At 64.8% G+C, this 57,671-nt stretch carries 41 protein-coding genes (1 of these 41 running past the window's edge); 25 read left to right on the top strand and 16 right to left on the bottom strand.

Annotation, left to right across the window (positions count from 1 at the left end; all coding sequences use genetic code 11):
• Both H0921_RS16440 and H0921_RS16435 read right to left on the bottom strand, forming a co-directional pair.
• On the bottom strand, positions 1-590 hold the start of the coding sequence (locus H0921_RS16440) for a serine/threonine protein kinase (RefSeq protein ID WP_194539611.1). It extends 751 nt beyond the left edge of the window; only the first 590 of its 1,341 coding nucleotides appear in the window; the start codon lies at positions 588-590; the stop codon falls past the left edge of the window.
• A 318-nt stretch (positions 591-908) separates the two neighbouring features.
• Positions 909-1,925 (bottom strand): hypothetical protein, encoded by a 1,017-nt coding sequence (locus H0921_RS16435; protein ID WP_194539610.1) that lies wholly within the window; start codon positions 1,923-1,925, stop codon positions 909-911.
• Positions 1,926-2,352: 427 nt separating this feature from the next.
• Between H0921_RS16435 and hemG the strand changes: the two genes are divergently transcribed.
• Positions 2,353-3,822, top strand: a complete 1,470-nt coding sequence (gene hemG, locus H0921_RS16430; protein ID WP_228499972.1) for a protoporphyrinogen oxidase — start codon at positions 2,353-2,355, stop codon at positions 3,820-3,822.
• Between the two features lie 636 nt (positions 3,823-4,458).
• Positions 4,459-5,295 carry a sigma-70 family RNA polymerase sigma factor gene (locus H0921_RS16425; protein WP_194539608.1) on the top strand — a complete coding sequence of 279 codons (837 nt, stop codon included), beginning with the start codon at positions 4,459-4,461 and terminating at the stop codon, positions 5,293-5,295.
• Between the two features lie 184 nt (positions 5,296-5,479).
• Here H0921_RS16425 and H0921_RS16420 read toward each other — a convergent pair whose 3' ends face one another.
• The 3 genes from H0921_RS16420 to H0921_RS16410 all read right to left on the bottom strand — a co-directional run bounded on the left by H0921_RS16420 (position 5,480) and on the right by H0921_RS16410 (position 9,900).
• Positions 5,480-6,607, bottom strand: coding sequence for a hypothetical protein (locus tag H0921_RS16420; RefSeq protein WP_194539607.1), 1,128 nt, complete (start codon positions 6,605-6,607; stop codon positions 5,480-5,482).
• 585 nt (positions 6,608-7,192) lie between these two features.
• On the bottom strand, positions 7,193-8,494 hold the full coding sequence (locus tag H0921_RS16415) for a DUF1015 domain-containing protein (protein WP_194539606.1): 1,302 nt from the start codon (positions 8,492-8,494) through the stop codon (positions 7,193-7,195).
• 218 nt (positions 8,495-8,712) lie between these two features.
• On the bottom strand, positions 8,713-9,900 hold the full coding sequence (locus H0921_RS16410) for a Gfo/Idh/MocA family protein (protein WP_194539605.1): 1,188 nt from the start codon (positions 9,898-9,900) through the stop codon (positions 8,713-8,715).
• 524 nt (positions 9,901-10,424) lie between these two features.
• On the opposite strand from H0921_RS16410, the gene H0921_RS16405 reads away from it, so the two are divergent.
• The 4 genes from H0921_RS16405 (at position 10,425) to H0921_RS16395 (ending at position 14,924) form a co-directional block, all read left to right on the top strand.
• Entirely contained in the window at positions 10,425-12,233 is a 1,809-nt protein-coding gene (locus H0921_RS16405) for an acyl-CoA dehydrogenase family protein (protein ID WP_194539604.1), read from the top strand.
• Between the two features lie 28 nt (positions 12,234-12,261).
• A complete protein-coding gene (locus tag H0921_RS18255; protein WP_261345481.1) occupies positions 12,262-12,393 on the top strand; it encodes a hypothetical protein in 132 nt (43 codons plus the stop codon).
• 80 nt (positions 12,394-12,473) lie between these two features.
• Positions 12,474-13,490 (top strand): methionyl-tRNA formyltransferase, encoded by a 1,017-nt coding sequence (fmt, locus tag H0921_RS16400; RefSeq protein ID WP_228499969.1) that lies wholly within the window; start codon positions 12,474-12,476, stop codon positions 13,488-13,490.
• Between the two features lie 42 nt (positions 13,491-13,532).
• Entirely contained in the window at positions 13,533-14,924 is a 1,392-nt protein-coding gene (locus H0921_RS16395; RefSeq protein WP_194539603.1) for a transcription antitermination factor NusB, read from the top strand.
• A gap of 65 nt (positions 14,925-14,989) precedes the next feature.
• On the opposite strand, the gene H0921_RS16390 is transcribed toward H0921_RS16395, so the two are convergent.
• Positions 14,990-15,397, bottom strand: a complete 408-nt coding sequence (locus H0921_RS16390; RefSeq protein ID WP_194539602.1) for a YbjN domain-containing protein — start codon at positions 15,395-15,397, stop codon at positions 14,990-14,992.
• A 467-nt stretch (positions 15,398-15,864) separates the two neighbouring features.
• Here H0921_RS16390 and miaB point away from each other — a divergent pair, with 467 nt between their 5' ends.
• Complete coding sequence (gene miaB / locus H0921_RS16385) at positions 15,865-17,349, top strand: tRNA (N6-isopentenyl adenosine(37)-C2)-methylthiotransferase MiaB (RefSeq protein WP_228499966.1); 1,485 nt, start codon at positions 15,865-15,867, stop codon at positions 17,347-17,349.
• 229 nt (positions 17,350-17,578) lie between these two features.
• Here miaB and htpG read toward each other — a convergent pair whose 3' ends face one another.
• The 3 genes from htpG to H0921_RS16370 form a co-directional block, all read right to left on the bottom strand.
• Complete coding sequence (gene htpG, locus H0921_RS16380) at positions 17,579-19,480, bottom strand: molecular chaperone HtpG (RefSeq protein ID WP_194539601.1); 1,902 nt, start codon at positions 19,478-19,480, stop codon at positions 17,579-17,581.
• Positions 19,481-19,550: 70 nt separating this feature from the next.
• Positions 19,551-20,930 carry a sensor histidine kinase gene (locus H0921_RS16375; RefSeq protein WP_194539600.1) on the bottom strand — a complete coding sequence of 460 codons (1,380 nt, stop codon included), beginning with the start codon at positions 20,928-20,930 and terminating at the stop codon, positions 19,551-19,553.
• Positions 20,931-21,180: 250 nt separating this feature from the next.
• A complete protein-coding gene (locus H0921_RS16370; protein WP_194539599.1) occupies positions 21,181-22,473 on the bottom strand; it encodes a beta-ketoacyl-[acyl-carrier-protein] synthase family protein in 1,293 nt (430 codons plus the stop codon).
• An 811-nt stretch (positions 22,474-23,284) separates the two neighbouring features.
• Between H0921_RS16370 and H0921_RS16365 the strand changes: the two genes are divergently transcribed.
• Together H0921_RS16365 and galE are read left to right on the top strand one after the other, a co-directional pair.
• A complete protein-coding gene (locus H0921_RS16365; protein WP_194539598.1) occupies positions 23,285-24,253 on the top strand; it encodes a HEAT repeat domain-containing protein in 969 nt (322 codons plus the stop codon).
• A gap of 358 nt (positions 24,254-24,611) precedes the next feature.
• Complete coding sequence (gene galE / locus H0921_RS16360) at positions 24,612-25,583, top strand: UDP-glucose 4-epimerase GalE (RefSeq protein WP_194539597.1); 972 nt, start codon at positions 24,612-24,614, stop codon at positions 25,581-25,583.
• A gap of 65 nt (positions 25,584-25,648) precedes the next feature.
• On the opposite strand, the gene H0921_RS16355 is transcribed toward galE, so the two are convergent.
• Positions 25,649-27,226: a sigma-54-dependent transcriptional regulator gene (locus tag H0921_RS16355; RefSeq protein ID WP_194539596.1), complete on the bottom strand. Its 1,578-nt coding sequence runs from the start codon at positions 27,224-27,226 to the stop codon at positions 25,649-25,651.
• Positions 27,227-27,583: 357 nt separating this feature from the next.
• The gene (locus H0921_RS18375) at positions 27,584-29,218 is read right to left on the bottom strand and encodes a sensor histidine kinase (protein WP_315851924.1); all 1,635 of its coding nucleotides are present in this window, start codon (positions 29,216-29,218) and stop codon (positions 27,584-27,586) included.
• A 561-nt stretch (positions 29,219-29,779) separates the two neighbouring features.
• Between H0921_RS18375 and kdsA the strand changes: the two genes are divergently transcribed.
• Together kdsA and H0921_RS16340 are read left to right on the top strand one after the other, a co-directional pair.
• Complete coding sequence (gene kdsA / locus H0921_RS16345) at positions 29,780-30,652, top strand: 3-deoxy-8-phosphooctulonate synthase (protein WP_194539594.1); 873 nt, start codon at positions 29,780-29,782, stop codon at positions 30,650-30,652.
• The gene (locus H0921_RS16340; RefSeq protein ID WP_194539593.1) at positions 30,645-32,486 is read left to right on the top strand and encodes a hypothetical protein; all 1,842 of its coding nucleotides are present in this window, start codon (positions 30,645-30,647) and stop codon (positions 32,484-32,486) included. Before kdsA ends, H0921_RS16340 begins: the two co-directional genes overlap by 8 nt.
• Positions 32,487-32,543: 57 nt before the next feature.
• Here the strand turns inward: H0921_RS16340 and argS are convergent, their stop codons facing one another.
• The gene (gene argS, locus H0921_RS16335; protein ID WP_194539592.1) at positions 32,544-34,373 is read right to left on the bottom strand and encodes an arginine--tRNA ligase; all 1,830 of its coding nucleotides are present in this window, start codon (positions 34,371-34,373) and stop codon (positions 32,544-32,546) included.
• A gap of 245 nt (positions 34,374-34,618) precedes the next feature.
• A complete protein-coding gene (locus tag H0921_RS16330) occupies positions 34,619-35,680 on the bottom strand; it encodes a DUF6807 domain-containing protein (RefSeq protein WP_194539591.1) in 1,062 nt (353 codons plus the stop codon).
• Between the two features lie 286 nt (positions 35,681-35,966).
• On the opposite strand from H0921_RS16330, the gene rsgA reads away from it, so the two are divergent.
• The gene (gene rsgA, locus H0921_RS16325) at positions 35,967-37,169 is read left to right on the top strand and encodes a ribosome small subunit-dependent GTPase A (protein ID WP_228499962.1); all 1,203 of its coding nucleotides are present in this window, start codon (positions 35,967-35,969) and stop codon (positions 37,167-37,169) included.
• A gap of 108 nt (positions 37,170-37,277) precedes the next feature.
• On the opposite strand, the gene H0921_RS16320 is transcribed toward rsgA, so the two are convergent.
• Entirely contained in the window at positions 37,278-38,606 is a 1,329-nt protein-coding gene (locus tag H0921_RS16320; RefSeq protein WP_194539590.1) for a TIGR02996 domain-containing protein, read from the bottom strand.
• Between the two features lie 312 nt (positions 38,607-38,918).
• Here H0921_RS16320 and H0921_RS16315 point away from each other — a divergent pair, with 312 nt between their 5' ends.
• The 8 genes from H0921_RS16315 (at position 38,919) to H0921_RS16280 (ending at position 50,008) form a co-directional block, all read left to right on the top strand.
• Positions 38,919-39,308 (top strand): hypothetical protein, encoded by a 390-nt coding sequence (locus H0921_RS16315; RefSeq protein ID WP_194539589.1) that lies wholly within the window; start codon positions 38,919-38,921, stop codon positions 39,306-39,308.
• A gap of 334 nt (positions 39,309-39,642) precedes the next feature.
• Complete coding sequence (locus H0921_RS16310) at positions 39,643-40,752, top strand: alpha/beta hydrolase (protein WP_194539588.1); 1,110 nt, start codon at positions 39,643-39,645, stop codon at positions 40,750-40,752.
• A 175-nt stretch (positions 40,753-40,927) separates the two neighbouring features.
• A complete protein-coding gene (locus H0921_RS16305; RefSeq protein ID WP_194539587.1) occupies positions 40,928-42,301 on the top strand; it encodes a DUF3754 domain-containing protein in 1,374 nt (457 codons plus the stop codon).
• Between the two features lie 809 nt (positions 42,302-43,110).
• Positions 43,111-44,040 carry a DnaJ C-terminal domain-containing protein gene (locus H0921_RS16300; protein ID WP_194539586.1) on the top strand — a complete coding sequence of 310 codons (930 nt, stop codon included), beginning with the start codon at positions 43,111-43,113 and terminating at the stop codon, positions 44,038-44,040.
• A 51-nt stretch (positions 44,041-44,091) separates the two neighbouring features.
• Positions 44,092-44,916 carry a ribonuclease P protein component gene (rnpA, locus tag H0921_RS16295; protein WP_194539585.1) on the top strand — a complete coding sequence of 275 codons (825 nt, stop codon included), beginning with the start codon at positions 44,092-44,094 and terminating at the stop codon, positions 44,914-44,916.
• Positions 44,913-45,188, top strand: coding sequence for a membrane protein insertion efficiency factor YidD (gene yidD, locus H0921_RS16290; RefSeq protein WP_390622570.1), 276 nt, complete (start codon positions 44,913-44,915; stop codon positions 45,186-45,188). The genes rnpA and yidD overlap by 4 nt, the downstream gene beginning before the upstream one ends.
• A gap of 447 nt (positions 45,189-45,635) precedes the next feature.
• Positions 45,636-47,858: a protein kinase domain-containing protein gene (locus H0921_RS16285; RefSeq protein ID WP_194539584.1), complete on the top strand. Its 2,223-nt coding sequence runs from the start codon at positions 45,636-45,638 to the stop codon at positions 47,856-47,858.
• 347 nt (positions 47,859-48,205) lie between these two features.
• Positions 48,206-50,008 (top strand): adenylate/guanylate cyclase domain-containing protein, encoded by a 1,803-nt coding sequence (locus tag H0921_RS16280; protein ID WP_194539583.1) that lies wholly within the window; start codon positions 48,206-48,208, stop codon positions 50,006-50,008.
• A 236-nt stretch (positions 50,009-50,244) separates the two neighbouring features.
• On the opposite strand, the gene pstB is transcribed toward H0921_RS16280, so the two are convergent.
• Positions 50,245-51,009 carry a phosphate ABC transporter ATP-binding protein PstB gene (gene pstB / locus H0921_RS16275; protein WP_194539625.1) on the bottom strand — a complete coding sequence of 255 codons (765 nt, stop codon included), beginning with the start codon at positions 51,007-51,009 and terminating at the stop codon, positions 50,245-50,247.
• 342 nt (positions 51,010-51,351) lie between these two features.
• Between pstB and pstS the strand changes: the two genes are divergently transcribed.
• The 4 genes from pstS (at position 51,352) to H0921_RS16255 (ending at position 56,376) form a co-directional block, all read left to right on the top strand.
• The gene (pstS, locus tag H0921_RS16270) at positions 51,352-52,545 is read left to right on the top strand and encodes a phosphate ABC transporter substrate-binding protein PstS (RefSeq protein ID WP_228499960.1); all 1,194 of its coding nucleotides are present in this window, start codon (positions 51,352-51,354) and stop codon (positions 52,543-52,545) included.
• Between the two features lie 12 nt (positions 52,546-52,557).
• Positions 52,558-54,507, top strand: a complete 1,950-nt coding sequence (gene pstC / locus H0921_RS16265) for a phosphate ABC transporter permease subunit PstC (protein ID WP_194539582.1) — start codon at positions 52,558-52,560, stop codon at positions 54,505-54,507.
• A gap of 248 nt (positions 54,508-54,755) precedes the next feature.
• Complete coding sequence (locus tag H0921_RS16260; protein ID WP_194539581.1) at positions 54,756-55,577, top strand: class I SAM-dependent methyltransferase; 822 nt, start codon at positions 54,756-54,758, stop codon at positions 55,575-55,577.
• Between the two features lie 16 nt (positions 55,578-55,593).
• On the top strand, positions 55,594-56,376 hold the full coding sequence (locus H0921_RS16255; RefSeq protein ID WP_228499957.1) for a 2-oxo acid dehydrogenase subunit E2: 783 nt from the start codon (positions 55,594-55,596) through the stop codon (positions 56,374-56,376).
• 404 nt (positions 56,377-56,780) lie between these two features.
• Here H0921_RS16255 and H0921_RS16250 read toward each other — a convergent pair whose 3' ends face one another.
• Positions 56,781-57,149: a hypothetical protein gene (locus H0921_RS16250; RefSeq protein WP_194539580.1), complete on the bottom strand. Its 369-nt coding sequence runs from the start codon at positions 57,147-57,149 to the stop codon at positions 56,781-56,783.
• A gap of 317 nt (positions 57,150-57,466) precedes the next feature.
• On the opposite strand from H0921_RS16250, the gene H0921_RS16245 reads away from it, so the two are divergent.
• On the top strand, positions 57,467-57,671 hold a 205-nt coding region (locus H0921_RS16245; RefSeq protein ID WP_194539579.1), incomplete at its 3' end, for a 1-acyl-sn-glycerol-3-phosphate acyltransferase.

Raw genomic sequence — 57,671 nt, 5'->3', positions numbered from 1 at the left:
ATCTCTTCGCCCCGTACCTGCTCCGGGCAGATGTACCCCGGCGTGCCCACGGCGAAATCCACGTTGGTGTCGGTGACCTTCTTGATCAAGTCCTCTTTATCCAGGAGTTTGGCCAGGCCGAAGTCCATGACCTTGACCCGCTCGCGAGGAGTGTCCGGGTCGATGATCATGAGGTTGGCCGGCTTGAGATCGCGGTGGATGATGTTTTCATCGTGGGCGGCCTGGAGCACTTCGCACAATTCGCCGATGATCCGTCCGACGCGTGCCGGACTCATCCGCCCGCTGCGGGCCAGCAGGGTCTCCAGGTTCACCCCTTTGACGTACTCCATGACCAGGCAAGGGCCGGTGGGATTGTTCAGGTCGGCTTCGTACAGTTGCACCGCGCCGGGATGGCGGAAGCGCCGCATTAGCTCCATCTCCCGCTCGAAGCGGTCGCGGAACTTGGGGTCATGGGCGATCTGCTCATGCATGACTTTGACGACGACATCCCGTCCGGTGTCCACCTGCCGGGCGAGATAGACCCGCCCCATCCCCCCCTCGCCCAGCAAGCGGCGGGCTTCGTACCGCCCCAAAAAGATGCGTCCGATCATGAAGAGATACCTGCTCCCTGGCTCAGGCCGGCCCTGCGGGAAACCCCAGGGAAACCCCAGGCTGCTCTGAACCATCACACAAGTCTAGCAGCCAGATTCTTCGCACGCCAACTCGGAAAATGGTTCCTTTCCCCCGCGGTTGTACCCCCGCCGCAATTTTTCACGCTTGCCGAGAAAGCCGACCGGCAGTTCCTTCGGCCCCGCAAGCGATGGCTCTTACATAAGCGGTGGCCCTTACGTAAGCGATGGCTCTTAGGCAAGCAGTAGCTCCTAAAAAGGCCGCCCTGAACGATCCCTTTCCCGCCGGTCGAGGAGAAATCAGGCCATCTCGTGGCGGATCGGGCGGCGTAAGGCCGGTGGCACCAGCGGGGGAAACAAAGCCGAGCCGAACCATCCTCCCAGCGTGCAGCTAGCCAGAATCCCGCCGAGGACTAAAGCGGCGGCGATCGGATCGCTCAACGGTACGCCGGCTAGCCCCGCACGGGTGAGGGTGTATTCCAGCGGTGTGGGCAGGGCGTCCTGCTGCATGGCAAAGGCCAATACGACCGGGGCGGCCAGCAGACCCGTGAACGCTCCGTGGCGCAATCCCGCCGGACTGCCCGCCGCAGCAAACACCCCGCCCAGGAACAAGCCGAATAGGGCGATCAGCCAGCTCAAAAACTGAGCCTGGCCGATCCCTGGGGCCTGGAACAGCCCTAGGGAGTATTGCTGCACCGCCTGGCGAATGGTATCCGCGCTAACCAGCAGGGCGACCGCCAGCGTGGCCCCGGCCAGAATGCGGAACCAGCGGGTCGGCGGCGCCGACGGCGGTGTGTGCACCACCGAGCGGCTGAACTGCAAAGAACTGAGCAGACTGGAGCGCGGCTGGGGCAATTCCAACGCCGGCGGTGGCGGCCAGAGCCGCTCCCCCACCCAGCCCGCGAGCAGCCCCACCCAGGCCACCAGGGGGATCTGGAGCAGCAAGGGGGATTGCCGCATCGCCGCATTCTGCTGCACTTCCCAAAGGAAAAACAGCGCACCGCTGCCCAGCCCCAGGAACAACCCCAAGGTGTAGCCGTGCGGTCGAGCCGCTGCCACCACCACCCCGCCGACTGCCACCGCGATCGCTTGCGCGGCATAGAGACTGATCAGCCCAGCGAAGCTGGTGGACCATTGCTGCGGATCGCTTCCCCCAAAAAGGGGAATGCTGTGCCAGATTTCCCGCAAGCCGAGATAACAGCCGACACTTAGCCCCAGCCCCACGCCTAAGCGGCGTGCCAGGCTTCCTTCCTCCGGTCCGCCCTGGTGCATACGGGTCAACAGCGGCTGATCGGTAGGGGCCAATTCATGCGGCATCAAGAGGATTCCGCCGCAGCGCGGGCAGCGCGTGGCACCCGGAAACACCATCGCACAAGTTGGACAGTATAGTTGCATGCTTCTCCCTTTCCTGCGCTGTCCGGGCGATCCCGCGGTGTCCGGGTGATCCCGCGGTGTCCGGGCGATCCCGCGGGGCGGTTTCAGGTCATCCTGCGTAGCCGTGGAGCGGACCCGGTCCGGGGCGAAAGGGGGTGTGGCGGCGGACTCGCGGGTGCATGCGGTTGAACCCCCCAGGGGGAAGGGCGTGGCCGGCACCGCCTGCTCCTCAAGCATAGAACACACTCACGAGAACATGCTCATCCCGCCTCAGGCAGGGGATTTGCTGTTTCGTCTCACTTGTAAACTTTGGCACTTCGGTGCTTCCCCTGGCCTGCCTGCTGGATGGACGGCTGCTACAATGGTGCTCATGCCACGGATTGCGATTGTGGGCGGCGGCCTGACCGGCCTGGCCACGGCCTTCTGGCTCCAGCGGCGTGCGGCCCATCTGGACGTCGTGGTCCTGGAGGCGCGGGAGCGGGCCGGCGGAAATGTGGGGACGGACGAAGTCCACGGCTACCGTGTCGAACGGGGGCCGAATGGCTTCCTCGATCGCACCCCGGCGCTGCCCCGCTTGGTGCAAGCCCTCGGATTGAGCGATCAACTTGTCCCAGCCAGCCGCGGCAGCCGGCGCTTCCGCTTCCTCTGCGTCCACGGGCGGCTCTACCGCTTGCCCAACGGCCCGCTCGGCCTGCTGGCCACCCCGCTGTTATCCTGGCGCGGGAAGAGGGACCTGCTGGCGGAACTGTGGCGGCGCCCGCGCCGGCCTTCCGCCGCCGAGGCGGACGAGTCCGTCTACGACTTCGTGGCCCGAAGGGCCGGGCGGGAGGCGGCTGATCTCTTCGCGGATGCCCTGGTCACTGGCATCCAGGGGGGCGATCCCCGGCGGTTGAGCATGGCGGCTTGCTTCCCCCGCATCGTGGCCCTGGAGCAGCAGTACGGCAGCATCATTCGCGGACTGATTCGGCACGCGCGCGAGCGGAAGCGGCAAGCGCGCCGGGCGGGCCAACCGCCGCCGTCGCCGCCCCAGTTGTGGTCTTTCCGCGAAGGTTTGCAACGCCTTATCGACGCCCTCGTCCAGGCTCTGGGCGGTTCCCTGCGCTTGGGAGTTGCGGTGACCGCCCTGCAACTGGCCACGGGCAATGGTCCAGCGCCCCGCTGGCTCCTCCACAGCACCGGTTCGCCTCCCCTCGAAGCGGACGCTGTCGTACTTGCCTGCCCGGCCTATGCTCAGGCGGAATTGCTCGCCCCACTCGATCCGCCCCTCGCCGCGGAAGTCGCCGCCATCCCCTACAATCGCATCGCGGTCGTGGCCCTGGGGTATCGCCAGGTCGATTGCCCCCAGGTGCCGGACGGTTTCGGCTACATTGCTCCCCAAAGCCAAAGGCGCGATGTCCTTGGCGTCCAGTGGTGCTCCGCGATCTTCCCGGAGCGTGCCCCGGCGGGCATGGTCCTGTGGCGGGCGCTCTGCGGCGGTGTCCAGCGCGGCGACATCCTGGACTGGGACGACCAAACCCTCCTGCGCGCCGTGCAGCAGGAAATGGCCCAAGTCCTCCACGTGCAAGCCCCCCCGGCTTTCGTCCGCATCATCCGCTATCCGCGGGCGATTCCCCAGTACGAAATCGGCCATCTAGCCCGCTTGCAACGTCTCGATGCTGCCGTGCAACGCTGGCCCCACCTGTTCCTCTCCGGCAACGCCTACCGCGGCATCGCCCTCAATGACTGCGCCGAGGAAGCCGAACGGCTCACCGCCGAGTTCCTCCACCGCTTCCCGCCACCCGCTTCCCCTGACGCCGCGATGCCCGCCGACGCAAGACCAAGCGGTGCCACACCGCCTTGATTCGCTCTGTCTGCGTCTGCTCCGTCTGCGTTTGCTCCGCCTTTGCCTCCGGGCCAGGGGTTGGCTTCCAGGGTGAGTGTGCCGAAAGTTAGAACGCCTCGATCAGAGCAGGGAAGCGGAGCTTTCAAGGGGCCGCCGGTGGGACGAGGCTGCATAAGTTTCTGAGGAGAGGCCGGATTTGAGAAAAGAGAAAAACCAGGCAACAAAAGTCAAAAACCTTCGATTATGCCTTTGGCAAAAAGTCTGGGGCAGATATCAAGAGGAGTGTTTCGAGGCGGGAGGAAATCCTGCCAAAAGGGGAAAAAAGAGTTGAAGTCCCGCCGGGAGCTTTTATCATGGACGTTGTCCTGGCGATAACTCGTCCGATCGTCAGGAACCGTGCAATCGGTCGCCCAGCGGTACTCGCAGCCGCCAGCGTGGCGTCGGGTCAGGCCGAGGCGACGTTCCGATTGTGCGACGTGTGCGAGCCATGCCGGTCGTTTCCCCCCTCTGCCGGCGCTTCTAACGTTCCCGGATTACCTATGGAACGTGCCAGCGGTCGATACGTTGTGGCGCACGGAGGCTGAAGGCCGTTGGGCCGGGAAAGTCTCCGGGCACCCAGGATTGGCCCGCTGGACCTGACAAGGAAGCCCGTTCATGACGCGATTGCGACGCCAACGCTCGGATGCTGTCCAATCTCCTCTGGAAACCTATCTGCGGGAAATCAACTCCACGGCCCTACTTTCCGCCGAGGAGGAAAAAGAGCTGGCCCGCCGCATCAGTCAAGGGGACATCGAAGCCCGCGACCAGATGGTGCGCGCCAACCTCCGCCTGGTGGTTAACATCGCCCGCAGCTACGTCGGCAAGGGCTTGTCCCTCCAGGACCTGATCGAGGAAGGGAACCTGGGGCTGCTCCGGGCGGTCGAGGGGTTCGACCCCAACATGAATACCCGTTTTTCCACCTATGCCAGCTACTGGATCAAGCAGAGCATCAAGCGGGCCTTGGTCAATACGGCCAAGACGATCCGCATTCCGGCTTACATGATGGAACTGCTTGCCAAGTGGCGGCGCGCGACCAACCACCTCCAGGATGAGTTGGGCCGGCCTCCCACCCACGAGGAAGTCGCCCGTTTCATGGGCCTGCCCCGCAAAAAACTCAACATCATCAAAAAAGCCATCCGCGTCTACAACGCCTTGCCCCAACCCGATCCCCAAGACGACGGCTGGAGCATCGAGGAAATCCTCACGGACAGCCGCTCCAAGACCCCGGACACCGAAATGGTCGAGACGGACGACCTGCAAACGGTCATGGAGCTTTTGGACAAGATGGACCCGCGCGAAGCCGCCGTCCTGCGCATGCGCTTTGGACTCGACGACGAAGAGCCAAAGACCCTCAAAGAGATCGGCGAACGCCTGGGATTGACCCGCGAGCGCGTCCGCCAGATCGAAAACGAAGCCTTGGCCAAACTCGGCGACTGCCTCTGCGGCGACTGAAAGCCCAGGGCGACGGAGATCGGCGGATCGGCCTGCGCCCTTTCTTTCTTCGTTCTCGGTGCGATCCAGCGGACCCGTTTCGATACCCGACCGCGCCGTTCCTGCTCCTTCGCTTCGACACCGGTATGCATTGGTTCCCGGTGTTTGCCGGAGGGAACGAGCGCTTTTCCGAGGGGAGCACTTGTCAGGGGCGCAGCACTCCGCCCATCGCCGCGGGGTCGATCCGGTAACGCAGACTCTCCCCGCTCAGCTCGGATTCCACCCGGCCCAGCTTGTCCTTGACGCGGACGACCACACGTCCCTGGAGCTGCACGCTGCCATCGCCGGCGAGGAAGGACAGCTCTTCGCACGTTCCTTCCGCCCCGAAGCCGACGAAGCGGACCCGCCCCATCGCCTTGACACTCGCCAATCCTTCCCCTGGCTCAGCCGCGGATTTGACATCCACACGTTCACAGACGACCTTGAGCATCAGATCGTCGCCGCAGCGGACTTCAAACGCCGGTTCCCCTTCTCCCACGCGCAGCAGGACGCGGAAGCGCTGCGACACTTGGGCCAGTTGGGGCAGGGCCGCTGCCTCGCGGTGCACCACCGGTTTTTCCACCGCTGGCGGAGCCGAGGGAACCGGAACAGCCGGCTGGACAGCCGCCGGGGGAACCGCCGCCGGTGACGGCGCCGCTTCTGGCAGGGCCGGGGGCGCAGGCGGAGTCATTGGGGTTGCCGGCCCGGTCCGTTCCCCGTGGGAAGAAACCCCGCTGGAAGAAGCGGAGGAACCCACGGCCGCAGGAGGTGGAACCTCCGGCAAGACAGGCTGAACGGCTTGCGTTGGCGAAGCGACACTGGCTGAGGGTGCCGGGACCGGAGTGAGGCCCGCCGGTGGAGCCGGGATCGGCATGGCAATGGCCGGCGGTGCGGGGACGGAAATGGCTTCCCCTTCGGGGCCGGCCGCGCTATTGCTGGCCGAAGCCGGCGGGATGCTGCCGGGTGCCGCTGGAATACTGGCCGGAGGCGGCGGCCCATCGGGGGCAGGGCCGGAAGAAGCTGGAGCGCGCGCAGGCCCTCCGACGGGGGGAAGCGGTACGCTCTCGGAGGCGGCAAGAGCCGGGGGAGCGGTAGCTTCCGAGGAGGAAACGGTCCCCTTGGCTTCGGCGTGCTGCGCGCTCTCCAGGGGCCGGGGTGCCGGGGCCGACGCCGCGCTACCTGGCGCACTCCCCTTGCTGTTGTCCGTGCGGGTGCAGGGTCCGGCCAAGGCGGCCAAGCCGCCCAAACTCACCGCCAGTCCGCCCGCCAGCAGTTTCCATCGCATCCACAGCATGGCGCGTTGTTCCTCCCTGAACACCGAGGCGCTGCCGACAGGCTACCCGCCTGCCGCTGCCGCCCCAGAAACATCACGACCACGCCCCCTATACTCATCCCCCGCCCCTCTGTCAGCGCCAATTGGCGCCGGACAACTGGCTCGGGTGCAACCAGATTTTCTGGGGTCATCTCGTTTTCCCGCAGACCCTGGGAGGGCAAGGCTTTGCGGTGACAGACAATTTAACCCCTTGCTTGGCATTCCATCCTGCAGCTTTCATTCGGAGACGGGACCACCAACTGGACAAATAGCCCCCAAGAGAAGTTGGTTACACCCACTGGCTCCTCCTTCTGGTCCGCAAGTTCCCCAGAGGAAAAAAGAGGAAAACAGGCGGCCATCCCCATGCTGCCGGGAAAGGAGGGGAGAAACGGGGTCGGCAAAAACCATCGAGCTAGGTGGCGAGGCGGAGGGTCGATCCTGATCCATCCTGGCGGAGGAAGGGGCTGAGAAGGGGCATGGGGGAACGATCATTGCGGAAGGGGGGGTCGAGGAGGGAGAGTGAGGATCAATCTTTGCGGAGAGGGTGAGAAAGGTGGATAGGGTGGATCAATCTTTGCGGAGGGAGTGGAAGACCAGGCCGGTGAGCAGCTTGGGGTAGAAGTAGGTGGATTTGGGGGGCATGGTTTCTCCCGCGGCGGCGACGGCAATGAGGTGGTCCATCGTGGCGGGCGGAACGAGCACGGCCAGGCGGCACTCGCCTTGTCCCCAATTGGCCAGCACTTCGTCGAGGCGATGGACATAGCGGCAGCGGGGCGGAGCGCCGAAAAGGTCCGGCGGCAGGAGGTGTTCCAGGACCAGACGGTGGAGAATGCTCACGGCGAGGTTGCGCCAGGCGGGGCTGTGTTCCGGGGCCACGCGCTCCATCAGTTCCGGCTGGCGAAGGCGGACGGCGATCCATTCCCGCTCGGCGGCGACTCCAAAGGCCAGCACCTGTTGGGAACCGTCCAGTTGGAGATATTCCCAGGCCGCGGCGGCATCCTCGCTCCAGCGCTGGACCACCTCGAAGTGCGGGGTCAGATGGCGCTCCAGTTCGGCACGGCGGATGGGCCGGGGAGCGTCGATCAAGCGGTGCGTCGGCAGAATGACCAGGCCCGGATCGCTCATGCCCACCAGCATCATCAGGGTGAAGCGGGCCGGGTGTTCGGGATCGAGGGCTTCGCCCGCCGCTTGCAGTTCATTCAAGTAATTCAGGCCGGTTTCGTAGCGGTGATGGCCATCGGCGATGTAGATGGGCCGCGGTCCCATAGCCCCGACTGTGCGGCTGATGGCGGCGGAGTCGCTGACGGGCCAGAGGCGGTGGATGACTCCCAGATGGTCGCGGGCCTCCAGGGGCGGGGCCAGGCGAGTGAAGGGTTCCAGCAACGCGATCACTTCCTGCGCCGGATCGGGATAGAGGCCGAAGATCGGGGAGATGTTGAAGCCGGTGGCCCGGTACAGTTGCAGGCGGTCCGCCTTGGGTCCGGCGAGGGTTTGCTCGTGGGGAAAGATCGAGCCTTGGCCGAACGGTTCCAGGCGCACGCGGGCGAAAAATCCGCGGCGGCACTGGCGGGTTCCCTCCAGCTCGAATTCCTGCTCGTAGACATAGAGGCTGCGGGCGGTGTCCTGGCGGAGGATGCCGTCGAGGAGCCAGCTCCGCAGGGTGGCCGCGGCCCGCTCGTAGCGGGAGGCGGGGCTTCCCGGTTCGTCGCGGGTCAATTCCAGGCGGATGGCATTGTACGGACTGGCGGCGTACAACTGCTCCTGCAAGGGCGGATCGATCACGTCGTAGGGAGGGCACACCACCTCGGCCAAGGGGCCGACACGGGCCGGGTCGTAGCGGAAGCCGCGGAAAGCGCGAATCTCTGCCATGCCAGGTGCTCACAGGGGTGGCGGCAGCTCTCGTCCCGCGGCAGCCCGCGTATAAGGCGAAGCAGAGACCACAGCGGGACCTCAAGCTGTTGCCGCGTTGTCCTTGTTGCCGCGCTGTCATTGGTCGTGCACGGCCAGGGGGTCATTACGGGCGTGGCGCTTCCGATGGCGGCCAAGTCGGAGTTCCACGCCCAGGTTCCGGGTCGCGTCAGCGGCTTTCAGCGGCGGAGCTTGGGGTGGCGCAGGGGCCGCCAGGCGCCGTTTTCCCGGCTGCTTTCCACACAACGGGTGATGAAGAGCATGCCGTCGAGGCCGTCATAGACGTTGGGATAGATGGTGTTGACGGTCTCGAAGCGCTGGCCGGTGCTGCGCTGGATGATGGCCTCGTAGCCCGCGGTGTAGATGTTGGCGAAGGCTTCGAGGTAGCCTTCGGGGTGGCCGCTGGGGATGCGGGTGGCCTGGGCCGCCGCGGCGCCCAAGTAAGGGCCGCCAGCGCGGGTGTACACTTTGTGCGGCTCGCCGTTTTTGCGCACATACATCTTGTTCGGCTCTTCCTGATGCCATTCCAGCGAAGCCTTGGTGCCGTCGATCTCGATGAAGATGTCGTTTTCCCGCCCGTGGCTGATCTGGGAGGCCGTCACGGTCAGCAGGGCGCCGTTTTCCATCCGGATGATGGCGGTGCCGTAGTCGTCCAGAGCGCGGCCCGGCTCGAAGGTCTTGAGCTGACAGGACACTTCCAGCGGGAGCAAGGCGGAGATGTACCGCGCCAGGTTGTAGGCATGGGTGCCGATGTCCCCGAAGCACCCCGCCGCGCCGGACTGCTTGGGATCGGTCCGCCAACTGGCTTGCTTCTGCCCCGTGCTTTCCAGGCGGGTGCGGAGCCAGCCCTGAATGTAAAATGCCCGGATCGCCTGGATTTCTCCCAGATCGCCGTTGAGGACCATCTCCCGTGCCTGCCGCACCAGGGGATGGCCCGTGTAATTGTGCGTCAGCACGAAGACAATTCCCGTTTGCTCCACGATCTGCACCAGCTCTTCCGCCTGCTGGAGGTCGAAGGTCATCGGCTTGTCACAGATGACGTTGAAACCCGCCAGGGCGAAGGTCTTGGCGATGTCGAAGTGCGTATGGTTCGGCGTGGCGATGGAGACGAAGTCGATGGGGTCGGCGCGTTTCTTTTCCGCCTCAGCCATTTCCTGGTAGGAACCATAGGCCCGATCGGGGGGGATGTCGTAGTCGGGGGCCGAGGCTTTCGACTTGGCCGGATCGGACGACAAAGCCCCGGCGACCAGGGCAGCCCGATTGTCCAGAATGGCGGCGGTGGCATGCACCCGGCCAATGAAAGCGCCCTGGCCCCCTCCGACCAATCCCATCCGCAACTTCCGATTGAGCGGTGCATTCGTTGGCATCGTCGTTCCTCCCCACAAACCCACTGTTTCAGTCCCGTGCGTCCTCCGCTGTCCGATACCGCGCGCTCCGGGAACGTGACCTGGCGTGTCGGCGTGCCGAGATTGTAAGAATCCCCGCGGCCAACGGCGAGCACCCCCGCTCCCGTTTCCCCTGGCCGGTTCGGATCCCTGTCGGGGAGAGTGACGCAGGACACCGCAACCCGGCTGGGCCAGGCTGGGAGAACCCTTCGCCATGCTGTGGGTTCCGGTTCAGGCTCGTTCAGAAGGACGTGCAGGCTCGTTCAGAAGGACAGGTGGCGGAATCGGAACAGGGGAAATCGGAACAGGGGAAATCGGGAGGGAAAGGGAGGAAGAAAAGCGGGGAAATGAGGAGGAGCAGGGGGGCGGGAAGATCACCGTTGGAGTCGGCTATTCCCCGGCTCCCTAGAATGGAGTAGCAGCGGCGTTCCCCAGAATGGAGGAGCAGCGGCGGCCCGCCTGGCTTCCGGTTTCCTCTCCAGCTTCTACCCGCGGGGGCGAGTCCTATGGCACTGACCGCGCAGCAGATCGCCGAGCAACGTAAGCAAGTCGAGGAACTGATCGCCGGTCCGGATGTCGGCTTTGCCAAGGCGTTGTTTTTCGGGCGGTTCAAGGGGGAATTGCTGTTTCCGTATCCGGTTTTGCCGCCGGAGCAGCAAGCCGCCGCCGAGGAGATGGCCGAGCGCGTGCGGGCCTTTGCTCAAGCCCACATCGATCACATGCGCATCGACCGGGAGGCGAACATTCCCGATGAGGTGATCCGCGGCCTGGCCGACCTGGGGGTGTTCAAGCTGACAATTCCCAAGGAGTACGGCGGGCTGGGGTTTTCCCAGCAGCAGTATTTGCAGGTCATGGAGGTGATCGGGGGGCATTGCGCCAGCACGGCGGTGTTTGTCAATGCCCATCACAGCATCGGGGTGCGGGCCTTGGTGCTCTTCGGAACCAAGGAGCAGCAGGCGAAGTGGCTGCCGGGACTGTACGACGGCACCAAGCTGTGCGCCTTCGCCTTGACGGAACCGGAGGCCGGCTCCGACGCCGGCAATGTCCAGACCACGGCGACCCCCACCGAGGATGGCTCCGCCTACATCCTCAATGGCATCAAGCATTACATCACCAACGGCGGGATTGCCCATGTCCTCACAGTCATGGCTCGCACGCCCGATCCGAGCACGCCCAAAGGGAAGGTGACAGCTTTTCTGGTCACGCCGGACATGCCGGGATTCGAGGTCCTCGAAGCGCGCATGCCCAAGTGCGGCATTCGGGGGACGGCCACGGGCAAAATTCGCTTCACCAACATGCGCGTGCCCAAGGAGAACATTCTCGGCGAGATCGGGCGAGGTTTGAAGCTGGCTCTGACGGTGCTGGATTACGGGCGGATCACCTTTGGGGCGACGTGCACGGGGCATGCCAAGGCTTGCATTCGGGCGATGATCGAGCATGCCCGCCGCCGGGTGCAGTTCCAGCAGCCGCTCGCGGAGTTCCAACTGGTGCAGAAGAAGATCGCCTTCGCCGCTGCCCACTGTTTTGCGATGGAGGCGATGACCCACGAATGCGCCGCCTTCATCGACCGCGGGGCGGAAGACTACATGCTGGAAACCGCCATGCTCAAGGTGTTCGCCACCGAGCATCTCTGGACGATCGTCAACGATACGTTGCAGGTTTGGGGCGGCAAAGGCTATTTCAGCGATCAGCCGATCGAGCGGTGGATGCGGGATGCCCGGATCAATCTGATCGGGGAAGGGGCGAACGAGGTGCTCAAGGCGTTTATCGCGGTGGTGGGGTGCCGCGGACCGGGTATGTATCTGAAGGGTTTGCAGCAGGAGTTGTTCAGCGGCTGGCGGGGCTTTTTCCGCCGCTTGCCCGCGGCGCTGGGAGTGGGGGCGCGCCTGGTGGCGCCCTGGTTGGCGGCGGGAACTCCCGCCGTGCCCGTCCGCTCGGCCCAGCTCCAGGCTCCGGCCCAGACGCTGGCCCGCCTCGTCCGCCGCTTCGGCCTCAAGCTGCCCCATCTGTTCCTGGCCCTCAAAGATGAGGCGGCTTTCGCCCAGGCCCAGTTGATCCACGAACGCCTGGCGGACATCGCCATCGATCTGTACGCCGCCGCCTGCACCTTGGCCCGACTCGACCACCTGATGCAACAGCCGCTCGCCAACGGTGCTCCCGCCGGCCGGGACGATCCCTACGCCGACCTCGCCGCAGGGCGCTACTTCCTGGAGCTGGCCTTCCGCCGCATCCGCGAACGCCTGCAAGCCCTTGACGACAACGACGATCCCGCCCTGCTCGCCTGCGCCCGCAGCATGATCCCCAAGTTCGGCTGACGCCTCGGGTGCCGCACCGGAGGAACCGATGCCGGTAGGGCGTTCCACTCTCAACTTCCGGCGGGTGTCCCACTGCTGGTTCCCCCCCGTGCCCATCGATTCCGGTCGGCGTCCCACGTCCGCCCTGCTGCGTCCCTGGGCTTCCCGCTCCCTTTGGTGAGCCGCACAAAACCAGCCTGGCGAACCGGACAGAACTAGCCCGAAAATGTAAACTCCTGGAAGAAGGAGAAGCGAGGTGCTATGACGGACAAGGCGGCCCGACTGGTTATGATGGGTACGGGCAGCTTCGCCCTGCCCATTTTCACGGCCCTGCTGGAGGCGTTTCCCCAGGGGGTGGTGGGGCTGGTCACGCAGCCGTCCCGGCACACCGGCCAGACGCGAAGCACGACCCGCCTAGCGGGGCAGCCGCTCGTCGCTTTGGCCCAGCATCACGGTCTGCCTGTGCTGCAACCGGAGTCGATCAACACGCCGGAGGCCAGGGCGGAGCTGGAACGGTGGCAGCCGGATGTGCTGGTGGTGGCGGCCTACGGCCAGATTCTCTCCCCGCAGGTGCTGGCAATTCCCCGCTGGGGGGCGGTCAACGTCCATGCTTCCCTCCTGCCGCGCTACCGGGGCGCTGCGCCCGTGGCTCACGCCATCCTTCAGGGCGACACTCAGACGGGAGTCACCCTCATCCGCATGACGCCGCAACTCGATGCCGGCGATATTCTGGCCCAGGAGGCCATTCCCATCGAGCCGGACGACACCACCGGCAGCCTCGAAGCCCGCTTGGCCGAGCTGGGGGCGCGCTTGCTCGTCGAGTGGCTCCAGCGGCTCCACAGGGGCAACCTCCCTCCGCCGCTTCCTCAGGATCCGGCTCAGGCCACCCGCGCCCCGAAGATTCGCAAGAGCTTCGGCCTGATCGACTGGTCGCAATCGCCGGAGTATCTGGAGCGGTTCGTGCGGGCGATGCAGCCGTGGCCGACGGCTTACACTTTTTTGCACCAGCCGGGCCGTCCGCCGCAGCGCTGGATCATCACGCGCTTGCAGGTAGGACCGGAGGTGCCGGAGAATACGCCCCCCGCGCCCCCCGGAACTCTGCTGCTGCCGGAAGAGGCTCCCCCCGGTTTCCCCCTCGCGGTGCGGACCGGCACGGACCGCCTGGCCCTGATCACAGAGCTGCAACCGGCCGGGAAGCGCCGCATGAGCGCGGCGGAGTTCCTCCGCGGCCACCCCCTCTATCCCGGCGCCCGCCTCGGTCCCGAACAAGAGCACTGACACTGGGATGCCAGCGATTGCTCCGCCGAGGTGATCCTTCGCATGAAAACGGTTCGTTCTGCTGCTGCCGAACTTCTCCAGCGCTGCCGTTCGGGCCGCGCCTTCGCTCCGGAATTGCTCGATCAATGGCTTGCGGAAGACACGGTGCTCTCCGGTCCGGACCGCCGCTTGCTGACCCAACTGGTTTGTGGCGTGATCCGCCGCCGGGCGACCCTGGACGCTCTGATCCAGCCGCTGGTGGAGCGGCCGTGGTCCGCGGTAGAACCGGTCCTGCAAGACCTGCTGCGCCTGGGAGCGTACCAGCTCGTGGTGCTGACGCACATCCCCGCTTACGCTGCCGTGGATGCGACCGTCTCCGCCGCGGGGGAGCTGGGCTGGCCGCGAGCCAAGGGGTTCCTCAACGCCGTTCTGCGCCGCCTGGCAGCCCTGGTGAGCGAAGACTTTGTTTCTTCTCCCGCCGCGGATGCTGTTCCCCTTGATGAATCCTTGCCCCTGGAATCCTGGTCCGCCGACTCGCCGCCGCTGCGCTACCGCCGCCTGCGCCAGGCGCTGTTGCCCGATCCCCAGGAGCAGAGTCTGGAGTATCTCGCCGCCGCCTTTTCGCTGCCGCGATCGCTCGTGAGCCGCTGGCTGGAAAGGCAGGGGTGGCAGGAAACGATCCGCTGGGCTGCCTGGTTCAATGCGCCGCCGCCGCTGTGGTTGCGGGTCCAGACCCGCCGGGTTTCCCGTGAAGCCTTCCGCGATTGCCTGGCAGCCGCCGGCATTGCGTCCCAGCCCGGCCCCCATCCCCAGAGCCTTTACCTGCCCGATCCCCCGCCGGTCCGCCAGATTCCCGGTTACGCCGAAGGAAAGTTCACCGTCCAGGACCTCTCCGCCATGCTTGTAGCGTCCGCTCTCGAACCTCATCCCGGCATGCGCATCCTGGACCTCTGCGCCGCTCCCGGAGGCAAAACCACGCACCTGGCTGAGTTGATGAACGATCAGGGCCACGTCCTGGCCTGCGACATCCACCCCCGCCGCCTGGAAACCCTCCGCCGCCTGGCCCAGAGACTCGGCCTGAACTGCATCGAACCGCACCTGCTCCATCCACAGGAACCGCCGCCGAGCGGCCCCTTCGACGCCGTCCTGGTCGATGCCCCATGCAGCAACACCGGCGTGTTACACCGCCGCCCAGAAGCCCGCTGGCGCTGGCGCACCCAGGACCTGAAAACCCTCACCCGCCGTCAGGCCGACCTGCTCCGCCAGGCGCTCGCCGCCGTCCGGCCCGGCGGAACCCTCGTCTATGCGACGTGCAGCCTGGAACCGGAAGAAAATGAACGGCTGATCCAGGAATTGCTCCGCGCCTTTCCCCGGCTGGAAGTCGAAGAGGAATATCACGCCATCCCTGGACGGCCCGCCGATGGCGGCTACCACGTCCGCCTCCGCTGCCGTTGACCGCCGCTTCCCTTCCCCCGCCTCCCTTCTGTGCTTCACTCATGCGATCCCAAGCCTTGCTTCACTCATTCGATGACATCTTCCACATCATACTGGCCGATTTGACCCAGCAGTTCCACGAATTTGCGGAACGCCATCACCACCGTCCGCTTGGAGATGCCGCTGAATACCGGAAGGTACCAATCGATGACCAGGGTGTCGCCATCGTGGATGGAGGCGCGGAGAATGATCAGCTCGTCATTGATGCGGTTGCACAAGCTGTGAGCCAGTTCCTCCGGCGTCTCCGGGCGCACGCGGAAAAACGAGGTGAACCGGATGTAGCGGTTGTTGTGATGCGTCACCAGCACCCGGAACTGATCCTGGACCACCACATCGCCATCGTCGTCGAGGTGGTAGTCGAACAGGGCGGCATCGAACAATTCCCGCAACACGTCATTGTCCAAGTTGTCCGTTGTGATCAACTCTGCGTTCATGAGTATCGATCTCCTCAAAAACAGAATGTGGAAACTCCTGGAATGTGTTCGGGATTTCGGTGTAGGACACGTGGGCAGCGAGTCTTTATCTCCAGCTCTGGTCCGCCGGTGGGGGCGGCTCCCTGAGGAGTGTAACTTGTTGCAGGTTATCAGATCGCTAGGAAGCCGTCAAGGATCGCAGGGGTCCGACGAAGTCCGAAGGGGCAGTTGGAGGAGGGCGAGCACAGGGGGCCAGCGAGAGCATTCCGAGGTGGAGAAGAGGACGGCGGCAGGCAGGAGGCAGGGAAGTCAGGGAGAGGCGGTGATTCGCCGCCGGTGGCGCGGTGAGGTCGTACAATGGCGAGGTCGTACAATAAAGTCAGGCGTGTGGCGGCGCGGCGGCTCAGAAATGACGGGCCGAAAGCGAGCGCCACCCTGGTCGGTCCCGTTGATAACGGTGCTCCCGATACCTGGCAGGATGAGCTGGCATGAGCATGTCGCGGAAGGTGTACATTGAGACGGTCGGCTGTCAGATGAACGTGCTGGACAGCGAGGTGGTCATTGGCACGCTGCGGCGGCAGGGATACACGCTGGCGGACAGCCCCGCCCAGGCGGATGTCATCCTGTTCAACACCTGTTCGGTCCGCGAGCATGCAGAGGACAAAATCTATTCCGCTCTGGGCCGGCTGCGCTCCCTCAAGCGGCACAATCCGCAGGCAGTCATCGGCGTGCTCGGTTGCATGGCGCAGAAGGATCAGCACCGGATCGCGGAACGGGCGCCGCATGTCGATTTGATCGTCGGGCCGGGTCAGTTGGCGGAAGTGCCCCGTCTGATCGAGGAGGCGCGCAGCAGCCGTCGGTTGCAGATGGCGGTCAGTCTGGGCCGCGCTGAGGCAGGCCGGGCGGAGGTGGAGGCCAGCTTCGTCAGCTTCGATCCGGTACGGGACCCCACCATGCGCCCCACGCCGTTCCAGGCGTATGTGCGGATTCAAATCGGCTGCGACAAGTTCTGCACCTACTGCGTCGTGCCATCGACCCGCGGCCCGGAGCAGAGCCGCCCCCCCGCCCACATCCTCGCCGAAGCCCGCCAGCTCGTCGAACAAGGCTGCAAGGAAATCACCCTCCTGGGCCAGACCGTCAACAGCTACCGCTTCCAGCATGGTGACGGGCGCGTGACACGCCTGAGCGACTTGCTGGCCGCCCTCCACGATCTGCCCGGCCTGGAACGCCTCAAGTTCGTCACCAACTTCCCCAAGGACATGACCGACGACTTGCTCGACGCCGTCCGCTCCCTGCCCAAAGTCGTCAAATACCTGCACGTGCCGGCGCAATCCGGCTGCGATCTGGTGCTGCAACGCATGAAGCGCAACTACACCGTCGCTTTTTACACCGATATGCTCGCCCGCTGCCGGGAGAAGGTCCCCGGTGTCGCCATCAGTTCCGACTTCATCGTCGGCTTCTGCGGAGAAAGTGAGGAGAGCTTCGCCCGCACGGTCCGCCTGGTCGAACAGGCCCGCTTCAAAAACTCCTACATCTTCAAGTACAGCGAACGGCCTGGTACCAAGGCCGCCCAGCGCTACGCGGATGATGTGCCGGAGGAAGTCAAGAAGCGCCGCAATAATGACCTATTAGCCGTGCAGACGGAAATCAGCCGCCAGGAGCACCGCCGCTGGATCGGCCAGCGCGTCTCCATTCTGGTGGAGGGGCCGAGCAAGCGGGATCAAAACCGCTTCGCCGCCGCGTCTCCCAGCGACACCTTGCAACTGACGGGCCGGACCATGACCGATCACATCGTCGTCTGCGACGGCTCGCCGCGCCTCATCGGCCAGATCATCGACGTGGACATTATCGATGCTTCCCCCTTCACCCTCTTCGGCGTGGTTAGCTCGGCTGCATCCTGCGACTCCGCCGGCCTGGCCGGGCTGCCGGAAGCGGCCGCCTTCCCTCGCCGCGTGCCGTTGCCAGTACTGTGAGCTTTTCCCCTCGATTTGCCTTCGCTGACCTGGCGATGGTCCTTTCTGGAGCGGGTTCCTCGGATACTTCCGGCCCTGGCGGACAACGCTGTCGCTACCCCAGTACGGCCTGGGGCCTAGGAAACAGGCCGCTTTCCCGAATTGGGGTTTCCGAAGGAGTGACGCGATTTGGGGTTCCCGGCAGTGGGACACGATTCCGCCAGGACAATGCCGTGTCAGCAGGTGCGGCTCAGGGTGAGGATGGGGAGGATGGTGCGGGGGCGGGGGAAGCGGCATCGCGCCGGATCAACTCGTTGAGGCGGCGGAAGAAGCCGGGCGGATCAGGCAGGGGGGAGCCTTCCGCCACCAGAGCCTGTTCGTAGAGGAGGCGGGCATATTCCGCCAAGCGGGGGTCCTGCGGGGCGCGGCGGTGCAACTCCTCCAAGGCAGCGACGGCCGGATGCTGCGGGTTCAGCTCCAGGATGCGCTTATCAGGCGGCACTTCCTGCCCCAGGCGCTCCAGCAGTCGGCGGACATGCGGCGGCGTGGCGTGCTGGTCCTGCACCAAACAGGCGGCGCTCTCGGTCAACCGCCGGCTCAAACGCACCTCCGCCACCTCCGGCACCTGATCCTTGACAAACGACACCAGAGCGGCGAAGCGGTCTCGTTCTTCCCAGCTCACCTCTCCGTCGGGCAGGCTATCGGCCCGATCCGCCGGCAGCAGCCGCTGGCCCCGATACGGCGACAGATAGGGATAAATGAAGGCGTCGATCGGATCGGTAAGGAAGAGCACGTCATATCCCTTGGCCCGGAAGGCTTCCACATGCGGGGAGCGCCGCAGGCTCTCCGCCGATTCCCCCAGCAGGTAGTAAATCGCCTCCTGGCCTTTGGGCATCTTGTTCAGATATTGTTCTAGCGTGAGGTATTGTCCCGCCGGGGTCTGGAGGCTCTCGAAGAGGAGCAGGTCGGCGATCTTGTCCCGGTTGTTCCAGTCCTTGGCCAGTCCTTCCTTGAGGATCGAGCCAAAGTTCTGGTAGAAGCGGATGTATTTGTCGAAGTGGGAGCTTTTCATCCAGGCCAGGGTGTCGAGGACGGTTTTGACCACGCTTTTCTGAATAGTGTCGAGCAGGGGGTGGGCCTGGATTTGCTCGCGGGAGACGTTGAGAGGCAGCTCGGAACTATCTACCACCCCTTCGACGAAGCGGAGATAGAAGGGGAGGACCTTGTCGCAGCGTTCCATGATGAGGACGCGCTGGATGTAAAGGCGCAGGCCGCATTGGGGTTCGCGCCAGTCGTAGCCGAGGGGTTTGTGGGCGGGGATGAAGGCCAGCACCTTGAACTCATGCTTCCCTTCCGCGGCATAGTGGATGACCTCAGCGGGCGGTTCGGTATCATGTGTGAGGGCTTTGTAGAACTCCTCATACTCCTGTTGTGTAACTTCCTGTTTGCGCCGCAGCCAGATTGCCTGGCGTTGATTGACAATTTCCTCCGTGACTTTTTTCTGTCCATCCGTTGTAGTTTCCAGGACTAAGACCACCGGGAATTCGATATAGTTGGAGTATTTACGGATCAGTTCCCGCAAGCGTTCTGGCTCAAGGAATTCGCGGGCGTCGTCTTTGAGGTGGAGGATGACGTCGGTGCCGCGCTGGGGCTTGTCGCAGCTTTCCAGGGTGTAGGTGCCCTGGCCATCGGACTGCCAGCAGACGGCTTCGGTGCTGTCGAAGCGGCGGGTGCGGACGGTGACGCGGTCGGCCACCATAAAGGCGGAGTAGAAGCCGACGCCGAATTGGCCGATCAATCCCAGGGCTTCGGTGCCCTTGCCCGCCTCCTTCATCGCCTGGAGAAAGGCCCGCGTGCCGGAATGGGCCACGGTCCCCAAATGCTCGATCACTTCCTGCCGGGACATGCCGATGCCGTTGTCGGAAATGGTCAGCGTGCCGGCGTCGGCCTGGGGAATGACCCGAATTTTCCAGTCGGTGTCCCCCTGGAGCAGGTCCGCGTGAGACAGCGCGTCGAACCGGACTTTATGAATCGCATCGGAAGCATTGGATATTAATTCCCGGAGGAAGATTTCCCGGTGTGTGTAAAGAGAATGGGTGATGATATGAAGCAGTTGCCGAAGTTCCGCTTTAAATTCCAGTGTTTCCGCCATAGTAGTCCTCCGTAACGGAAGGAGTAGGATCGAGGTTGGCAGCAGCATAGAGATCGCAGGCAGAGATATTTTAGGCCGGTGGGGAAGGGGGCGGGGTGAGGGGCAGGCGGATGGTGAAGCAGGTGCGGTTCTGGCGGCGTTGCCAGTGGAGGGAGCCGCCGTGGGCGTGGATGAGCCGCCGGGCGACAGCCAGTCCCAGTCCGATGCCGTCGGGCTTGCCGGTGACGAAGGGATCGAAGAGGCGCTCGGCGAGATGCGGCGGCGGTCCCGGCCCGCTGTCACACACCTCGATCCGCACTCCCTCCTCGTCTCCCTGGCACGCCACGGTGACGCTTCCTCCGTCCCCCGCGGCTTCCAGAGCGTTGGTCAGCAGATTGGCCACGGCGTGCAGGAGCTGTTCGGGATCAGCGGTGAGAAGGCAGGGAGTGTCCGGACGTTGCCACTGGAGGGTGACATTGGCGTGGCGAGCCTGGGGCAGATGCAGTTGAACGGCCTGATCCAGCAGGTCGCGCGCATCCACCGCGTGCAGGTCCAAAGTCGGAGGCCGGCCCAGGGTCAGAAACTGACGCACGGAGACTTCCAGGCGGGTGAGCTGGCGCAGGGCCACTTGGAGGGGTTCTGGGTCGCCCAGGTGAGGGTTTTCCTGGAGGAACAGTTGGATGGCCAGGCGGGCGCCGGCGGCAGTGTTGCGGAGCTGGTGGGCCAAGCCGCCGGAGAATTGCCCCAGCAGGCGCAGGCGTTCCGCATGCTGGAGCTGTTCGTGGAGCTGGGCCAGTTGCCGAGCCATCTCGTTGAGCGCCGCGGCGAGGTCCCGCAGTTCGTCATCAGCGGCGGGGAGCGGTTGCGGGCGCAAATCTCCCGCGGCGATCCACTGGGTGCGGGCATGGAGCTGGCGCAGGCGGCGAAGCAGGCGCGCGCTCAGACCCCACATCAACGCCAAAGCACACAGGCCGCTCAGACCACCAAGCCACAGAAGCGGCCGGACGGCATCGGCAATCGCCGTGCGCCGCAAACTCTCCGGGAAGAGAACGAACAGCTCCGCGCCCGCTTGCGGATGTGGAGGCTTCAGGGCAATGCGCCGGCAGCGGAAGAGGCTGTCCTGAATCAGCAGCGGCGGGCCGAGTTGATCCGGTTCCTCCTGGTCCGGCCAGGTTTCGAGAGCGGGGAGAGTATCGGGAGCCAGGGGGAAGGTAGTTTCCACAGTGCCGTTGGGCAGGCGGAGAATGAACTCCGCGCCGGAGAGGCCCTTCATCTGTTCCAGCACACGGGGTGTAAGAGGAAAGGTGCTGCGGGGTTCGGCCAGGGTCCGGGCAATGGCCGACTGCTGGGCAGCCAATTGGTGCTCCGCATGGCGTGCCGCGGCATAAGCTGTCCAGGCCGTCGCCCCCGCTTCCCCCAACACCAGCAGGGCCAGCGGCCAAAGCAGGCGATACCGTAGCGACACGCGCATGGCCGACGATTATCCCGCAGAAGTCCCGGCGATTCGCCCTGGTGTCCTAGGGACTGTCCCCGCCGGATGACCAGAGGCCGGTCCGATAGCCGCCCTAAAGCCAGGGATTCGAGCCAAGGGATTATTTGGAAAGCATGTCTATCCTCTGGAGAGCATGATTTGGCTGGCTGCTCCGCATCAAGCAATGGAGTAGAGGCGGCCGGGATGACTCCGGCGCTATTTGGACAGTGGCGATCCCTCCGGCGTGAGGTCAGATAGCGGCCATGACCAGAGCGCCGTTCTGGCCGCCGAAGCCAAAGCTCGTGGACAAGCCATACTTGACCCGCCCCTCCCGCGCGACATTGGGGATGTAGTCGAGATCGCACTGGGGATCGGGATACTTCAGGTTGATGGTGGGGGGGTAGATGCGGGTTTTGAGGCTGAGGGCGAGGGCTGCCGCTTCAATAGCTCCGCTGGCGCCGATGGAGTGGCCGATCATCGATTTGATAGACGAGAGTTGCACCTGGCGGGCGTAGTCGCCGAAGACGCGCTTGACGGCCTGGGTTTCCATCGCATCGTTGAGTTTAGTGCTGGTGCCGTGAGCGTTGATATAGCCGACATCGCGGAAGTCGACGCGGGCTTCGCGGAGGGCGGCCTGGATGGCCCGCGCTCCACCGCGTCCTTCGGGGTCCGGTTTGGTCACGGAGTAGGCATCGAAGGAGCTGCCCCAGCCGAGCACTTCCGCGTAGATGTTCGCACCGCGAGCCTTGGCGTGGTTGTATTCTTCCAGCACCAGGACGGCGGCCCCTTCACTGATGACGAAGCCATCGCGCAAGCGGTCGAAGGGGCGGGAGCGTTCTTCCGGGGCCAGGTCGGTAGAGCGGCTGAGGGTGCCCAGGGCGGTGTAAGCCAGGAGCATGAGGGGATCGATGCGGCTGTCCGCGCCGCCGGCGAGCATGATGTCAGCATCGCCGCGGGCGATGAGGCGGAAGGCTTCCCCTACGGCCTGGGTGCCCGCCACGCAGGCCGTCACCACGGTGTTGTTCGGGCCTTGGCAATTGAAAGCCATCGAGATGTGGGCGGCGGTCATGTTCGGCAGGTACTTGAGCAGCCAGAGAGGGAACAGAGCGCTGTCGGGCCGAGAGGAGTCGGCCAAAGCGCGGGGATCAAAGTGGCCATCCTCGTGGACGGCACGGGCCAGCAGCGGCGCCAGTTCCCCCAAGTCAATCGGCACTAGGCCAGCTCCCATGACCACGCCGAAGCGTTCCGGCTGGATTTTGTGCAGCTCCAGGCCGCTGTCCGCTACCGCCAGGCCCGCCGCGCCGACCCCAAAGCGCGCCGCCCGGCCCATCACCTTGAGCGACTTGCGAAACGCCGGCGGAATGAACGGCTCCGGATCAAAATCGTGGACTTCCCCCGCGACCTGAATCGGATGCTGCGAGGCATCGAACGACCGGATCGGACCAATGCCGCTGCGCCCTTCGACACACGACTTCCAAAAGGCGTCTTTCCCGATGCCGTTGGGGGCGACCACTCCCAAACCGGTCACCACTACCCTACGCATGATCCCCACCCCCGCACACCTGCCCTCCCGCCTCCTTCCTGAGTCGAGTTTGGACACCCCAAATCCGCACCCCTGCCGCTCCCGGCAGGGGCATCTTCCTTCGCGGCAGCCTCCGTCCCCCACGGAGGCACCGTTCTACTACATCATTCTTCGCTATTTCTCCTATCCTATGCATATTTACCAGAATCGTCCTCTTTTCGCAACAGGTTCCCAAAGGATTCCTCCGAGATAGATCCGCCAGATTCACTAGCTTCGCACCACCCGTATCCTGGGTTTGCTCCGCCTGCCTTGTTTGCAGGGAGCCGCGCCGGGCCTTAACTCCTTGAGTCGGCGTGGTTAGGGGTGCCGTTTCCGCCTTTCATCCTCTGAACGGCTGCCGCGACGGCACCTGCGCGGGGATGAAGCGGGGAAGTGCAAAGGGCGTGCCCAATTTCGCAGAGGGCACAAATTGGGAGACTTGCACAGGGGACGCGAGGCGGAAGCGCGACCCGCTTGATTCCCATCAAGCTGGCGCGGTCTATGTTCCCGCGGCGGGGAGTGTTTCCCGCGGCGGGGAGTGTTTCCCGCGGCGGGGAACTTTTTCGCGCGGAGGTGAGGGTGTGTGGCTCCGGTGTGCCCGCAGAATTGTGTTGGGATGGAAAGCGGCAACCGAAAGGAGTTGCGGGGGGACGAAAGCGGCGGAAAGCCCATTGGCGGGAGGTGGACGGATGAGCTAGATTTGTGGGATAACCGGATGGGAGGAGGGGAAGGACCGGTTCGCAGGAACGAGCGGAGCGGCTAAGCCGAACCCGATGCTCGAAGTGGAAGCGAGATGGCGTCATCATCGCCCAGGTTGCCCGTGAGCGACGATCCCTTGCCGGAACTGGTGGAGGCCTTGCAGTCGCCGGAGGCGGCGCTGCGCCTGCGGGCGGCGCGGGATTTGGGACGTTTGGGGCCGCTGGCGTGCGAGGCGCTGGAGGAGTTGCTCCGGGCGACGCAGGACGCGGATGGGCGAGTCCGGGAAGCGGCGGCGGCGGCCATCGGGGGCATGGGAGCGCTGGCCCTGCGCGAACTGGCCCTGCTCCTGCGGCATGAGGACAAGTATGTGCGGCGGCAGGCGGTGTGGGCGCTGGGGCGGCTGGGCCGTGGCGCTAAGGCGGCCCTGGGGGCCTTGTGTGCCGCCCTCAGGGATAGCGATCCGCGGACAGCCAGCGGGGCGGCTCAAGCCCTGGGCAACATGGGGGAAGCGGCGGCAGAAGCTGTGCCCGCTCTGACCGAGGCGATGTGCGGAACGAACATCGTCCTGTGCCGCCTAGCCGCCAAGGCGCTGAGCCAGATCGGCCCGCCCGCTTTGTCCACTCTCATCGGGCATCTGTATCATCACGATCCGTTTGTGCGGGGGGAAGCGGCCCTGGCGCTGGGATGGATGGGTCCGCTGGCTCAGGTAGCGATCCCGCACCTGGCCCGCCTCCTCCGGGAAGCCGACAGCGATACCCGCCCGCTCGCCGAAGCGAGGGAGCCAATGCCGGCCGACCCCCAGCGCACCCCGCTGCAAGCGGGGGACGTGGATGCCGAGGCCACCACGCCGCCGCAGCTCACCGCGGAACCTGCCGAGGAAAGCCTCTCCCCGGAACAGAGCTGCCTGGTCCATGCGGCGCTCTCCTTGGGACGATTGGGCCAGGCGGCGCGGACCGCTTTGCCCATCCTGCAAGCGCTGGCTCAGCGCGGCTTTCCTGCCTTGCGGCGGGCCGCTCAACAAGCCGTGCAACACATCCTCAGCGACAGCGCCGAGACTCCTTGACCCCTCCGCTCCCGCCTTCCCCTGCGCGAGTTCCTGCTTTCCAGGGGATTGGCTTCTGCCTTGCCCTCGCCTGTGGTGGCACTAGCTTCTCTGGCGGGTGACCCGCTGCCGCCTCGGCTGTTGGGACTTGCGCGAATGGAACGGTCTGACCGCTGGGATCGACCCTGGGATGTCTGGCGGACAGCCAATGCAAAGATTCCCATAACAGACTTCGGGACACCTTCCGGGAGCGGCTTGGGAAAGCCTTTCCGGTTGGGACGGTGTGAAGCCTTCCGGGAGCGATGATTCGGAGGCGGAATCGGGAGCCTGGGAATCTCTCGGAGCCTAACAACAGCTCAGTGAGGAGACGGCGGCGATTATGCGTGTTTTGGTGACGGGCGGAGCGGGATACGTGGGCAGTTTCACGGTGCGGCACCTTCTGGCCCAAGGGCATACCGTGACCGTCTTCGACAATCTGAGCACAGGACACCGGCGTGCAGTGCCCGCGGAATGCCTGGTGGTGGGCGATTTGCGCGATGCCGACCAGATTGATCAGTTGCTGATCGTGGAGCGGATCGAGGCGGTGGTGCATTTTGCGGCGCGGTGCCAGGTGGCGGAATCGGTGCGTGATCCGGCGGGGTATTACGTGAACAATCTGCTTTACGGTTTGCAGTTGCTGGAGCGATGCCGCCGCAATGGGGTGAAAATTTTCGTCTTTTCCAGCAGTTGTGCGGTGTATGGGGTGCCGCAGCAGGTGCCGATTGCGGAGGAGGCCCCCTTGGCGCCGATTCAGGCTTACGGCCGCACGAAGCTGGCCCTGGAATATGCTCTGCGGGATTACGCCGCCGCTTACGGTCTGGCCGCAGTGGCTTTACGTTATTTCAACGCGGCGGGCGCGGCCCCGGATGGCAGCCTCGGCGAGGACCACGAACCAGAGACACACCTGATCCCGCGGGTCTTGCGGGCCGCCTTGGGGCGGGAAGCCGTGGTGGAGATTTTCGGCACCGACTATCCCACCGCCGATGGCACCTGCGTGCGGGATTATGTCCATGTGGAGGACCTGGCGACGGCGCACGCCCTGGCCCTTGAGCACGCTCAGGCCGGCCAGTTTCTCGCCTACAATGTCGGCTTGGGCCGAGGCTACAGCGTGCGGGAAGTGATCGCCACCGCCGAGGAAGTGACCGGGCGGTCCATCCCTGTGCGTGCCTCCCCCCGCCGCCCCGGCGATCCTCCGGTCCTGATCGCGGATAACCGGCGCATCGGCCAGGAGTGGGGCTGGCGACCCCGTTATACCGATCTGCGGCAGATTGTGGCCACCGCCTGGGAATGGCATCGCCGGCAAGGCCGTTGATCTGGTGCTGCTGGCCAGCTCGCCATGCCGGGGAGCCAGCCATTCGTTCGCCGCGGGAGTATTTTTCACCCTGCCTTGAGGCGGCGCTCTTCCTCGTATTTGTGGAGCTTGTTGTAAAGGGTCTTGAGGCTGATCCCCAGCTCGGCAGCGGTGGCCTGTTTGTTGAAGTTGTTTTTGGCGTAAACCTGGAGGATATATTCCATCTCGACATCGGCGAGGGATTTGGCCGGTTGTCCGGGCTGGGGCGGAGTGAACGGCACCACACTGACGGCCGGGGCAGCGGCGACCGGGGCGGGCGGAGTACCTGGCGGCAGGAGCGGGGCAGGGGAAGCAGCGGTGCCGTAGGAGACGGCGGAGGCAGGGTAGGCGGCCGCGGGAAAGTGTGCAGCGCTGGCCGGAGCGTAGGGGTCGGGCGGCGGCGTGGCGGCATAAGTGCGCGGGCCGGGCGAACGGATGTCGTGCGGCAGATGGGCGGCGGTGATCGGCTGGCCGCCGGAGACAATCCAGGCGTACTCCATCGCATTGGCCAGTTCGCGGACGTTGCCTTTGAAGTCGTGATGCATCATGAGGTCGAGGGCTTCCGCGGTCAGCAGATCAGCGACCATTTCCACTGGCTTGCGGGCGGCGCGGGCCAGAAGATAACGGGCCAGCTCCGGGATGTCTTCCCGCCGTTCGCGCAGGGGGGGAAGATGGACGTGGAACATGTTGAGGCGGTAGAGCAGGTCTTCGCGGAAGTGGCCTTCGGCGATGAGGCGGCGGAGATCGCGGTGGGTGGCGGAGATGATGCGCACATCCACGGTGAAGGGGACGCTATCGCCCACGCGCTGGATTTCGCCGGATTCCAGGAAGCGGAGGAGTTTGACCTGGATGTGGCGGTCGAGTTCGCCGAGTTCGTCGAGGAAGACAGTGCCGCCGTTGGCGACTTCAAAGAAACCTTTGTGGTCGCGGTCGGCCCCGGTGAAGGCCCCTTTACGGTGCCCGAAGAGCTGGCTTTCGGCCAGGTGGGTGGTCAAGGCGCCGCAGTTGACGGGGACAAAGGGCATCTCGGCCCGCTTGCTTTTCTGGTAGATGGCCCGGGCGACGACTTCCTTGCCGGTGCCAGTTTCGCCGGTGATCAGGACGCGGCCATCGGTTGGTCCGATCCGTTCGATGAATTGCAGGACCGGTTGCATGGCGGGGGAGGAACCGATGAGCAGTCCGGGGCCTTCCACGGCCTGGACGCGGCGTTCTAACGCGGCGGCCTTCTGCTTGAGCTTGCGCTTCTCCTGGATGCGCAGGAGCAGGGCTTCGATGTCGGCCAGCTTGCAGGGCTTGGTCAGGTAGTCGCAGGCGCCCAGGCGCAGGGCTTCCACAGCGGTTTCCGTGCTGCCGTAGCCGGTGAGGATGACCGCTTCGGTGTCGGGGGAATGCTGCTTGAGCGCGGCCAGCACTTCCAACCCCGCCCGGTCGTGCTCCATGCGCAGATCGAGGATGGCAGCGTCGAAGGCCTGGCGCTTGACCGCTTCGATACCGGCCTTGCTATCGGGGCAGACGACGACTTCATGCCCTAAGCGGGGCAACTCGGTGCGCATGAATTCCCGCAGGTGTGTCTCGTCGTCCACGAAGAGAATGCGTAAGCGGTGATGCGGCGGTGTGTGAGCCACGGGCAGCACTCCTTGCCTGATCCCTGGGCGGATTCCCGCTCCTGGCGGTTCCAGCCTGACTATCGCTTCAGGTGTTCCCCCTATGGGCAGCCCAACTTAGACTCTGCGCCAGGAAATGCAAGAGCGCTTGGGCGGGAGTGAGCCGAACTTGGCGCGGGCAAGCCGAAGGGGCTAGCGGCTCCTTCTGCGGCGGTGGCATTTCCGGCGCTGCCGTTGCCGGGGGTGGCATTTCCGGCGCTGCCGTTTCCAGCAGTTCCTGCTGCGGCGGCCCTTGACCAAAGGGGAATCGCTTCGGCGGCAGCGTGGAGTGGAGAAAGTGATCCAGGCGGCGTGTTAGGCATAAGTCCTCCCGTGGGTTTAGGCAGCCGAGGCAAGGCGGACAGCCGGCAGAGTGGGAGTGCGGCTAGCCGCCGGTGTTTCCGACCCTGCTGTCACAGGGCGCAAAGGTAAGCGAACCGTGAACGTACTGCCCCGTCCCGGACCGGGGCTGCTGGCGGTGATGGTGCCGCCGTGCTGATCGATGATCTGATGGCTGATGAACAGTCCCAAGCCAGTCCCTTTGCCGGTGCGGCTTTTGGTGAAGAACGGCTCGAAGAGGTTGGCAAGGACCTCTGGCGTCATGCCGCAGCCGGTGTCGCTGAAGGTCATCTCGGCCCAGTCGCCGCGCGCCGCCAGGGTGATGGTCAGGCGTCCGCCTTCGTCCATGCTTTCCAGGGCATTGACTACCAGGTTGAGCACAACGCTTTTGAGGTCCTGGGCGTGGACCGGGGCGACGACATATTCGCTCGGTTCAAAGACGATCTGCTTGCCGCGGCAATGGGGCAGGTGGCGGACCATTTCCAGCACGCCGCGGATCAGGCCGGCCAAGTCGGTCGGTTCCCGCTGGCGTTCGCCGCTGCGGCTGAAGTCCAGCAGTTTCTGGGTGATCTCCTTGCAGCGGAGGGCTTCCTGCTGGATCATGCTCAGGTAGCGGATGATGACCTCGCGGTCCTCCGCGGCAGGGGGCGGCAGGGGAGAGGCGGAGGCGGGCAGAGGAGAGGAGCTAATGTCCGCCGGGATCAGGTCCTTGAGGCGGCGCTCCAGGGCTTCGGCACAAAAGAGGATGCTGGCCAGGGGATTGTTGATCTCGTGGGCGACGCCGGCGGCGAGAAAACCGACGGAGACCATCCGTTCGCTGCGGACCAGTTGCCGGCTCCGTTCATCGACCTGGCGGGCCAGGTCCGCATAGACGGCGGCCAGGCGGGCAGTCATGGCGTTGAATTCGTCGGCCAGTTCCTGCAATTCATCCCCGGAATGCAAGCAGATCGGCTGGGAGAAGTCGCCGGCATGGACGCGCTGGACGCCCGCTTGCAATTGCCGGATGGGTGCGAACATCCACACGCGGAAGTAATAGAGCAGAGTCAGGACCAGGACCACCGCCCAGGTCGCCGCCAGGGCGACAACCCACTGGCTTTGGCGGATGGTCCGATTGGCCTGCCGCGTGCTGCTTTCGATGTCGTGAATGATCGCCAAGCGAAGATGTTCCGCGCTGCGGCGGGCGCGATCGAAGAGGGTGCGCAGTGGGGGATGCTGGCCGAGCGGTTCGCTTCGCCCGTCCGGGAGCAGCCGGGGCGAGCTTTTCAACTCGTGCAGCAGCCATTGCAGTTGTTGCACATCGCGCGCCAGTTGGTCCAGCAGGCCGCGCTCCTGGTCTCCCGCGTCAGGGTCTAGGCCGGCGCTGACGGAGCGCTCCTGTTCCTCCCGGAAAATGCTCAGATGGGCCTCCACCGCTTGCAGGGCTTCTACCGTGGGTTCCGCCGCATCCGCCCCTTTGAGCGTTTCGATGAGAATGTTTGCCAGTTGTAGCTCATACATCTTCCGTTCGGTGACCCGGACGGTGGTGTAATAGGCCCGAATGCCGTAGAGGGTGCCGCCCAGGAGCAGCCCCACACTGCCGACCATCAGGCCCAGACCGAGCAACAACTTGCTGCGTAAGCGGCGGGGACGAGCCACCGGCACCCCCTCCCTGTTGCGCCCCGCCGGTTCTGCTCTGCGGGAACGCATCCCGTCCCAGGACGGGCGGCACTTTACCAGGTCACATCTCCCAAAGTAAGAGCACTTTTTGCCATGCAGGCGGTAAAAATTACAAGCCCAATTCCCTCCCCTCCAGACTCCTTAGCCGGTCGGCAGGGGACAGTGAGCCGCCGGCGGCGAGGGGGGCCGTCTCTCTGGGTTCGCTTCCTTACCCCGTCCTGAATGCGGTTGCTTTGGGATTCCAGGGGAAAACGAGGATAGAAAACCAGAAGTTGCGCGGGAAGGTAAAGCCAGGTGTGTGTGCCCTGAGAAGGTAAAGCCAGGAGTGTGCCCTGAATGGTGAGGAGAGGAAGGAGAGCGGTCGTTTTGGCCATCTTGTGCGCGGGGGGTTACAACGATATGGAAGATGCCCTCCCTCAAAAGGCCAAGGGTGCTGCCTGGAATCAGGACGAAAGCGGCACCGGCGGCAGGAGATGCGGGGATGGCGGGAGGGTGGAAGACCAGCCCGCGGCGACTGGGGGCGAGCAAGGAGGCGCAGCTATGGCAGAGCGGAGCGAAGCCGGAGGGTATCGGCCAGTCCGGGTGGGGCCGTACACGGTCGGAGCAGATCAACCGCTGCTGTGGATTTGCGGTCCGTGCGTCATCGAGAGCCGGGACCATGTGCTGATGGTGGCGGAGCGTTTGCGGCGTCTGGCGGATGAGTTGGGCCTGCCGTTGGTGTTCAAGGCGTCGTTTGACAAGGCGAATCGTTCGTCGGGGCGGTCGTTCCGGGGTGTAGGGTTGGAGGCGGGTCTGGCGGCGCTAGCAGCGGTGCGGGCGGCGACGGGCTTGCCAGTGACCACGGACGTGCACGAGCCGTATCAAGCGGCGGCAGCGGCGGAGGTGTGCGACGTGCTGCAAGTGCCGGCGTTTTTGGCCCGGCAGACCGACCTCTTGGAAGCCTGCGGGCGCACCGGGCGGGTGGTGAACGTGAAGAAGGGCCAATTCATGGCACCCTGGGAGATGCGGCAGGTGATCGCCAAACTGGCGGATGTGGGCAATGAGCGGGTGCTGCTGACGGAGCGGGGGACGACCTTCGGCTACGGCTGGCTGGTCAACGACATGCGCGGCATTGCTTGGATGCAACAGTGCGGCGCGCCGGTGATCTTTGATGCCACGCACAGCGTACAGAAACCAGGGGCGCTGGGCGATCGCAGCGGAGGGGATCGCTCAATGGTGCCGCTTTTGGCCCGTGCCGCTGTGGCTGCCGGGTGCGATGGCCTGTTCCTGGAAACCCACCCGGACCCCGATCAGGCCCCCTCCGATGGCCCCAATATGCTCCCGCTCGACCAACTGCCGGAGGTGATCCGTGTCTGCCTGCGACTGCGCCAGGTGGTGCTTGAGAGTTCTCTCCAGGATAGAAATCGTGAGTGAACCCGATCGCTTACCAGCCCCTGAATGCTCGAAACGCTCCCAATGCGTGATTCGGACTCGTTTTCTCGTCCGGCTTAGTCTGGTGATGGCCCTCGTGTTGGGGACAGTGGCAGCGGGTTGCAGTCGGCCCCCGCGTCTGGTGGCCCCTCAAGAGGGGACTGGAACTGCTGAGCGGACAGACCCGTGGGACAACGCCCTGCGGCAACTGCGCAAGGAGACCAGCGCCACCGCCTGCCGCGCCCTGATGCAGACACTCAATCAGGAACTGGGAGCGGATGAAGCCCTGCGCCCTCCGGCACTGTCCGCCGAAGCCCTGGAGGGATTGCAGCGGCTGGTGCCTCTAGATACCGGCGATCGCGAGGAGCTACGCTCCCTGCAATTCACCCCGCAAGATGGCGTTTATCTGGCGGACTGCCTCTACCTGCGGGATGTGGCGCGCCAGGTGGTGCTCCCGGAAATGACGGATCGGGAGAAAGCGGAGCGGGCGTTCGCCTGGGTGTGCCGGCATGTGTGGCTTCAGCCGTGGGTGGTGCCGACCGAACGGGGTCTAATGGCCACGGCTTTGCCGCCCACAGCGGTGTTGCGCCGCGGTACGGGTTCTGGCCTGGAGCGGATGTATGTCTTTCTGGCCGTGGTGCAGCAAATGGGTTTGGAAGGCTGCTTGGTGGGTCCGCCGGAGGCCGTCGCCCATCACGCCGGCCATGTGGCCTTGGCGGGGGATCAAGTACTCACGGGTGCGCCGCGGGGGCCGTTCTGGGCCGTGGGCGTGCGCCTGGATCAGGACGTGCTGCTGTTCGATCCGTGGCGCGGGGTGCCGTTCCCGGCGATGTGGCGCAGCCTGCGGGCCAATCCTTCAGCGTATGCGGACTGGTTCGCCGCTCGCGAGCATGTCTCCGGCCTGACAGTGGAGGCGGTGCGGAGCGCCGTCCTGTATCTGGCCGTGCCGGTTTCCGCTCTCTCACCTCGCATGCGCCTGTTGCAGGACAAACTCGGTGAAGCGTTGCAGGTGCAGCTGGCGATCGATCCGGGAGCGTGGCAGAAACGCTGGGGGGAGTGGCAGCCCCGCTTCTGGAATCCACTGGAGGATCGCTTCGCCTACGGGCGGACCAGCCGCACCTTCCTGCCGCCCGATCATGGGGGCAGCGATTCATCGCCGGTCGGCAGCCGGGTGTTCGACCTGTACTATCTGTCGCAGCTTCCGCCGCCGGGGCAAGTGGTGCCCGCGGAGTTACGGGAGAACGCCGCCTTGATGCGGGATGTGGGGGAGCGGATCGCCCAGGTGGCCCGGACGCAGTATGCCGTGCGGTTTCTGGAGCCGCCGACGCCGCGCGAGCGCATTCAGCGGGGTCAGTTCCAGGATGCAGCCCGGTTGCTGGTCAGCTTGCAGGATGAGTTTGGCCGGGGATTGTCCCGCATCCGCAACACACCGAATGTCGATCGGCTCCGCCGCGAGTGGATTCAGCAGGCGGTGGAACTCTACGAGAAGATCGGGCGCGATCCGGACGCTTTGGCGCGGATCGAGCAGCACTGGCGGAGCGAGGCGGCGGCGGTGCTCCTGGACCAGGCGGTGTGCGAAGTGGGCCAGGCCGAGGCCACCTTCCTACTCGCCCTCTGCCAGCATGAACAGGCGGAGCGGGTGCAACTGCGCTACGAACATGCTTCGGCGGCGGATGCTCCCCGCTTGCGGGAGGACGCGCGGGAAGCCTGGGGTATCGCTGCACGGGCCTGGCGGACCTACCGCGGGCAGTACGCCGCCTTCCATGCCGCCATGCCGGGTCGTGCCCCTCTGGCCGATCAGCTCGCCGCACGCGCCGAACGCTATGCCCGACCCTGAGACGGGATATTCCGAGGTGGGGTAGGCGGGGGCTACGCCGATAGCGACCCGCTGCCATCACATCCGTTCCACGGTGCGGATGCCGAGCAGCTCCAGGGTTTGGCGCAGGATGCGGGCCGTCAGGTCCACCAAGAGCAGGCGGCTGTCCCGCAGGGAAGCCGGCTCGGCTTTGAGCACCGGGCAATGCTCGAAGAAGCCGCTGAAGGTCTTTGCCAGCTCCCACAGGTAATTGGTGAGGTAGTGGGGGAGGTATTCGCTGGCGGCGGCCTGTAAGGCTTCCGGGAAGCGGAGCAGTTGCAGGGCCAAAGCCCGCTCGCTGGGGTGAGTGATCTGGATCGGTGGGGGTTGGGTGCGGAAGCGCTCCTCGGCCACGTTTCCTTCGCGGAAGATACTACGGCAGCGGGCGTAGGCATATTGCATGTAGGTGGCAGTGTTTCCGTCGGTGGCGAGCATTTTGTCGTAACTAAAGACGTAGTCGCTTGTGCGATTCTGGCTGAGATCGGCGTATTTGATCGCGCCAATGCCCACGGCTTCGGCGATGGCCGCGATCTCCGCGTCGCTCAAGTCCGGGAGTTTGTGGCCTTGGGCGAGCCGTTCCTGACGGGACTGCTCGTATTTGTGCCGTCCCAAGCGGACAGCTTGTTCGATCAGCTCTTCGAGTTCCGGCGCTCCTCCCGTGCGGGAAGCGAAGGGGCGGCGGTCTTCTCCCAGGATCGTGCCAAAGCTGATGTGGTGCAGTTCGACCTGGTTGTAGCCCCAGCGGCGGGCCTGGGCGAACAAGGTGCGGAAGTGCAGCGCCTGGCGGGCGTCCACCACGTACAGAATGGCGTCCGGCTGGAAATGCTCGACGCGGTAGCGGATGGTGGCCAAGTCGGTGGCCAGGTAGGTGAAGGCGCCGTCCCGCTTGCGGAGGATGCCCGGCGGGTCGTCCCGCTGCCACTCCTCCGGGGTGCGCGGAATCCGCCCGGCAGGATTGGGAATGACCACCGCCCCTTCGCTTTCTTCGGCCAGACCCCGTGCGAGCATTTCCTCCACGATCGCCGGCAGAAACGGATGGTAGAAACTTTCCCCTAACTGGTAGTCGAAGGGGAGAATGCCGAGGCGGCGGTAGATGCGCTCGATCATCTCCAGGCAGTGGGGAAGGAATTGCCGCCAGAGGGCGAGGTTTTCGGGATCGCCGGCGTGGAGGCGGGCGGTTTCGAGCCGGCAGGCCTGGCGGATGGGGTCATCGCCGCCGTCTTCGTCCTCGTCGTCGTCCCCTTTTTTGCGGAACAGGCTGCGCACATGGACATACAAGCGGGCCAGCTCCCGGACCGGGTCCGCCGCATAAGCCTGGGGGTCAACGAAATGCTTGTAGCCGTAGATGAGAATGCCGAATTGCGTGCCCCAGTCGCCCAGGTGGTTATCGGTGATGACGGTATGCCCCAGGAAGCGCAACAGGCGGGTCAGAGCGTCTCCCAGGATGGTGCTGCGGAGATGGCCGACGTGCAGCGGCTTGGCGACATTGGGGCTGCTGTAGTCGATGACGTAACGGCGGGGAGGGCGGACCGGTGCGACGCCCAGCCGCTCATCCGCAGCCACCGCTGTCAAGGTTTCGGCCAGGAAACTATTGCGGTAGCGCAGATTGATGAAGCCCGGTCCGGCGATTTCCGGGGTTTCCCAAGCCTCCGCGGGGGGCAGGTGCCGGAGCAATTCCTCGGCGATCTGACGGGGGGGCCGGCCCAGGCGCTTGGCCAAAGGGAGAGCGGCGTTGATCTGGTAATCCCCATGTTCCGGCCTGCCGGCAGTACGAATCGTGCCCAGCAGCTCCTCGATCACCGCGGTTTCCGAAACCAGCGCGGCGAGCGCCGGCCGGACCCATTCTCGGATGCGCTCCAAAAGATTCATGTTGGCTTCGGCTCGAAAAAACGTTCCTGTTGCTCCGGGCCGCGGCACCCTAACCTACCCTTCCCTTGGCCAAGCAGCCTTGCCTTGGCCGAGCAGGCGGAGGATGCGGCAGAACCAGTCAGCTCGCGGGCATGCCAGCCGTGCCGGTCGGACCGGACGCTGGCAGCGCAGGGGGGCAGTCGGACCGAACCCTGTCCGCGAGGCCAACGGCCTCGGCCCGCTTGCGCCGCGCTGGCGTGTTTGTCTTACAGCTTGCGGAACAGTTCGTACACCTGGGCTACCTGGGCGGCGGCGGCGTCCCCGTCGTGCGCATACACACCGTAGCGCAGTTTCAGCTCCACGCCTTTGGCCAGGTGGAGCAGCTCCGTTTTCCCCTTCTGGGAGGGAAAACCGCTGCGCTGGCGCCCGAAGGGGTTGGCGGCGTTCAAACCGTAGGCGCGCACATGCCAGCTCGCCGGGGGGTTGGACGGATGATCGAAGACAGCCACCCCTACCGCCTTGTCCCCGACTTTGCCGGAATAGTCGATCCAAGCGGCGGGATGGCCCCAGATGGGCAGGTTATCCTTGGCCGGAGGCGTGATAGTCTTCCCCTCGGCCGTGGTGATGGTGCCTCCGCCGGCGACGCTGGGCCGCAGGGCGTCGTGCACCCGGATGCCAAACGAGCCTTCCTTCGTATCCCCGAAGGTGATGGGGCAGACCTTGGCCTGCAAGGTGATGTCGAAGACGAACAGCCGACCGTGCGGGCAGTCGAGGAAGTGGATCACGCGGACTTCGTCCAGGATGCGGGTCCCCTCCGGGGTTAGCCATTCGTTGAGCGTTTCCACGCGGATGTGGCCGGGGCGTACCACCTGCGGTTTGCCGACCTGGACGCAGACGATCCGCCCGTGCCGGGGAGTGCCGTCCTTGTCCCGCGCTTCGCTCCAGAAGTCCACTCCCCGCCCGCCGCGCTCCGTGGTCAGGATTTTGAGCGGAATCCCTTCGGGGATGACATCGCCGTGGCAGAACCAGACTGATTTCTGGTGGACGTGGTCGGTGGTGACTTCTCCGGGCAGCCCCTTTTCCACCGGCCAGCCGCGCGTGACCGGCGCCCCGCATGGCGCCCGCAACGGATAAAGGAAAGGCTTGGCATACTGCTTGTCCGTCACATACCGCGCGACCACCTCCTGCCCGACCTTGAACACGATCGCTCCCGGCAGGACTTCCGCTTGCACCTCGGCGGCCCAGGCCGTGTTCGCGCCCAGCCCCAGACTTGCCGCCAGGACGAAGGCAGGCCATGCAGTGGGTTTCCCGACAAGGGTTCGGATCATGGGGAATCTCCTTGAGCTTGAGAGGGTCGAGTCGGCACCAGTGGGGGAGCGTCCTGCTTTCCCAGAGGGGGTGTTCCCGTTTCTGGCATGGGGAGTTTGGGATTCCCCCTTGAATTATTCCCGTTCCTCTCCTTAGGTGGGGTGATCTTGTTCCCAGTGTGAGGAAGTGAGACGGTTCCGTCAAGGGTGGGCTTGCGGGGAAGGCAGAAGAAGCAAGAGGGATGTGCTTCAGAATATTTTGGTGGAAGGTGTGCAAATCGGGTGCTCGGCGGGCGGAGAAGGGCGTATGATGATCGGTATGAGCCGATCCTCTGATGCTGAGTCCGAGCGGGAACCGCCGAAGAAGAAAATTCGCGTGGAGCTGCGCAAGAATCTGTCCCGGCGGCGGCGGGAGAAAGACCTGACGCGGGAGTTCGCCAGCGGGGAGGAGGCGGACGACATTCCCACCAGCGAGCGGGTCCGCGCCAAGGGGGAATTGTCGCGGCGGCGCACGGTGGTTACGGAAGGGACGGGCGAGGGAGAGGCGGCTGCCTTGCCGGCGGTCGATTCGCAGCAGTGCATCCGGGGTCGAGTGTTGCGGGTCCACGGCTTGCTGTCGATCGTCGCGGGGGAGGATGGCCGCACCTACCGCTGTGCCGTCCGCCGCTTGCTCAAAAGTCTGGCGACGGAGGAGCGCCACGTCGTCACCTGCGGCGACGTGGTTTGGCTCCGGCCCGCCCCGGCCAGTGGCGGCGATCCCAACGCCCCGCGTGAAGGACTCATCGAACGCGTGGAACCGCGCCACGGCTTGCTCACCCGGGCCAGCCGGGGACGGGAACATGTCGTCGCGGCCAATGTCGATCAGGCGGCTATCGTACTCTCCCTGATGCAGCCGGAACTCAAACCCCACCTGATCGACCGCTATCTGGCGGCGGCCGCCCTCGGCCAGCTTCAGCCCCTCATCCTCCTCAACAAGGTGGACCTGGTGCCTGAGCCGTCCGTCTATCAGCCCCTCATCGGCTACTACGCCCAGTTGGGCATTCCCGTGCTGCTCACCAGCGCTACCACCGGCTATGGCCTGGAGCACCTGCGGCAGTATCTGCACCAGCGGGTCACCGTCTTCGCGGGGCAATCCGGGGTAGGCAAATCTTCCCTGCTTAATGCTCTCCTGCCGGATTTGCATCTGCCGACGCGCGCGGTCAGTGCCGCTACCGAGAAAGGGCGCCACACCACGACCTACGCTCAGCTTCTCCCCTTGCCCGACGGGGGATGGGTGGTCGATACTCCCGGCGTGCGCCAGCTCCAGCTCTGGAAGATCCAGCGAGAAGAAGTGGAAGGGCTGTTCCTGGAGTTCCGGCCGTTTGTGCCCCTGTGTGCCTTCGCCGATTGCACCCACACCCACGAGACCGGCTGCGCCATCCAGCAGGCCGTCGCTCGCAATCGCATCAGTCCCCGGCGCTACCACTCCTACCTCGGCCTCTTCTACGACCTGCCGGAAGATAAATGGTGAGGGGAGGGGAGTGATGTGTCCTCCCAGAAACCGGCGCTGCGCGTTGCTCCAGAGATGGAATGAAGTTCCCCTATTGATCCAGATCGATCAAGAGACCGGCGGCGCGTGTCAACTCGGATCGCCCGTACTGAAGGTCCTTTTCCTCTGAAGGCGGAAATCCGAGCGGCAGCGGCGCAAATGCGGCGACTTCTCTAAGGCGTCCCAGCCCTCCTCGCCGATCAGATTGCCCTGAAGTTTGAGGGTGGCGAGATTCTGGAGGAAAGGGGACTGAGCCAGCGATTTCGCTCCTTCTGTGCTGAGCCGGTTGTTCCACAAGATCAGGGTTGTGAGTTTTTGGAGGTAGGGCGAGGCGGCGAGGGCCGCTGCTCCCTCATCGCCGATCGCGTTTCCTCCCAGTTCCAGGGTTGTGAGTTTTTGGAGGTGGGGCGAGGCGGCGAGGGCCGCTGCTCCCTCATCGCCGATCGCATTGCCTTGCAGGTTGAGGGTGGTCAGGTTTTGGAGGAGGGCCGATTGGGCCAAGGCGGCTGCCCCGGCGGGTCCAATCCCGGCGTACCCCAGGTTCAGGACCGAGAGGTTCTGCCAGTTCGCCGACTGGGCCAACGCCTCTGCTCCGGCGTCGCCGAGCGGATTGCGGCTCACAATCAGAGTGGCCAGTTGCGGGAACTGAGACGATTGAGCCAAGGCCAAGGCACCCGCCGGACCGATCCGGTTGGAATGGAGATTCAGCACCTTCAGCTTCCCAAGATAAGGGGATTCAGCCAGGGCTTGCACGCCGTAATTGCCCAGGTCGTTATTGCCGAGATGGAGGGCCGAGAGGTTTTGCAGATAGGGCGAGTTGGCCAACGTGGCAGCCCCGGACACGTTGATCCGATTGTCCCAAAGGTTCAGCACCGCCAGGTCCTGGACATAGGGAGAGTGGACCAACAGGGCTACCCCCGCCGCTTCGATCCGCCGTCCGGACAAGTGGAGAGCGGCCACCCCGGAGAGCAGGGCCAGATGCGTCAGCAGATGCTCGCGCGAGTTGACCCGCCAGAGCACCCGCCGCACATCGAGATGCCGCTTGGCGCGCTCCAGCTCTTCGGCTTGCTCGATCTCCACCCCTTCGGCCAGGCCGCCCCAGAATTGCCACTTCAAGCCTTTCGGCAGTCCCTGGAGCCACTCGGCCCGATGCCGTGCGAGCAGTTGCCGTTCGCGCCGTGTGAGAAAGCTGTCGTCTTCCCAGGAAAGTAACTGGTCCCGCAAGTGTTGGACCTGGAGGCGGATGAACTCGGCCCGCGTCGGCGCGCCGGCTTCCTCCAGAGCGTCCGCGAGAATCAGGCGCGGCAGAGGGTCGAAGGGGGATTGGGCGATCTGGCGGAGCAAAGCCTTGACCTCGAAGCCGAAGCGCTGCCACCACGGCTCCACCTTGAGCGGTTCCGGTACTGGACGCTCCCGCATCAAAACCGCCTCCCCGTGCGATCCAACTTCCTTCGGACATTGTATCCCTTTTCCCGATCTTACCGGCGCTCGAATGTGTTCGCCATCTCGGTGGGCGAATCGGCCCGACGGCCCAGGCGGTCCCCTCAACCGATCCCCCCGGCGGGTGCTATGCCGCAGAGCATGGGATGTTCGACCATTTCCTCTTGACACGTCCGCCGCAAAGGTTATAAGCCGCACGCCCCACATTGCGGGCACTCAACGCCGAGGCTCAGCGGGGGTTCCCGGCGTCTTCCCTCTCAGCCCGGTCACTCTTATGGGGGAAAACAGGCGATGCCGCGCTCCATTCCCATTTCGCCCTGGTTCGTCCGCGGAGGATTGGCCCTGGCCCTGTGCCTCGGCCTGGCTCAGAGTCTGCCGCAAGTGCAGGCCCAGGACATTGTGTACAAGCCCATCGATGTGAACCGGCTATTGGTTCGGCCTACCCAGGCTTCGGCTTCGCTGGCGGAGAAGACCATCCAGCTCCTGGGGGCGACCACCGCCCAGGCCGTCGAAAACAACGGCTACGTCAAGACGATCAACAACCTCTTCGGCAAGAAAATTGTGGTGCCGCATACCCAGGCCGGGCCGAGTCCCCTCCCGGCTCCCACCCTGTTTCCCTCCACACGCTATCCGAATTACAACCAGCCGCCTCTTCCAACCTACCAGCGTATTCGACGCTGACGGCCGCCTCTTTCGATTGCCAGTTCGACACTAAAGCCCGATCGGCTAGCATGTTCAACGCTGAGGCTCAGCCTGCCAATATATTCAACGTTGGAGTTACCGATGGAAGCCGGCCTTCGCTGTGCTTGCTTTGGTCCAATTCCCATCTGATGAAAACAGAAACTACGACCCTTGAGGGCGCGGCGGCCCCTGCGGTATGATCGGTAATTGTCGGGAAGGTGCGGGGCGGTTTCGGGAGTGTCCGTGCTCCGAGTCCCTGAAGCGGGACAATACGATGCCGCTCCGAGCGAATCCCTCCGTAGGGGGGGACCAAGCCGTAGGGGAGGCCGAGAGTATGCAGACGAGCCGATCGTGGAACGCACAGCCGGGTCAGGCGAAGGTGTGGCGGCTGGTCATGGTAGCCTTGGGTGGGCTGGCCGGGGTGATGGCCGGAGGGTGGGGCCGTCCGGGTCAGGCGCAGGCCGCAGATGATATGGAAGCGCCACGCTCCCTCTCGGCAGCGCACCGCCTGGAAGCTCAGCCCAGCGGGCAGATCACGGTGGATTCTCGCAACGACGAGGCGGCCGGTGTCGCTGAATTGTTCCGCTTTCCCAAGCCCTACACCTTTCGCTATACCTTGCGGTTGCGGCAGGAGTTGATCTGCTGCGGCGTGCGGATTTACGATCTGACCTTTCCCTCGCCGGTGACCACGGACGTGGTGGAGAACAACACGGTGCATGCGGAGTTGTTCCTGCCACCTGGCGCGGGTCCGTTTCCAGCGGCCATCGTTTTGGACATCATGCAGGGGAATGCGCTGGTATCGCGGGCCAAGGCTTTGTGGCTAGCGCAGCATGGGGTGGCGGGTCTGGTGGTGCACATGGCGTACTACGGGCCGCGCCGCCCGCCGGGAAGCTCCATCCGCCTGATCTCCACCGACCTTCCCCGCACACTCAGCGGCGTCCGGCAGACGGTGTTGGACATCCGCTGTGCGACCGCCTGGCTAGCCAGCCAACCGGTGTTTGATTCCCAGCGGCTCGGTCTGGCCGGGACGAGCCTGGGCAGCCTCATCGGGGCGATCGCGGCCGCCAACGAACCGCGGCTGCAACACGTCTGCCTCCTGCTGGGCGGCGGCGGACTGGTCGATGCCTACGCGGATCATCCCCTGGCGCAGCGCTATCTGCCCTTGATCGAAGCCGCGGGAGGCAAGGCCGCTCTCCGCGCCCTGATCGCCCCAATGGACCCGCTCACTTACGCTCCCCAATTACGACGCAAAAACCTGCTGCTGATCTGCGCGGCTCGCGATGACATCGTGCCACCACGAGCCGGACGGCAACTCTGGGAAGCCACCGGCAAGCCCCGCATCCTCTGGCTCGAAGCCACCCATGTCGGAGCCGCCGCCTATCTGCTGCCCATGTTCCAGGCCATGACCGAGCATCTGCGCGGCGACTCCGTCCGCACCCCCTGAGTTTCGTCCCCCATTGAACCGAGGAGAACCGCGAATCCCTGCTGCTGGTGGAGAACCTCCGACGCGCGCCCCGCCCTCCGTTCCCCGAACACACCCGGCCCCCTGAGGACAAATACCGTCGGACCAATACCGCCTCCCAAACCGAACGAGGAAAACACCCCACGGAGGACGTATCATGGCCGAATATGCCGACCGCGAACATTTCATCCCCCTGCGGGTCCCCGACCTGCTCGATCTGCTCTGTACGGACAGCGGTCCGGGAGGTGTCAATCCACTGACGGCGGAGGAACGCGAGCAATTCCGCGCCTTCGCTGATGCCGCGGCGGCCTGCGTCCACGCCCAGTGCCATGCCCACTTGCAGCGCCTCAAAAACGCCTATGCCCCTTTCGACCCCGATGCCGATACCCGTCCCTTGCGCCAGCTTACTGCCCAGGAACGCGCCCAGGCCTGCCAGTCCTTGATGGCGGACATCATCCACCTGATGGAGCGGGCCAATTACATCCGCCTGACCCGCCCGGAGCTGGAACAGATCATGCAAGGGGCCAGCGACTGGGGCGTGGATATGGATGTGGAGTGGAATTGCTTTGAGACCCTGGAGGTGTTCATCCGAGGGAAAGGGATCGGTAAGCGGGTCCGCCGCCGCTGGTATCGCCTCTTCCGCCGGGAAACGGTGTCCGTGCCCATCTTCCAGCGGGTCGTCATTGTCCTCAAACAGCGGCCCCACCGCCGCCTCGGCTCTTATGCCGACACCGAAAGCGTCTTCCTCAAACTCTTCAAAGACATCCCCCAGATGGACATCGAGATGCTCCTCCCCGGCACACGGATCAAAATGCCCTGGACGGACCGCTGCAAACTCGGCGGTTCCGCGGCGGGTTCCATCGGCTACGTCGGCTGGAAGCTCAGCGCCGTCCCGCTGACCGGCTTCACCCTCGCCGGCGGCACGGGCCTACTCGGCTTGCTGACCCTCTACACCCCCCTGGCCCTGATCCTCGGCTACGGCTACAAGACCTACGCCAGCTTCCAGACCACCCGGCAAACCTACATGCTCCAGCTTCACCAGAGCCTTTACTATCAGAACCTGGACAACAACGCCGGCGTGTTCCACCGCATGATGGACGAAGCCGAGGAACAGGAATTGCGGGAAATCCTCCTGTCCTACTTCTACCTCTGGCGTTATGCCCGCGCCCCCGGCTGGTCCGCTGCCGAATTGGATGACTACGTCGAACTGGACCTGGAACGGCGCCTCAACATGAAGATCGACTTTGAAATCGACGACGCTCTGGCCAAGCTCCGCCGCCTCGGCCTGGTGGAAATCCGGGAAACCCTCGCAGATGCAGACTCCGCAGCCGAGTTGTCCCTAGCTGCTCCCACAACCCCGGCTTCAGCACCGCCCCGCCGCCTGGAACGCTTCCTCGCCGTCCCCATTGCCACCGCCACGGAAAAACTCCGCCAGTTCGCCGTCAGCAGCGTCTCCATCACCGAGACTGCCGGCCGCATCGCCACCGCCGAGACCGAAACGCTCCCCGAAGCCGAAGAGGTGGGCGCCTAATCCCTGCTTCCCTCCCTTGGCGGAGACTTTTTCCTTTGCGGTTCCTTCCCCTACGGCGACGGCTGAAGAGACTATCCTCCAGTTCCTTCCCATATGCTTGTTTCTAAACGATATGTTCCCTTTGCGGTTCCTTCCCCTACGGCGACGGCTGAAGAGACTATCCTCCAGTTCCTTCCCATATGCTTGTTTCTAAACGATATGTTCCCTTTGCGGTTCCTTCCCCTACGGCGACGGCTGAAGAGGTTGTCCTGGTTCAGTTTCCCCCGATATGTTCATGTTCCCCAACGATTGCCCAGACGGCGGAAGTGTGCCCAAGCGATCGTGGCGGCAGCAGAAAAGTTCCCAAACGATCACGGAGGCAGCAGAAACACGGACCGCGGTGAATCCCTCCTCTCCCGATTCCTCTCTGACTCATCGAAGCGGCGAGGCAGCTTACCAGAGAGGCAGCTTGCCGGAAAGGACAGGAGAAGGCAGGGGCTGCGGGGAAGGATTGGAGGAAACGGGGAGCCGAGCCAGCAAAGACAAAGCCGCCCATACAAACGGAGCAGCCCGTCGCACGAAGTGGGGGAGAGCCATTTCCCCCCTGGGGCAGCGGTTGAGAAGGGCCGCAAGCCGTAAAATGGCAGTAGATTCGGCAAATGTGCTTCCCGACGGGGAAGTCCAGGGGTATGGCGAAAGCGGAAGCCCGACCGCCTCACCAGGGCGGAAGCAGAAGCCCGACAGGGACCACCAGGGAAGCGATCGAGAAGATTCCAACCCGGCAGGCTTGGAAACCAAGAGGATAGAGACCAACGGAATGGGAAACCACTATGCCGCGTGATCCGTATGAAGTGCTCGGCGTGTCGCGCAATGCTACTGCCGAGGAGATTCAGAAGGCGTACCGGAAACTGTCCAAGAAATATCACCCGGACCGCAATCCGGGGGATAAGCAGGCGGAGAATGCCTATAAGGAGGTGCAGGAGGCGTATGAGATTCTGAACGATCCGCAGAAGCGGGCGGCCTACGATCGGTACGGGTTCGCCGGTCCGCCGCCGGGGGGATTCGGCGGCGGGTTTGGCAACGCGGAACAGGTCCATGTTGATCCAGAAATGGCGGAGGAGTTGTTCCGCCGCTTCATGGGCGGCTTCGGTGGCTTTGGCGGCTTCGGCGGCTTCAGCAACCTGGAGGACCTGTTCGGTGGTCCCCGGAGGCGCACCGGAAGCCGGACGCGGGTGCGCGCCACTCCGACTGTGGAACCAGTCGAGACGGAGGTCTCCATCCCCTTCCTAACCGCCGCGCTGGGGGGCACGGTTTCCATCCAGGTGGGCGGGCGGCAGATCGATGTCAAAGTTCCACCAGGGATCGAAGAGGGAAAGAAGTTGCGCGTGCCGGCGGAGGCCACCGGCAGTACGGACGTGCTGCTCAAGGTGCATATCGAACCCCACCCCTATTTCCGCCGGGAAGGGAACGATCTGCTTCTGGATGTGCCCATCAGCATTGCCGAGGCCATCCTGGGCGGAAGCGTCGAGGTTCCCACGCTCACCGGGGAGCGGCTGGAAGTGAAAGTGCAACCCGGCACGTCCAGCGGCAAGCGCGCCCGCATCCGCGGCAAAGGCATTCAGGGCGGGGATTTGTACCTGGTGTTCAAAGTTATGGTGCCGCCGGGGGAAGTCGATGCCCACAGCCGGGAGTTGATCGCCGAGTTCGCCCGACGCAACCCCTACAATCCGCGGGCCAATGTACCTTGGGCCTCGGCCTAATTCCGCTCCGGCGAGGCTGCTCTTCCTGCAACCGCTATGCTCTCGCACTCCATGCTTCCGGATGGCTCTCGGAAGTCGGGGGAAGGCGGCGAACGACCTCCCGATCCGACTCCGCCGCTGCCGATCGAACCGCGTGCGCTGACGACTGCCGGACCGCCACGAGCGGAGGAGGCGGGGCCGATCCAACAGCCGGAGGAGAAGGGACCGATGAAGGGGGGACAGCCGCTCCCACCCAGTGTCGCACCGGAGGGTGGAGGAGCAGGTGAAGCGGTGTCAGGGAGAGGGAACCCGCCGCGCCGTTACACCTTTCCGGCTCACTTGCGCCTCAAGCGGGCCGTGGAGTTTGAGCGCTGTTTCGCCCACAAAGTCTCCACTGCTGACGAGGTGTTGATCGTTTATGGCTATCCGAGCCAACTGCCTTACCCGCGCCTGGGCTGCGTGGTATCCCGCAAGTGGGGCAAGGCGGTGCGCCGCAATCGCCTCAAGCGGCTGCTCCGGGAAGCCTTTCGCCTGTCGCAGCACGAACTGCCCGCCGGTATCGACTACGTGGTTCTGCCCCGTCTCACTGCGGAGGTTCCCTCTCTGGAGGCCATTCGGCGTTCGCTGATGCGTCTGGCCCGCCGCTTGTCCCGCCGGCTCGCGGAGGCTGCCCCGTCTCCTTCCCCGCCAAAACCACCGGCGCAGCAGAAATCGCCGCCCACCCAGGAACCACCCGCCGTTCAGGAACCCCCGATGACTCAGGAAGCACCTGGGGCGCAGGAGCCACCCCCAGTTCAGGAAGCCCTTGGGGTTCAGGAAGCCCTTGGGGTTCAGGAAGCGCCTTTGGCCTCGAACTCGCCCGCGTCCGCTTCCCTTGCGCCGGAGAAACGATCGTGAAACCCTGGCTGGCTTGGCTCGCGGCAGCGGTGCGCTCGACCGGCCATCTTTGCCGGCAGGGGGCGGCTGCTCTGCTCATCGGTCTGGTTCGCCTCTATCAGGGGCTGATCCGGCCGCTACTGCCTCCCAACATGTGCCGCTTCCAGCCGAGTTGCAGCGAGTATTTCATCGCCGCAGTGCGCAAGTACGGTCCGTGGCGGGGCAGTCTCAAGGGTCTGTGGCGGCTCTGCCGCTGCCATCCGTGGGGCGGGAGCGGCTTCGATCCCCCCTGAGGGCGAGGATCACTATCCCCCGTGGCGAGACCTACCATCCCTGATGGTGATGCCTACTATCCCTGGTGGCGAGGCCTACTCTACTTATCCCTGGTGGCGATACTTACGATCCCTAATGGCGAGGTCCGCTGTCTCGGACCCTTTCGGACCGCCGCTTCACCCCTGTCGGCATTGCGACGTTATCTCCGTCATGAATCACCGTTTGTTCACGTCGGAGCCGGTGTTTTATTCACGTCGGAACCGCTGCTTGGTCCACTTTGGAACTAGCACTTTGTCCCCGTTGGAAGCGCTGTTTTGTCCTCCCTCCGTCTCCGATTCGGATAACAGCAGTGTAAGATGCTTTTGCATCACAGCGGTGTAAGATGCAGGCAAAGGCATCCGCCCTCCAGGACTCCGCTCGCCCTCCAGGACTTTGCTCGCCCAGGCTTTGCAGGACGGACGGTATCCATGACGAACAGTGGGGACAACGCAACCGGGCCAGGGGACAGCACCCCGCGCATGGATCGGGAGCAATACGCTACGGCTCAGGCTTTGAGCCGGCGCGGGGGGCGGCGCATCCCCCAGGTGCCGGGCTACACGTTGCAGCGTTTTCTGGGCCGCGGGGCGTATGGCGAGGTCTGGACGGCGATCAGCCGCAACACCGGCCGGCAGGTGGCCATCAAGTTTTTCACCGACCGCGGAGGAGTGGATTGGACCAGTCTGGCGCGGGAAGTGGACAAACTTCGGCATCTGTTCTCTGAGCGTTCCGTGGTGCAACTGTTCGAGATCGGTTGGGAGGCTGACCCGCCGTATTACGTCATGGAGTACATGGAGAACGGCTCGCTGGAGGAGCTGCTCCAGGCGCAGGGGGCGCTGCCGGTGGACCAGGCGGTCGCTTACTTCCGCGAGATCACCGTGGCGTTGATCCAGGCGCATGACAAGGGGATTCTGCACTGCGATTTGAAGCCGGCGAACATTCTGCTGGACCGCGAGCGTCGGCCCCGTCTGGCGGACTTTGGCCAGGCCCGATTGGTGCAGGAAGCCTCGCCGGCTTTAGGCACGCTGTTTTACATGGCCCCGGAACAGGCCGATCTGGAGGCGGTGCCGGATGCCCGCTGGGACGTGTATGCGCTGGGGGCAGTGTTCTACCGCATGCTCACCGGCGTGCCGCCCTACGTCGGCGAGGGTCCGTGGCATGAGGCCCTGCCTCTGTCCCAGCGCCTGGCCGCCTATCGCCAGCATCTGCTGACAGCACCCCCTCCCCGCGGTCACCGCCAGGTGCCGGGCGTGGATGCGGGTCTGGCCGCGATCGTGGAGCGCTGCCTGGCGGTTCAGCCGGAGCAACGCTACCCCAATCCCCAGGCCGTGCTCTCCGCCCTGGACGCCTGGCAACTGCAACGCCTGCGCCGCCCGTTGCTGGCTATCACCGCCGCTGCCTTTGCCAGCCTGCTGCTGATCCTTTCCCTCCTGGGCGCCTATGGGTTCTACACCACGATCACCACCGCGGAACGGGAAGTGGTGCAGCGTGCCCTGGCGGCCAATCATTTCGCGGCTGCGGCGGAAGCCAATCAACTGGCGATGGAGATCGAGCACCGCTGGCGGCTGCTGGAGTTTGAGGCCGCCGATCCGCAACTGCATCAGTGGCTCACCGATGACCGCTTCGCCGAGAATCCCCAGGCCCAAGTGGCGCTGGAGCAGTGGCTCACGGAACGGCGGGCCAAATACAATCGGGATTTCCGCGCCGGTTCCGAAGCCTCGCTGTGGATGGCCCTCGATGCCGACGGCATCCTTCGCGGCGCATCGCCCTCCAGCCGCTTCCGCTTGCACTACTTCGGCTACCGCGACTACTTCACCGGTCTGGGGCACAATCTTCCCGAGGACAGAGCCGGCCCGCCGCAGGCCATCATCACCGCCCCCCACCGCTCCCTGGTGTACCGCCGCCGCAGTACACGCACCTGGACCGTCACCTTCAGTGTCCCGGTCTATGCCATGCCAGATGATCTGGAACCGATCGGCGTGCTGGCGATGTCGGTCGACCTCAAGCAAGACGCAGCCCCGGCGGATACGCCCCGCTTTTCCGTGCTCATCGACCGCCGGCCGGACGAGAAGGAAGGGCGCGCCGGTCTGATCATCCGCCATCCGTACATGACCCGCCTGCCTCCCGACCTGCCGGATGAGAACCTGCCGCTGTACTACGCTCACAACGTGGTCGAAGCCCTGGTCGCCCAGCCGGTGCAGGATGCTCCCGCCCTGGCCTCCCCTTCCGCGGGTGTCTGGTTCGAGTCTTACACCGATCCGGTGGATGATCCGGCTTTCGCGGGAAGCTGGCTGGCGGCGGCGGTGCCGGTCACCATCCTCGCGGATGAAGAGCATCCCCTGGATAGCGGTTTTGTGGTGCTGGTGCAGCAGCGGCGGGACGAAGTCCTGGCCCCAGTGCGGGCCTTGCAATGGCGGCTGGGCTTGGGTGCGGCGGCGGCCCTAGGCCTGCTTGTGCTCCTGTTTGTCGTCTGGACCACGGGGTTGACGGCGTTGTTCCAGCCGGTGCCCTCCTCCCGCTTGGCTCGTTTCTTCCGCCGCTGGCTCGCCCCGCCTCCCTGGCCGGAATCCCTCCACACGCCCACCCCTACGGTCCCTCTGGCCACACCGCGCTCGACATCTCAACCCGCTACCTGGGCCGATAATAAACCATGAGTGTTCCCCCTGCTTGCTTCGCCTGGTCCGCATGTTGGACTTGCGAAGCCGACCGGCGGGCTGCAAAGCAAAGAAAGGCGACGGGATGCGGATGAACCGGCTCGGCCGGCAACATTCCCTGATACCGCTCGGCTCCATAGCCCCATTCGCAGGGGGAGAGCGCCCTGGGATAACACCGGCAGGCGACTGACGATCCCAAGACAACGGAGGGCGGTAAGAAGGAAACAGCGGCAGATGGAAGGAAGGGAAACGGCAGCGGGAATGAGAGGGAAGGGAAGGGGCAGCGGAAATCCCGAAGCGGCGGTTCCGAACGGATCGAACTTTATGCTAATAAAGGATCGCACGGCATGCTGATACTGGTGGCCCAGGGTACGGAACCGACCGAGCACTGGCGGCGTCCCCTCCCGCCGCAAGGCAGCGTCATCCTCGGACGCGCGAGCGGAGCTTGGCCTGTGCCGTGGGAACCATTTCTGTCGCGCCGCCATGCCGAATTGCAGGTGCAAGGGTCCGCGGTTTGTCTCCGCCGGTTGCCTCAAGCGAGGAATCCCGTTTTTCACCGCGGTGCTGAAGTCGAAGAGGCCGTACTGGAGGTGGGGGACAGTTTTGTCATCGGGCGGACCCTCTTCACGCTGGAGGCGGATTCCGAGAAGCCCGGCGAGGCAGCCGACCCCCTGCCGGTCCAGAGCCGCACCATCACGGTGCAGGAGCTGGAAGCGGTTCCCTTTCGGGATGCGCCTCGCCGCCTGGACGTCCTCCGCCGCTTGCCGGAGGTCATCCGCAGCGCCGCCGATGAACGCGAGGGACTGGCCCGCCTGGTGGACCTGCTCCTGGCCGGGATTCGCTCTGCCGAGGCGGCGGCCATCGTTACCACGGAGGCCGTTCTCTTCTGGGACCGGCGGCGTAGCGGCGAGGGGCGCTTCCTGCCCAGCCGGCGGCTGATCCGCCAGGCCCTGCGCGAACAGCGTCAGACGGTGCTGCACCTTTGGCCGCCCGCTGGCTCAGCGTCCTCCTCTTCGCCTCCCTCTCCGTCTGCCCCCGCTGCTTCGGCTGCGGCTTACACTCTGCACGAGAGCTTCGATTGGGCTTTCTGCACACCGTTGCGCCAGGAGAGCGGGCCAGAAAGAGGGTTGTACGTGGCGGGGCGTTTCGCGACGGCAGCCGGCACTCCCTTGCCGTGGCACGAACAGCAACTCCACGAAGACATCAAGTTCGCGGAGCTGGTGGCGGACATCTACGGGGCGCTGCGGCAGGTGCAGCAGTTGCAGGAACGGCAGGGTTTGTTCCGCCGCTTCTTCTCGCCGGCCGTGCTGGAGCTGCTCGGCAGCCGAGCCGCGGGGGAAGCGCTGGAACCGCGTGAGGCGGATGTCACCGTGCTTTTCTGCGATCTGCGGGGTTTCTCCCGCACGGTGGAAGCCGCGGAGGGAAACCTACTGCCAGCCTTGCAACGGGTCAGCGCCGCTCTGGGAATTATGACCCAGGCGATCCTGCGGCATGGGGGAGTCGTGGCGGATTTCCTGGGGGATGCGGCTCTCGGCTTCTGGGGTTGGCCGACACCGCAGCCCGCCCGCATGCGTGATGCTGCCTTGGCCGCCCTGGACATTCACGGGGAGCTGACCGCGAAGAGCCAGGACGAAGGCCACATCCTGCACGGTTTTTGTGCCGGCATCGGGATCGCCTCCGGCCGGGCAGTGGCCGGCGGCATCGGCACGGCGGAGCAAGTCAAAGTCACAGTTTTCGGCCCGCCGGTCAATCTCGCGGCGCGCCTGCAAGACCTGACCCGCCTCCTGCGCGTTCCCATCCTTCTGGACGAGGCCACCGCCACGGCCCTGCGGCAAGGAAGTGAGAGCGGCTCGCTTCTGCGCGTCCGCCGGCTGGCCCGCCTCATCCCCGCAGGGCTGACCCGCCCCCTCACCGTGGCCGAACTGCTTCCCGCCGGTCCGCTGGCCCCCCTGAGCGACAGCGACATCACCACCTACGAACAAGCCCTCGATGCCTTCCTCGCAGGCCACTGGGACGAAGCCTACCGCCTCCTCCATCGCATCCCACCCGACGACCGCGGCAAAGACCTCCTCATGGAAATCATCCTCCAACACAATCGCAAGCCCCCCGCTTCCTGGAGCGGCGCCATCCCCATCTTGCACAAGAGTTAATTCCCCCCACTGCCAGACCATTGGACTGACAGGCCTTCGTCAAACCATTGTCTCGGTCCAGTTCATCGTCCTCCTACGGCTGGAGAGTGTCGAGGAGATGGGAAGGCAGACAAAGAGGACAGGAGGGTAACAAAGAATGGGAAGGCGGCAAGGAGAGGGGGGCTTGTCTCCACCCAACCTGCGGGGAACGGAAGGTGTGGCGGCGCTCCGTCGTGGGAGGAGAGCCAGGAGGGATTTCAGCCGAACCGGCCGGAGAGATAGTCGGCGGTGCGCTTTTCCTTGGGGTGGGCGAACATCTCCGCTGTCGGTCCGTTTTCGATCAGTCGGCCTTCGTAGAAGAAGGCGGTGAAATCGGCGACGCGCATCGCTTGCTGCATGTTGTGGGTCACGATGACGATGGTGTAGTGCTGTTTCAATTGCAGGATCAATTCTTCCACCGCCTGGGTGCTCTTGGGGTCCAGGGCGCTGCATGGTTCATCCATGAGCAGGACTTCGGGCTGAGTGGCCAGGGCACGGGCGATGCACAGCCGTTGCTGCTGGCCGCCGGAGAGCGCCCAAGCGGAGGTGTGGAGGCGATCTTTCACCTCCTCCCACAGGGCGGCCTGGCGCAAGCAGCGCTCGACCAGCTCATCCAGGGCACGGCCCGATCGCCAGCCCGCCATCCGCGGCCCGAACGCCACATTCTCGTAGATCGACTTGGGGAAGGGGTTGGACTTTTGAAACACCATTCCGACGCGCCGCCGCAGCTCCACCACGTCCTGACCCGGAGCGTAAATGTCCTCACCGTCCAGCAGGACTTGTCCCGTGTGTCGTGTTCCTTCAATCAGATCGTTCATCCGGTTGAGCAGGCGCAGCAGGGTGCTTTTGCCGCAGCCGCTCGGCCCGATGAACGCCGTCACCGCGCGGGCCGGTATGGACAGCGTGATGTCATACAACGCCTGGTGCGAACCGTACCAGAAATTGACCCTTTCCAGGCGAAATCGGACCGCCGCGGAGGGCATTCCTGCCACGACGCTCGCTCCCGCTGCCGCGGTCCTTGTTCCCGCCCATGTTCCCAGGGTGACCGGAGGGGCAACTGCGCTCATAGCGGGTCATCCTTATCTCGGGAGTCCCCGTTTTCCTTCTCGGCCCGTCGCTTTCGCTCTCTGTCCAACGTTGAGCATACCGGCAGAACACGGGACTGACGTAAAGGAACGATGAGCTTTTGGTGTAGATTGCCACCGGCGATCTTCACTTATTCTTTGCAGAAATTGCACAGTTTCTCTGCGAGGCGGGCATAGGGTAAAGTCGACGCTTCCCTCCGGCGGTTTCCGGCGCGTCGGAGTGCCGTGGACAGACGGGAAATGCCGCTGGCAGACGAGGAAGAAGGGACGGCTGTCAGCGGGGTTGTGGGTACTGATCCCGCGAAGGGTTACGAGATCATGAGTGGCTGGGTCAACCGCTGGCGGTGGATGCGAGCCGTCCGAAGGGCGGGCATCCGCGGGATGGGCAGGGTTCTGGTCCTCGTGCTGGGAGTGCTCGCAGTTCCGGCGTGCCAACGGCAGGGGGGGAGCGCACCGCTACGGATCAGCGCCGGCGGGGCCACGTTCATTGACCCGCTCATGCAGAAGTGGTCCGCGGAATACCGTCGGCAGCAGGGCGTGGAGATCGACTACGTCGCGAAAGGCTCCGGCTACGGGATCACGAACGTGATCAATCGGAACCTGGCCTTCGGTTGCAGCGACGCTCCAATGAGCCGCAGCGAATGGGAAGGCGCCCGCGCTGCCGGTGGGGAGGTGCTGCATATTCCGTTGACGCTCGGCGCCGTGGCGATTGTTTACCACCTGCCGGAGGTGCCGGAGTTGATCCTTTCCGGGGAAGTGCTAGCGGACATTTACCTGGGACGGATTCAACATTGGGACGATCCCCGCCTGGCAGCGCTCAATCCCCAAGCGAAGCTGCCGCACCTGCCGGTTTTGCCAGTGCGGCGGGCGGAGTCCAGCGGGACCACCTTTATTTTCACAGAGTATCTGAGCAAGCGGAGCCAGAAGTTCGCCGAGGCCGTCGGGGCGAGCAAGAGTCCGAAATGGCCGGTGGAGATTTTGGGCAAGGAAGGGAATGCGGGCATCACCGCTCAAGTGAAGCAGACCGCGGGGAGCATCGGGTATGTGGAACTGGAATATGCGCGCAAGAACCAACTGAGCGTCGCGCGGCTGGTGAATGCGGCGGGCCAAGCGGTAGCCCCGGAGTCCGCGGCGGTAACGGCAGCCGCCCAGGCCGCCCTGCAAGCCCCGAAGAAAGAGGAACCCTATTCCCTCCACCCTCTGGCCTTCTCCTGTACGGATGCTTCCGCTGCGGAAGCCTATCCGATCGTCGGGGTCAGCTACGCTTTGCTGTATCAAAAGCAGCCGGCGGAGTCGGGGCGGGCCATCGTAGCGTTTTTGAAGTGGGCGCTTCAGGAAGGGCAGAGTTATACCGCAGATTTGGGATACGCCCCTTTACCACCGGAGTTGTCCCGCCGCGGAGCGGAACTGCTCGATACCGTCCTGTTCGAGTGATACTGGGAAGCGATGACACCTCCTCCGCCATCAGCGGTCCGCCGTTTTTTCCTCGGCTGGGTCCTGCGGGGACGGCTGAGCAGCGATCGGCTGGTGGCCTTGATTTGCCAGGGCGGTGCTGGGGGAGTGCTGATCTTAGCGGCGGCTCTGATCGCCGTGCTGCTGCATCAGGGCTGGCCGGCGCTGGGGCATCTGGGCCTTTGGAACCTGCTGAGCAGTACCAATTGGGACCCGGAGCGCGGCTCCTATGGGGCCTTGCTGTTCGTGTACGGCAGTTGCGTCACTTCGGCGATTGCCTTGCTGGTGGCGGTGCCGTTGGGAGTGGGGACGGCGGTATATTTGTCGGAGCTGGCCACACCGAGGCGGCGGCGCATCAGTGCCTTCTTTCTGGAACTGTTGGCGGCGATTCCCAGCGTGGTGTTCGGCTTTTGGGCCTTGGAGTTCCTTGCCCGACGGCTGCTCGGACCGCTTTATGCCTGGGCCGGGTGGAAGCAGGCGTCCGGGGAAGGGCTGCTCGCGGCGGGTTTGGTCCTGTCCGTGATGGTGTTGCCGTACATTACGGCCCTGAGTTACGACGCCTGCCGGTCGGTCCCTCTGGCGTTGCGGGAAGGCGCCTTGGCCTTGGGAGCGACGCGGTGGCAGATGATCCGGCACGTGATTCTTCCGGTTGCTCGGCCAGGGATTGTCGCTGCCATCTTGCTCGCCTTGGGCCGGGCCGTGGGCGAGACCATGGCCGTCACGATGGTCATCGGCAATGCCCAGTACTTCAACTTCTCCCTGACGGCGACGGGGGACACGATTCCCAGCCTGATTGCCAAGCAACTGCATGAGACCACGCCGCAGGAACCGCGGCGAGCGGTGCTGATGGCTCTGGGACTGCTCCTGCTGCTGCTGGCGTGGCTGATGAACAGTGCAGGCCGAGCGGTGGTGCGCCACCAGGTAACGGGTCAATCCGCACGCTATGCCTGGTGGCGATTCTGGAAATGGCGGCGGTCTTCCTCGGTTTCCCTCTCGGCTTCCTCCGCTCCCTCATTTCCCACTGCGGAGCCGCCCCCGGATGTCGGACCGCAGCGGCTCTCTGGGGAAAGCATCACGCCGGCCACGTTCCGCCGGGCGGCGAATCGCCGTGGGGCAGCGCGGATCGACCGCATCATGAGCTGGCTGCTCGCCCTCTGCCAGTGGCTGACCATTCTGCCGTTGTTCCTGATTCTGGGGTACATCACGTATCAAGGGGCGGGGGAAGTTTCCTGGGCGGTCTTTACCCACTTGCCGGGGGATGAGCCGCCGGGATTGGCCCACGCCCTGTACGGCAGCGCGATCCTGGTGCTGCTGGCGGCGGCAGTGGCCGTCCCCTGGGGCGTGCTGGTGGCCATCTTCCTGAGCGAATATCCGCAGCATCCGCTCAACGGTCTGGTGCGCCGCGCTGCGGAGTGGCTGACCGCCGTGCCGTCGATCCTGATCGGCGTGTTCGGCTACGTTTTGCTGGTCTCGCCGCCGTGGAGCAGCCGCCCGTGGGGTTACTCGGCGTATGCCGGGGCCTTTGCCCTAGCAGTGATGATGGTGCCGGTGGTGGCCCGTGCGGCGGAAGAAGCGCTGCGTGCGGTGCCGGCGGGACTGCGGGAAGCGGCAGCCGCCTTGGGAGCGACGCGGGCGCAGACTCTGCGGGCTGTGTTGCTTCCGGCGGCCTGGCCGGCCATCCTCACCGGTATCCTGCTCGCGGCCGGACGAATCCTCGGCGAGACGGCCCCCCTCATCCTGACGGCCCGCGGCTCCCAATTCTTCCCCCGTTCCCTGGCCGACCCGACTCCCTCCTTGCCGTTCTACGTGTACGACTTCGCTCAGAAACCCGACGAAGCCTGGCAGCGCCTCGCCTGGGCCGGCGCCTTCATCCTGCTGGTCCTGGTCCTGTGCATCAACGTCACCAGCCGATGGCTGTCCCGTTCCGCGCACAGTGCACGCTGAGGGCTGCCCTGGGTCGGCTCCACACTTCCAGGGCGCGCTGGCGGCCATATCCTTTCCTCCCTCCGAGCCTGCCGCCCCCTTCGTGTTTCGGCGGCGATGGGGAACGCACTTCAGAGGGGGAGCAGAACGCGTCATCCCAAAGGTGGAAAATCGCTGGGGGGCGGGCATCTCGCCTTGACCGCTGCCATGGGGGAAAGCTACTGTGGTGCGTCGAATGCGGCAGGGATCAGGACTTGGCAGGAGGAAGTATGCCACCGCGGGCCGGTAGGAGCGCTGTGAATCACTGGCTGGAGGCCAAATGCGCAAAGGCGTTTTGGTCGCAGCAGGAAACGACGCCGTACCGGCAGCTTCACCGTGACACGCTGGCGTGGGCCGCTCCGCAGGCTGGGGAGCGCTGGCTGGATTTGGGGTGCGGCAGCGGGGCTTTGAGCCGGGGTTTGTGGGAAGCCTCGCGGGGCCAAGTGGCCGAGATCGTGGGGCTGGATTGCGCCGCCGTCAACGCCGAGGCTTACGAACATCTCCGGCGCGTGCTCCACCCTGCGCCCGGTTCCCGCCTCCGCTTCCTGACCCACGATTTCAGCAACGGCCTGGAGATTTTCCCCGATGCCAGCTTTGACCATGCCATCTCCGGCCTGTCCATCAGTTATGCGCAAAGCTGGTCGGAGGCGGAGCAGCGCTGGACAACCCAGGCATATGACCGGCTGCTGCGGGAAGTGTGGCGGGTGCTCAAGCCGGGCGGCCGCTTCGTGTTTTCGGTCAATGTGCCGGAGCCGAAGTGGTGGCGGGTGGCCTTGGCTTCCCTCGGCGATGCCTTCCGCAGTGACAAGCCGCTCCGGTTTCTGCGCCGAAGCTGGCGGATGCTGCGCTATGGCCGATGGCTGAAAGCGGAAGCCCGCCGGGGCCGCTTCCATTATCTGCCAGCCGAGGCGGTCCAAAGCAAGCTGAAGGCGGCCGGCTTCACCGCCGTGGAGTACCGCCGCAGCTACGCCGGTCAGGCTTACGTCTTCCGGGCCGTCAAGGGAAAGGAAGATCGGAACATATCCGGGGACCGCAGCGTATCCTCGGCCTGAAATCGGGGGTGGAGCGATGGCGATCCGAGGCCGGAAGGTGCCGTGGAGCCGCCCGCGCATCTTCGTCAACGATCTGTTGCACTTTGCCCGGCGCGTGCCGTCGATTCCCGTGCAGCGCCTCTGCCGCCTGGCGCCGGTGGTGGCCGCCCGCAGCACTCTGCCTGCCCCTCGGCCCCCCTGGAGCGCTTTGTTCGTCAAAGCCTACGCCCTCGTCGCCGAAGAACTGCCCCCGCTGCGCCGAGCCTATTGTGCCTTCCCCCGGCCGCACCTCGTGGAGTACGACCGCAGCGTGGCCGCTGTGGCTGTGGAACGGGACTGGGAAGACGAAAAGGCCGTCCTGACGATCCGGATCAAGCATCCGGCCCGCCTGCCGCTTTCCGCCATCGCCGAGCGCATTCGCCAGGCTCAGACAGCGCCTCTGGACCAGATCAAGGACTTCCGCCGGACCCTCTGGCTCAGCGGCTTGCCTCGCCCCCTGCGCCGCCTCCTCTGGTGGCTGAGCCTCAATTGCCGCCACTGGCGCGGCAATGTCTGCGGTACCTTCGGCCTGTCCAGCTACTCCGCCCTCGGCGCGGAATCCCTCCATCCGCTCTCCCCGTTGACCGTGACCCTCAATTATGGAGTGATCGACCCGCAAGGATGCGTCCCGGTGCGACTGATCTATGATCACCGCGTCTTCGACGGAGCCACGGCAGCCCGTGCCCTCCAGCGCTTGGAAGAAATGCTAAACACCCGCATCCGCTCAGAACTCCTCGCCTGGCCTGGCAGCGAACCCCTCCCTGCGGCTATCCCAGCTTGACGCCGTCTTGAGGGAAATACCGCCTTCAAAGACGGGAATGGACTTGGCGGACTTCGTGAACTTCGTGAACTTTCCCCTGATCGTCCCACGTTGCCCCAAAATCCAATTCAGTCTCCCCTCCTGAGTCGGTAGCCCCTCGTGTAACTCTCGCGAAAGTCCGTTTCATGAAGTGGGGAAAACTTCTGTCGCCGCGGCAGGGGCGGCGGAGTGGCGAGGGGAACAAATCCCTCCTTCCACGGGTGGACGGCGGGCTAGACCGGACAGCTCGGCAGGCTGGACCGGACAATCCAGGAAACAGGAAGTGGGTGGATAAAGCGCCACTTGCCGCAGAGAGCCGGCGGCTCGGTCGTGGGATTTCAAGGGGTCTCGGCGGCGTCGGGAGGCTAATTGTTTCAAGTTCAGATTTAGGCGGCCTCGGTGGCATCGGGATGCTGATTTTCCCAAGTGAGGATATGATGCATAAGGTCAGGGGGTTCGAGGGGTCGATTGGGGAGGGGCCAGCGGAAGCGTTCGCAGGCGGCCAGTTGGGCGGCCGCTCCTCGATCCGCCGGTTGGGACCAGAGTTGCACGAAGCGGGCGATGGCCCTGGCGCGCCGGCAGAGGCGGCGGACGCAGGACCAGGCTTCGGCTTCGGAGCGAGCGGCATCCGCGAGCAGTTGGGTCCAGTCGGTGAGCCAGTCGATGAGCATCCGCGCCTCGATGTCCCCCAAGCCGCGGGTGAGGGTCTCATCCCGCAGGATGTGCCGCAGTAGCGGTTCGCAGGCCACAGGCATCAGAGCGTGCCTCCCCCTATCTCCCGGCCCAGCTAGCTATCGCGGAGACTTCGGAGGCGGGGCGTCCCAGCGGGCGCCGATCGCAGCATCGACTTCCCCCTCCCGCGGGACGTTCCCGCGCCCCTTCCCTCCTCGCCAGCGGTGTGGAGTTCCTGAGAGTGGCGGGCGTATAGCATCGCCGCGGTTTGGCTGCAAGCGCATTCATGAAGATTCTGGGAATCCGGCGCGTTGGCAGGCTGGCGGAAAGAGTGTAAGCTGAGCACTACCCCAGCGCTGTGGCGCAATTCCCCCAAAAACAGCCCGCCTGGAGGACAGCCATGACCCTTATCCTGCTCACCCTGGCTGGACTGCTCGTGACCACCGCGGCGGCAACGTGGCTGATGCCCTCCTTGTTGCTGCGCCCTATCGGCTGGGTCTTGTGCCGCCTCCTGTATCGCTATCGCGTGGTTGGACAGGAACAGATTCCGCTCCAGGGAGGCGTTCTGCTGGTGGCCAATCACGTCAGTTACATCGACTGGTTAT

It is taken from the genome of Thermogemmata fonticola, assembly GCF_013694095.1.
Classification (GTDB): domain Bacteria; phylum Planctomycetota; class Planctomycetia; order Gemmatales; family Gemmataceae; genus Thermogemmata; species Thermogemmata fonticola.
Note: the sequence above shows the minus strand (reverse complement) of the source record. Positions and strands in the feature narration are given on the sequence as shown.

Coding starts and splice junctions, on each gene's coding strand:
- H0921_RS16435 (WP_194539610.1), bottom strand. CDS start 1,925: ATGCCGCATGAATTGGCCCCTACCGATCAGCCGCTGTTGACCCGTATG.
- hemG (WP_228499972.1), top strand. CDS start 2,353: ATGCCACGGATTGCGATTGTGGGCGGCGGCCTGACCGGCCTGGCCACG.
- H0921_RS16425 (WP_194539608.1), top strand. CDS start 4,459: ATGACGCGATTGCGACGCCAACGCTCGGATGCTGTCCAATCTCCTCTG.
- H0921_RS16420 (WP_194539607.1), bottom strand. CDS start 6,607: ATGCTGTGGATGCGATGGAAACTGCTGGCGGGCGGACTGGCGGTGAGT.
- H0921_RS16415 (WP_194539606.1), bottom strand. CDS start 8,494: ATGGCAGAGATTCGCGCTTTCCGCGGCTTCCGCTACGACCCGGCCCGT.
- H0921_RS16410 (WP_194539605.1), bottom strand. CDS start 9,900: ATGCCAACGAATGCACCGCTCAATCGGAAGTTGCGGATGGGATTGGTC.
- H0921_RS16405 (WP_194539604.1), top strand. CDS start 10,425: ATGGCACTGACCGCGCAGCAGATCGCCGAGCAACGTAAGCAAGTCGAG.
- H0921_RS18255 (WP_261345481.1), top strand. CDS start 12,262: ATGCCGGTAGGGCGTTCCACTCTCAACTTCCGGCGGGTGTCCCACTGC.
- fmt (WP_228499969.1), top strand. CDS start 12,474: ATGACGGACAAGGCGGCCCGACTGGTTATGATGGGTACGGGCAGCTTC.
- H0921_RS16395 (WP_194539603.1), top strand. CDS start 13,533: ATGAAAACGGTTCGTTCTGCTGCTGCCGAACTTCTCCAGCGCTGCCGT.
- H0921_RS16390 (WP_194539602.1), bottom strand. CDS start 15,397: ATGAACGCAGAGTTGATCACAACGGACAACTTGGACAATGACGTGTTG.
- miaB (WP_228499966.1), top strand. CDS start 15,865: ATGAGCATGTCGCGGAAGGTGTACATTGAGACGGTCGGCTGTCAGATG.
- htpG (WP_194539601.1), bottom strand. CDS start 19,480: ATGGCGGAAACACTGGAATTTAAAGCGGAACTTCGGCAACTGCTTCAT.
- H0921_RS16375 (WP_194539600.1), bottom strand. CDS start 20,930: ATGCGCGTGTCGCTACGGTATCGCCTGCTTTGGCCGCTGGCCCTGCTG.
- H0921_RS16370 (WP_194539599.1), bottom strand. CDS start 22,473: ATGCGTAGGGTAGTGGTGACCGGTTTGGGAGTGGTCGCCCCCAACGGC.
- H0921_RS16365 (WP_194539598.1), top strand. CDS start 23,285: ATGGCGTCATCATCGCCCAGGTTGCCCGTGAGCGACGATCCCTTGCCG.
- galE (WP_194539597.1), top strand. CDS start 24,612: ATGCGTGTTTTGGTGACGGGCGGAGCGGGATACGTGGGCAGTTTCACG.
- kdsA (WP_194539594.1), top strand. CDS start 29,780: ATGGCAGAGCGGAGCGAAGCCGGAGGGTATCGGCCAGTCCGGGTGGGG.
- argS (WP_194539592.1), bottom strand. CDS start 34,373: ATGAATCTTTTGGAGCGCATCCGAGAATGGGTCCGGCCGGCGCTCGCC.
- H0921_RS16330 (WP_194539591.1), bottom strand. CDS start 35,680: ATGATCCGAACCCTTGTCGGGAAACCCACTGCATGGCCTGCCTTCGTC.
- rsgA (WP_228499962.1), top strand. CDS start 35,967: ATGATGATCGGTATGAGCCGATCCTCTGATGCTGAGTCCGAGCGGGAA.
- H0921_RS16320 (WP_194539590.1), bottom strand. CDS start 38,606: ATGCGGGAGCGTCCAGTACCGGAACCGCTCAAGGTGGAGCCGTGGTGG.
- H0921_RS16315 (WP_194539589.1), top strand. CDS start 38,919: ATGCCGCGCTCCATTCCCATTTCGCCCTGGTTCGTCCGCGGAGGATTG.
- H0921_RS16310 (WP_194539588.1), top strand. CDS start 39,643: ATGCAGACGAGCCGATCGTGGAACGCACAGCCGGGTCAGGCGAAGGTG.
- H0921_RS16305 (WP_194539587.1), top strand. CDS start 40,928: ATGGCCGAATATGCCGACCGCGAACATTTCATCCCCCTGCGGGTCCCC.
- H0921_RS16300 (WP_194539586.1), top strand. CDS start 43,111: ATGCCGCGTGATCCGTATGAAGTGCTCGGCGTGTCGCGCAATGCTACT.
- rnpA (WP_194539585.1), top strand. CDS start 44,092: ATGCTTCCGGATGGCTCTCGGAAGTCGGGGGAAGGCGGCGAACGACCT.
- H0921_RS16285 (WP_194539584.1), top strand. CDS start 45,636: ATGACGAACAGTGGGGACAACGCAACCGGGCCAGGGGACAGCACCCCG.
- H0921_RS16280 (WP_194539583.1), top strand. CDS start 48,206: ATGCTGATACTGGTGGCCCAGGGTACGGAACCGACCGAGCACTGGCGG.
- pstB (WP_194539625.1), bottom strand. CDS start 51,009: ATGCCCTCCGCGGCGGTCCGATTTCGCCTGGAAAGGGTCAATTTCTGG.
- pstS (WP_228499960.1), top strand. CDS start 51,352: ATGCCGCTGGCAGACGAGGAAGAAGGGACGGCTGTCAGCGGGGTTGTG.
- pstC (WP_194539582.1), top strand. CDS start 52,558: ATGACACCTCCTCCGCCATCAGCGGTCCGCCGTTTTTTCCTCGGCTGG.
- H0921_RS16260 (WP_194539581.1), top strand. CDS start 54,756: ATGCCACCGCGGGCCGGTAGGAGCGCTGTGAATCACTGGCTGGAGGCC.
- H0921_RS16255 (WP_228499957.1), top strand. CDS start 55,594: ATGGCGATCCGAGGCCGGAAGGTGCCGTGGAGCCGCCCGCGCATCTTC.
- H0921_RS16250 (WP_194539580.1), bottom strand. CDS start 57,149: ATGCCTGTGGCCTGCGAACCGCTACTGCGGCACATCCTGCGGGATGAG.